This window comes from Holtiella tumoricola, assembly GCF_027857615.1.
Taxonomy (GTDB): domain Bacteria; phylum Bacillota; class Clostridia; order Lachnospirales; family Cellulosilyticaceae; genus Holtiella; species Holtiella tumoricola.
In genome coordinates this window covers 1-57,671 of sequence record NZ_JAQIFT010000053.1, presented here as the reverse complement: position 1 = coordinate 57,671, position 57,671 = coordinate 1, and the positions used below count along the sequence as shown (strand labels likewise).

At 34.0% G+C, this 57,671-nt stretch carries 54 protein-coding genes, 10 tRNA genes, 1 riboswitch and 2 other annotated features (1 of these 67 running past the window's edge); of the genes, 55 read left to right on the top strand and 9 right to left on the bottom strand.

The features are described from left to right. The 34 genes from PBV87_RS14720 to PBV87_RS14555 all read left to right on the top strand — a co-directional run. A protein-coding gene (locus PBV87_RS14720) for an ABC transporter ATP-binding protein (RefSeq protein WP_271012756.1) crosses the window boundary here: on the top strand, window positions 1-1,715 show its 3' portion. 133 nt of this gene lie to the left of the window's left edge; the window shows 1,715 of its 1,848 coding nt (coding positions 134-1,848); its start codon lies off the left edge, out of view; its stop codon occupies window positions 1,713-1,715. A 4-nt stretch (window positions 1,716-1,719) separates the two neighbouring features. Next, window positions 1,720-3,558, top strand: a complete 1,839-nt coding sequence (locus PBV87_RS14715) for an ABC transporter ATP-binding protein (RefSeq protein ID WP_271012755.1) — start codon at window positions 1,720-1,722, stop codon at window positions 3,556-3,558. A 44-nt stretch (window positions 3,559-3,602) separates the two neighbouring features. Then, window positions 3,603-4,094 (top strand): NUDIX hydrolase, encoded by a 492-nt coding sequence (locus tag PBV87_RS14710; RefSeq protein ID WP_271012754.1) that lies wholly within the window; start codon window positions 3,603-3,605, stop codon window positions 4,092-4,094. 119 nt (window positions 4,095-4,213) lie between these two features. Further along, window positions 4,214-4,912: a MerR family transcriptional regulator gene (locus PBV87_RS14705; RefSeq protein WP_053985764.1), complete on the top strand. Its 699-nt coding sequence runs from the start codon at window positions 4,214-4,216 to the stop codon at window positions 4,910-4,912. 330 nt (window positions 4,913-5,242) lie between these two features. Next, the gene (locus PBV87_RS14700; RefSeq protein WP_271012753.1) at window positions 5,243-6,697 is read left to right on the top strand and encodes a tagaturonate reductase; all 1,455 of its coding nucleotides are present in this window, start codon (window positions 5,243-5,245) and stop codon (window positions 6,695-6,697) included. A 13-nt stretch (window positions 6,698-6,710) separates the two neighbouring features. After that, window positions 6,711-8,210 carry a UxaA family hydrolase gene (locus PBV87_RS14695; RefSeq protein ID WP_271012752.1) on the top strand — a complete coding sequence of 500 codons (1,500 nt, stop codon included), beginning with the start codon at window positions 6,711-6,713 and terminating at the stop codon, window positions 8,208-8,210. A 51-nt stretch (window positions 8,211-8,261) separates the two neighbouring features. Beyond that, entirely contained in the window at window positions 8,262-8,909 is a 648-nt protein-coding gene (locus tag PBV87_RS14690) for a bifunctional 4-hydroxy-2-oxoglutarate aldolase/2-dehydro-3-deoxy-phosphogluconate aldolase (RefSeq protein WP_271012751.1), read from the top strand. Window positions 8,910-8,963: 54 nt separating this feature from the next. Next, window positions 8,964-9,959 (top strand): LacI family DNA-binding transcriptional regulator, encoded by a 996-nt coding sequence (locus PBV87_RS14685; protein WP_271012750.1) that lies wholly within the window; start codon window positions 8,964-8,966, stop codon window positions 9,957-9,959. 20 nt (window positions 9,960-9,979) lie between these two features. Then, window positions 9,980-11,380, top strand: coding sequence for a glucuronate isomerase (gene uxaC, locus PBV87_RS14680; protein WP_271012749.1), 1,401 nt, complete (start codon window positions 9,980-9,982; stop codon window positions 11,378-11,380). 12 nt (window positions 11,381-11,392) lie between these two features. Next, window positions 11,393-12,343, top strand: coding sequence for a sugar kinase (locus tag PBV87_RS14675; RefSeq protein ID WP_271012748.1), 951 nt, complete (start codon window positions 11,393-11,395; stop codon window positions 12,341-12,343). Window positions 12,344-12,380: 37 nt separating this feature from the next. Further along, entirely contained in the window at window positions 12,381-13,757 is a 1,377-nt protein-coding gene (locus PBV87_RS14670; RefSeq protein ID WP_271012747.1) for an ABC transporter substrate-binding protein, read from the top strand. An 83-nt stretch (window positions 13,758-13,840) separates the two neighbouring features. Continuing rightward, window positions 13,841-14,785 carry a carbohydrate ABC transporter permease gene (locus tag PBV87_RS14665; protein WP_416388426.1) on the top strand — a complete coding sequence of 315 codons (945 nt, stop codon included), beginning with the start codon at window positions 13,841-13,843 and terminating at the stop codon, window positions 14,783-14,785. Continuing rightward, window positions 14,785-15,642 carry a carbohydrate ABC transporter permease gene (locus PBV87_RS14660; RefSeq protein ID WP_271012746.1) on the top strand — a complete coding sequence of 286 codons (858 nt, stop codon included), beginning with the start codon at window positions 14,785-14,787 and terminating at the stop codon, window positions 15,640-15,642. Before PBV87_RS14665 ends, PBV87_RS14660 begins: the two co-directional genes overlap by 1 nt. A 17-nt stretch (window positions 15,643-15,659) precedes the next feature. Beyond that, window positions 15,660-16,277, top strand: coding sequence for a YesL family protein (locus tag PBV87_RS14655; protein WP_271012745.1), 618 nt, complete (start codon window positions 15,660-15,662; stop codon window positions 16,275-16,277). Window positions 16,278-16,308: 31 nt separating this feature from the next. After that, window positions 16,309-17,862 (top strand): glycoside hydrolase family 28 protein, encoded by a 1,554-nt coding sequence (locus tag PBV87_RS14650; RefSeq protein WP_271012744.1) that lies wholly within the window; start codon window positions 16,309-16,311, stop codon window positions 17,860-17,862. A gap of 3 nt (window positions 17,863-17,865) precedes the next feature. Then, entirely contained in the window at window positions 17,866-19,014 is a 1,149-nt protein-coding gene (locus PBV87_RS14645; protein ID WP_271012743.1) for a glycoside hydrolase family 88/105 protein, read from the top strand. Next, a complete protein-coding gene (locus PBV87_RS14640; protein WP_271012742.1) occupies window positions 19,007-20,431 on the top strand; it encodes an MATE family efflux transporter in 1,425 nt (474 codons plus the stop codon). Before PBV87_RS14645 ends, PBV87_RS14640 begins: the two co-directional genes overlap by 8 nt. After that, window positions 20,403-21,224, top strand: a complete 822-nt coding sequence (locus PBV87_RS14635; protein WP_271012741.1) for a sugar phosphate isomerase/epimerase family protein — start codon at window positions 20,403-20,405, stop codon at window positions 21,222-21,224. Before PBV87_RS14640 ends, PBV87_RS14635 begins: the two co-directional genes overlap by 29 nt. Further along, window positions 21,215-22,141 carry a pectinesterase family protein gene (locus tag PBV87_RS14630; protein WP_271012740.1) on the top strand — a complete coding sequence of 309 codons (927 nt, stop codon included), beginning with the start codon at window positions 21,215-21,217 and terminating at the stop codon, window positions 22,139-22,141. Before PBV87_RS14635 ends, PBV87_RS14630 begins: the two co-directional genes overlap by 10 nt. A gap of 73 nt (window positions 22,142-22,214) precedes the next feature. Next, entirely contained in the window at window positions 22,215-22,901 is a 687-nt protein-coding gene (locus tag PBV87_RS14625) for a MerR family transcriptional regulator (RefSeq protein ID WP_271012739.1), read from the top strand. A 239-nt stretch (window positions 22,902-23,140) separates the two neighbouring features. Then, a tRNA-Ala gene (locus PBV87_RS14620) sits at window positions 23,141-23,213 on the top strand. Between the two features lie 24 nt (window positions 23,214-23,237). After that, window positions 23,238-23,311 (top strand) — tRNA-Asp (locus PBV87_RS14615). An 8-nt stretch (window positions 23,312-23,319) separates the two neighbouring features. Then, window positions 23,320-23,392 (top strand) — tRNA-Val (locus PBV87_RS14610). An 18-nt stretch (window positions 23,393-23,410) separates the two neighbouring features. Beyond that, window positions 23,411-23,484 (top strand) — tRNA-Met (locus PBV87_RS14605). Window positions 23,485-23,691: 207 nt separating this feature from the next. Continuing rightward, window positions 23,692-23,952 (top strand) — a binding site (T-box leader). Window positions 23,953-24,073: 121 nt separating this feature from the next. Continuing rightward, window positions 24,074-25,282 carry a tyrosine--tRNA ligase gene (tyrS, locus tag PBV87_RS14600; protein WP_053985762.1) on the top strand — a complete coding sequence of 403 codons (1,209 nt, stop codon included), beginning with the start codon at window positions 24,074-24,076 and terminating at the stop codon, window positions 25,280-25,282. A 183-nt stretch (window positions 25,283-25,465) separates the two neighbouring features. Further along, window positions 25,466-26,356 (top strand): CPBP family intramembrane glutamic endopeptidase, encoded by an 891-nt coding sequence (locus PBV87_RS22930; RefSeq protein WP_271012738.1) that lies wholly within the window; start codon window positions 25,466-25,468, stop codon window positions 26,354-26,356. A gap of 117 nt (window positions 26,357-26,473) precedes the next feature. Beyond that, window positions 26,474-26,545 (top strand) — tRNA-Asn (locus PBV87_RS14590). A 7-nt stretch (window positions 26,546-26,552) separates the two neighbouring features. Next, window positions 26,553-26,623: transfer RNA gene (locus PBV87_RS14585), tRNA-Trp, on the top strand. A gap of 25 nt (window positions 26,624-26,648) precedes the next feature. Then, window positions 26,649-26,721, top strand: a tRNA-Ala gene (locus PBV87_RS14580). A gap of 27 nt (window positions 26,722-26,748) precedes the next feature. Then, window positions 26,749-26,822 (top strand) — tRNA-Asp (locus tag PBV87_RS14575). 8 nt (window positions 26,823-26,830) lie between these two features. Next, window positions 26,831-26,903: transfer RNA gene (locus PBV87_RS14570), tRNA-Val, on the top strand. Between the two features lie 21 nt (window positions 26,904-26,924). Then, a tRNA-Met gene (locus PBV87_RS14565) sits at window positions 26,925-26,998 on the top strand. Between the two features lie 144 nt (window positions 26,999-27,142). After that, on the top strand, window positions 27,143-28,024 hold the full coding sequence (locus tag PBV87_RS14560; RefSeq protein ID WP_271012737.1) for a GNAT family N-acetyltransferase: 882 nt from the start codon (window positions 27,143-27,145) through the stop codon (window positions 28,022-28,024). A gap of 98 nt (window positions 28,025-28,122) precedes the next feature. Next, window positions 28,123-28,980, top strand: coding sequence for a DegV family protein (locus tag PBV87_RS14555; protein WP_053985759.1), 858 nt, complete (start codon window positions 28,123-28,125; stop codon window positions 28,978-28,980). A gap of 75 nt (window positions 28,981-29,055) precedes the next feature. Here PBV87_RS14555 and rsiV read toward each other — a convergent pair whose 3' ends face one another. Together rsiV and PBV87_RS14545 are read right to left on the bottom strand one after the other, a co-directional pair. Next, on the bottom strand, window positions 29,056-29,946 hold the full coding sequence (rsiV, locus tag PBV87_RS14550) for an anti-sigma-V factor RsiV (RefSeq protein ID WP_330680442.1): 891 nt from the start codon (window positions 29,944-29,946) through the stop codon (window positions 29,056-29,058). Between the two features lie 15 nt (window positions 29,947-29,961). Continuing rightward, entirely contained in the window at window positions 29,962-30,435 is a 474-nt protein-coding gene (locus PBV87_RS14545; RefSeq protein ID WP_271012736.1) for a sigma-70 family RNA polymerase sigma factor, read from the bottom strand. A 173-nt stretch (window positions 30,436-30,608) separates the two neighbouring features. Here PBV87_RS14545 and ispF point away from each other — a divergent pair, with 173 nt between their 5' ends. The 13 genes from ispF (at window position 30,609) to rbr (ending at window position 43,895) form a co-directional block, all read left to right on the top strand. Next, the gene (gene ispF, locus PBV87_RS14540; protein ID WP_271012735.1) at window positions 30,609-31,082 is read left to right on the top strand and encodes a 2-C-methyl-D-erythritol 2,4-cyclodiphosphate synthase; all 474 of its coding nucleotides are present in this window, start codon (window positions 30,609-30,611) and stop codon (window positions 31,080-31,082) included. 191 nt (window positions 31,083-31,273) lie between these two features. After that, complete coding sequence (locus PBV87_RS14535; RefSeq protein ID WP_271012734.1) at window positions 31,274-32,095, top strand: DUF4300 family protein; 822 nt, start codon at window positions 31,274-31,276, stop codon at window positions 32,093-32,095. 269 nt (window positions 32,096-32,364) lie between these two features. Beyond that, window positions 32,365-32,587 (top strand) — a binding site (T-box leader). Between the two features lie 43 nt (window positions 32,588-32,630). Next, window positions 32,631-33,383: a serine O-acetyltransferase EpsC gene (epsC, locus tag PBV87_RS14530; protein ID WP_271012733.1), complete on the top strand. Its 753-nt coding sequence runs from the start codon at window positions 32,631-32,633 to the stop codon at window positions 33,381-33,383. A gap of 24 nt (window positions 33,384-33,407) precedes the next feature. Beyond that, window positions 33,408-34,823, top strand: a complete 1,416-nt coding sequence (cysS, locus tag PBV87_RS14525) for a cysteine--tRNA ligase (protein WP_271012757.1) — start codon at window positions 33,408-33,410, stop codon at window positions 34,821-34,823. A gap of 11 nt (window positions 34,824-34,834) precedes the next feature. Beyond that, window positions 34,835-35,257 carry a Mini-ribonuclease 3 gene (locus PBV87_RS14520; protein WP_271012732.1) on the top strand — a complete coding sequence of 141 codons (423 nt, stop codon included), beginning with the start codon at window positions 34,835-34,837 and terminating at the stop codon, window positions 35,255-35,257. A gap of 20 nt (window positions 35,258-35,277) precedes the next feature. Then, entirely contained in the window at window positions 35,278-36,855 is a 1,578-nt protein-coding gene (locus PBV87_RS14515; protein WP_271012731.1) for a putative polysaccharide biosynthesis protein, read from the top strand. Between the two features lie 407 nt (window positions 36,856-37,262). Further along, window positions 37,263-38,030, top strand: a complete 768-nt coding sequence (rlmB, locus tag PBV87_RS14510; protein WP_053986366.1) for a 23S rRNA (guanosine(2251)-2'-O)-methyltransferase RlmB — start codon at window positions 37,263-37,265, stop codon at window positions 38,028-38,030. Between the two features lie 126 nt (window positions 38,031-38,156). After that, window positions 38,157-38,765, top strand: a complete 609-nt coding sequence (sigH, locus tag PBV87_RS14505; RefSeq protein WP_053985753.1) for an RNA polymerase sporulation sigma factor SigH — start codon at window positions 38,157-38,159, stop codon at window positions 38,763-38,765. Between the two features lie 134 nt (window positions 38,766-38,899). Beyond that, entirely contained in the window at window positions 38,900-40,357 is a 1,458-nt protein-coding gene (locus tag PBV87_RS14500; protein WP_053985752.1) for a flotillin family protein, read from the top strand. Between the two features lie 206 nt (window positions 40,358-40,563). After that, window positions 40,564-41,889 carry an ArsB/NhaD family transporter gene (locus PBV87_RS14495; RefSeq protein WP_330680440.1) on the top strand — a complete coding sequence of 442 codons (1,326 nt, stop codon included), beginning with the start codon at window positions 40,564-40,566 and terminating at the stop codon, window positions 41,887-41,889. A gap of 19 nt (window positions 41,890-41,908) precedes the next feature. Continuing rightward, window positions 41,909-42,391: a hypothetical protein gene (locus PBV87_RS14490; protein ID WP_053985751.1), complete on the top strand. Its 483-nt coding sequence runs from the start codon at window positions 41,909-41,911 to the stop codon at window positions 42,389-42,391. A gap of 237 nt (window positions 42,392-42,628) precedes the next feature. Continuing rightward, window positions 42,629-43,216 carry a helix-turn-helix domain-containing protein gene (locus PBV87_RS14485; RefSeq protein WP_053985750.1) on the top strand — a complete coding sequence of 196 codons (588 nt, stop codon included), beginning with the start codon at window positions 42,629-42,631 and terminating at the stop codon, window positions 43,214-43,216. Between the two features lie 76 nt (window positions 43,217-43,292). After that, complete coding sequence (gene rbr / locus PBV87_RS14480; RefSeq protein WP_330680439.1) at window positions 43,293-43,895, top strand: rubrerythrin; 603 nt, start codon at window positions 43,293-43,295, stop codon at window positions 43,893-43,895. A 705-nt stretch (window positions 43,896-44,600) separates the two neighbouring features. Here rbr and thiD read toward each other — a convergent pair. The 6 genes from thiD to PBV87_RS14450 form a co-directional block, all read right to left on the bottom strand. Beyond that, complete coding sequence (gene thiD / locus PBV87_RS14475; protein WP_271012729.1) at window positions 44,601-45,386, bottom strand: bifunctional hydroxymethylpyrimidine kinase/phosphomethylpyrimidine kinase; 786 nt, start codon at window positions 45,384-45,386, stop codon at window positions 44,601-44,603. Continuing rightward, a complete protein-coding gene (gene thiE, locus PBV87_RS14470) occupies window positions 45,383-46,024 on the bottom strand; it encodes a thiamine phosphate synthase (RefSeq protein WP_271012728.1) in 642 nt (213 codons plus the stop codon). Before thiE ends, thiD begins: the two co-directional genes overlap by 4 nt. Continuing rightward, entirely contained in the window at window positions 46,008-46,835 is an 828-nt protein-coding gene (thiM, locus tag PBV87_RS14465) for a hydroxyethylthiazole kinase (RefSeq protein ID WP_053985746.1), read from the bottom strand. Before thiM ends, thiE begins: the two co-directional genes overlap by 17 nt. Then, window positions 46,817-47,320: an energy coupling factor transporter S component ThiW gene (thiW, locus tag PBV87_RS14460; RefSeq protein ID WP_271012727.1), complete on the bottom strand. Its 504-nt coding sequence runs from the start codon at window positions 47,318-47,320 to the stop codon at window positions 46,817-46,819. The genes thiM and thiW overlap by 19 nt, the downstream gene beginning before the upstream one ends. A gap of 51 nt (window positions 47,321-47,371) precedes the next feature. Next, a complete protein-coding gene (gene thiC, locus PBV87_RS14455) occupies window positions 47,372-48,676 on the bottom strand; it encodes a phosphomethylpyrimidine synthase ThiC (RefSeq protein WP_271012726.1) in 1,305 nt (434 codons plus the stop codon). A 79-nt stretch (window positions 48,677-48,755) separates the two neighbouring features. Next, window positions 48,756-48,861, bottom strand: a riboswitch (TPP riboswitch). A 49-nt stretch (window positions 48,862-48,910) separates the two neighbouring features. Further along, a complete protein-coding gene (locus tag PBV87_RS14450) occupies window positions 48,911-49,174 on the bottom strand; it encodes a hypothetical protein (protein ID WP_053985743.1) in 264 nt (87 codons plus the stop codon). A 162-nt stretch (window positions 49,175-49,336) separates the two neighbouring features. Here PBV87_RS14450 and PBV87_RS14445 point away from each other — a divergent pair, with 162 nt between their 5' ends. After that, window positions 49,337-50,332 (top strand): Gfo/Idh/MocA family protein, encoded by a 996-nt coding sequence (locus PBV87_RS14445; protein WP_271012725.1) that lies wholly within the window; start codon window positions 49,337-49,339, stop codon window positions 50,330-50,332. On the opposite strand, the gene PBV87_RS14440 is transcribed toward PBV87_RS14445, so the two are convergent. Further along, on the bottom strand, window positions 50,324-50,956 hold the full coding sequence (locus PBV87_RS14440) for a GNAT family N-acetyltransferase (protein WP_271012724.1): 633 nt from the start codon (window positions 50,954-50,956) through the stop codon (window positions 50,324-50,326). The genes PBV87_RS14445 and PBV87_RS14440 overlap by 9 nt on opposite strands. 100 nt (window positions 50,957-51,056) lie before the next feature. On the opposite strand from PBV87_RS14440, the gene PBV87_RS14435 reads away from it, so the two are divergent. From PBV87_RS14435 to PBV87_RS14405, 7 genes are all read left to right on the top strand, one after another. Continuing rightward, window positions 51,057-51,854, top strand: coding sequence for a MerR family transcriptional regulator (locus tag PBV87_RS14435; RefSeq protein WP_271012723.1), 798 nt, complete (start codon window positions 51,057-51,059; stop codon window positions 51,852-51,854). Window positions 51,855-51,952: 98 nt separating this feature from the next. Continuing rightward, window positions 51,953-52,417: a DUF3796 domain-containing protein gene (locus PBV87_RS14430; RefSeq protein WP_271012722.1), complete on the top strand. Its 465-nt coding sequence runs from the start codon at window positions 51,953-51,955 to the stop codon at window positions 52,415-52,417. Beyond that, window positions 52,410-52,613 carry a helix-turn-helix transcriptional regulator gene (locus tag PBV87_RS14425; protein ID WP_053985739.1) on the top strand — a complete coding sequence of 68 codons (204 nt, stop codon included), beginning with the start codon at window positions 52,410-52,412 and terminating at the stop codon, window positions 52,611-52,613. Before PBV87_RS14430 ends, PBV87_RS14425 begins: the two co-directional genes overlap by 8 nt. A gap of 11 nt (window positions 52,614-52,624) precedes the next feature. Continuing rightward, window positions 52,625-53,446 carry an MBL fold metallo-hydrolase gene (locus PBV87_RS14420; protein WP_271012721.1) on the top strand — a complete coding sequence of 274 codons (822 nt, stop codon included), beginning with the start codon at window positions 52,625-52,627 and terminating at the stop codon, window positions 53,444-53,446. Window positions 53,447-53,612: 166 nt separating this feature from the next. Continuing rightward, window positions 53,613-56,090 carry a hypothetical protein gene (locus PBV87_RS14415; protein ID WP_271012720.1) on the top strand — a complete coding sequence of 826 codons (2,478 nt, stop codon included), beginning with the start codon at window positions 53,613-53,615 and terminating at the stop codon, window positions 56,088-56,090. 214 nt (window positions 56,091-56,304) lie between these two features. Continuing rightward, window positions 56,305-56,646: a DUF6508 domain-containing protein gene (locus PBV87_RS14410; RefSeq protein WP_053985736.1), complete on the top strand. Its 342-nt coding sequence runs from the start codon at window positions 56,305-56,307 to the stop codon at window positions 56,644-56,646. Between the two features lie 420 nt (window positions 56,647-57,066). Beyond that, window positions 57,067-57,585 (top strand): rubrerythrin family protein, encoded by a 519-nt coding sequence (locus PBV87_RS14405; protein ID WP_053985735.1) that lies wholly within the window; start codon window positions 57,067-57,069, stop codon window positions 57,583-57,585. The last annotated feature ends 86 nt before the right edge of the window (window positions 57,586-57,671 follow it).

Here is a 57,671-nt window from a genome sequence, read left to right as displayed (position 1 = left end):
TACCATTATGTGGTGTATACCTTCCCAAGATTATAGTAGGAGAGATTGAAAATGGGGCAAATGCAAGGCAGATGATTTACTCGGTATTAAGTATAGCAATAGCTATGTTCATATTGACCATACTTCAACGATTTATACAGGAAAAGACTAGTTTGCACACGTTAGAAGTTACTAAGAAGATGGAACAGACGATTTCTTCAAAGGCAATGGCCATTCATTATGAGAAAATGGATAGACCTCATACACAAGTTATGATTAAGAAGGCTTATGATATTGCTCATGGTGGGGAAAATGAAGGCATTCAGGCACTGTTGATTCTTTTTATAACTATTTTTGCAAATGGATTAGGTTTTGGTGTTTATACAGGGATTTTAGGAACCCTAAATCCACTTATCATTGTTTTTATTATTTTAACTACAATTGTAAGTTACTTTGTAAGTAAGGCAGTGAATACTTGGGTATTTCGTAATAGAGATAAATGGTTGAAGCTAGATTTGAAATTAGTTTATCTTACATATAAGTCAAGTTCCTTTGAAACAGCTAAAGACATACGCTTGTACAATATGAAAAAGTGGTTCTATGGTGCATTCCATAAATTTATGAATAGAAGAATCAAATGGACTGTAAAAATGCAGCTTTTCTATTTCTTAAATAATGTAGTAGAGGCGATTATGGTTTTACTAAGAGATGGCCTTGCCTATGGCTATCTTATTTATTTAGTATGGAAGGGTAGTATTTCAGTATCTGACTTTGTGTTATACTTTGGCATTATTTCAGGATTTGCTTCATGGTGCTCAGCAATTATTACCAGTTTAGCTAAGGTAAATCAGATAAGTCTAAATGTATGTGATTTTAGGGAGTATCTGGAACTAGAAGAGTATGAGCTAGAACAAGCAAGTGAAAAAATGATTTTAGATAAAGGTCAGCCATGTAGGATTAAATTAGAAGGTGTAAGCTATCGCTATGAAAGTGAAGATAAAGCAACCCTTAAAAATATCAATTTAAGTATAAATGCTGGTGAAAAAATAGCAGTTGTTGGAGCTAATGGTGCAGGGAAAACAACTTTTGTCAAATTGATTTGCGGCCTATATACACCGACAACGGGTAAAATTAGTGTAGAAGGATATGATTTAGCAAAGGTAAATAAAAGTACATATTACGAATATTTAGCACCTGTTTTTCAAGATATTCGTCTATTACCAATTTCTATTAAGCAAAATATAACTTTATGCGCAGAACATGAGGTAGATGAACCACATCTTCTAAAATGCTTTAAACTTTCAGGAATGGACAAGGTTATTAAGAAGTTTCCAGGTGGATTTGATACGCTTTTAATAAGGGATATGAATGAAAAGGCTGTGCAATTATCAGGTGGAGAAGAACAGAAGTTGATGTTAGCAAGGGCGTTATATAAAGATGCACCTATTATGATTTTAGATGAACCTACAGCAGCCTTAGACCCTATTGCTGAAAATGCAATGTATTTAAAATATAATGAGTTAACAGCCCATAAAACATCCATCTTTATTTCTCATAGATTGGCGAGTACAAGATTTTGTGATCGGATTATATTGATTGAAAATGGTGAGATTATTGAAATGGGAACTCATGATGAGCTTCTAGCATTAGGTAGGAAGTATGCCAATATGTTCGAAGTGCAGGCAAAATATTATAAAGAACAGGAGGAGAGAGAACAAGATGAGTATATTTCTTAGTAATATGAAACGAGAAATAAGCCTTATAGTAAGAGGAATGAAAGTTATACATCGTGTACAGCCTTGGCTACTCGTTATCTCTATAGCTTCTGGAGTATTTTCTTCAATTTTACCGTTTATTACAATTTATTTTTCCTCATTAATCATAAATGAGTTAAGCTTACCGTCAAGGAATTTTAAACATATTATGGGGCTGGTTGTTTTAACACTTGTACTGAACTTAGTATGTAGACTGATAGTGAATTTCCTTGCTCAGATGTTTGATACATTACAGTATGTATTAGGGCACAAAAATCAGTTAGATTTAGCAGACAAAGGTTACCAACTAGATTATGCAGATATGGATGATACGAATATACGTCAAATGCGTGAAAAACTGAATAGAGGGCGCTATTATAAAGGCATTGTAGCCATTGCTTTTCAGTTAAATACTTTGACATTGAATCTATTTTCAGTAGTTATTTCCATATCGTTAATGATAGAGATGTTTATGACAAAAAGTATAGGAACAAGTAGATTAGATCTACTGATGAATTCACCTATAGCAGGTATTCTATTGATTGCTTTGTTAGTGATTTCAATTCTTTATAGTATTAAGATAAATGCTATTTCACAAAAGAAGCAGTTTGAGGCGATGAATGAATCAGGTCCTCACTTTAATTATGACCGTTTTTATACCTATCAACTTTCAACGGAATATAATGCGGGAAAAGACGTTCGTTTATATGGTCAAAGACCTTTAATAGAAAATCAAATTAATTTCCACTTAAGCAAAATTCTTGGATTCCAAAGAAGTGTACCAGAGTTTGGGGCTAAATATGGAGCAATAGGAAGTGGAATACAAGTTATTGTAAATGTAGCAACCTATCTTTTTGTTGGTTTAAAAGCACTACTAGGTGCGTTTGGTGTAGGAAACATTGTACTTTATACAGGTGCTATTACTCAGTTTGGGACAGGTTTTACAGGGGTTATGCAGACATTATCTAATATTAAGCAGAATACAAATTATTTACAATGGTATTTTGACTTTGTTGATCTTCCTAATCGTAAGGAGTCTGGTACACAACCGGTTGATCTAGAAACTATGAAACATGGGATTATTGAATTTAAAAATGTAAGCTTTAAATATCCTGGTAGTGAACACTATAGTTTAGAAAATATCTCTATACGATTTAATGTAGGAGAAAGGGTTGCTGTAGTTGGTAAAAATGGATCTGGCAAAACAACTTTTATTAAGCTACTCTGTCGTTTATATGATCCTACAGAAGGGGAAATCTTATTAAATGGTATGAATATTAAAGAATATAACTACCAAGAGTACTTAGCGAGTTTTTCTGTAGTTTTCCAAGACTTTAATTTATTTTCTTTTACACTTGGAGAAAATATTGCTGTATCTTCAGAGTATGATGAAGAAAAAGCTATGGATTGTGCAAATCGTGCAGGACTAGAAAAAAGGATGGAAAGTTTTGAAGATGGGCTTCATACACAGCTTTACAATGAAATATCAGAAGAAGGTGTTGAAATCTCAGGGGGGGAAGCTCAAAAAATTGCTATTGCCCGTGCCTTATATAAAGATGCACCGTTTATTGTATTAGATGAGCCAACAGCAGCACTTGATCCTCTTGCAGAAGCAGATATCTATGCAAGGTTAAATAGGGATTTAATCCAAAATAAGACAGCTATTTATATTTCACATCGACTCTCAAGTTGTTGTTTCTGTAATCAAATTGCTGTATTTGAGCAAGGAAGATTAATACAGCATGGTACCCACAAAGACTTATTGGAAATGGAAGATGGACTGTATCATGAATTATGGAATGCACAAGCTCAGTACTATGCATAAAGTAGGTAGAAGATGAGATGGAAGTATATTTCAGGAGGTGAATGATGGAGCAGGATTACAATAAGGATTGTTGTATGACAGCAGATACAAACTGGTTTCGCTATCGTGCAGCAGCAATTATTATAGAGGATGGATGTATTCTTTTGGCCAGCAATGAAACAGCTGACTATTTTTACTCTGTAGGTGGTGGCGTACATATGGGTGAGACAGCGGAAGAGGCAGTCATAAGAGAAGTGTATGAGGAGACAGGTATCACATATGAAGTTGAGAGATTAGCTTTTATACATGAAAATTTCTTTAAAGGTAATGGAAGTATAGAGGGATTGGATTGCCATGAGGTTGCTTTTTACTTTCTGATGAAACCACGTGGGACACAAGAACTAAAGAGTGATAGTTACTGTGCAGATGGGAAAGAGTTTATGAACTGGATTCCAATAAGTGAATTAGAAAAGTATAAAGCCTATCCAAAATTTTTTAGAGAAAAGTTAAATGATATATCTCATCAAATAGAACATATTGTTACAGTAGAAGATTAATAATGATAGAATGGAGTACCTTCAAAGCGAAGTTACTCCATTTTTTATGAGTTTTTTTGGAAATAGTTGACCTTCTACTTAGTGGAAGGTGTAATATAGGTATATATGGAGGGATTATTATGCGTATAAAAGAAGTAGAAGAACTTACAGGGATTACAAGTAAAAATATAAGATTCTATGAAAAGGAAGGTCTGATTACACCTGATCGTAATAGTCAAAATAGATACAGAGAGTATTCAGAAGAAGATATACGTATTTTAAAAGAGATTAAGCTTTATCGTAAATTGGATATTTCAATAGAAGATATTAAGCTTATCCAAAAAGGTGTTATTTCTATCGAAGGTTGTATGGATAAATACGCTGACTATATGGATAAAAAGATAAAGGAAATGAATAGAGCAAAAGAAATTTGTGTGGAGATAAAAAGAGATGTTATAAAAGAACAAGACCTTGATATAGATATCTATTTAGAGAAAATAGAACATTATGAAGCAAGTGGTAATAAGTTTGTAGATATTGCAAAGGATTTTATACATAAAGCTAAAGGGTGTATGCCACCAAGTTATAGTTTTTGGTTTGAACCTGATGAACCTATCATTAACAAAAAGGATTTTACACTAGAACTATGTAAGTATGCAGATATAAATAAGTTGAATCTGACTATTTTAAGAGAGAGTATGGAACCAGTTGTTCAAATTAATGGTGAGAAGTATTTTTGCATGTTGGAAACGCCACGAATGCTTAGGTTTCCGTTTTCTATTTTTTTCACCCCTAATACTTATGGATTTAGATTTGTTTATATTTACAAATATGAGTAGAATTAAATGGGTTAAATTGCTACAAGAATAGAGGATAGCAGTTTAATCCATTTATAGTTTTGGATAAAATATATAAAAAAATTAAATAATTTAGTGTAAATATATTATTGATGAAGAGATAAAAATCCTCTATACTTATAAATGTAAGCGTTTTCAGAAAACAACAAAAAGAAATATATAATATTGTAAAGTTTGTTGTTTTGGAAACATAATGTGAAAGTGTTAGAACACCCGAAAGGGAATTTTTTTATACAGAGTTTGTAAGCGCTTACATAAGAGATAATTTTTTTCTCTATTAATGTAAACGCTTACACAGAGGGGGATATAATATTGAAAAGCTGTGGGGTATATAAAGAGAAGATTCTTCAATTTGGTGAAGGAAACTTTCTAAGAGGTTTTACAGATTGGATGATTAACGATATTAATGAGAAGGATGAATATGAAGGAAGTATTGTATTATGCCAACCAATTGGTAACTTCCCACAAATATGTGAAATGATTAATGCACAAAAAGGGAAGTACCATCTTGCTATGAGAGGGATTGAAAATGGAGAAGTCATTGAAAAAGTAGTGCAAATTACTTCGATATCACGATGTATCAATGCATATGAACATTTTGAGGAACTTATGAAGATTGCAAGAAGTGAAGATCTAGAAGTAGTTATTTCTAATACAACAGAAGCAGGAATTGTATATCATGAAGGTGACCAACTATTAGATAAGCCACCTCATTCTTTCCCTGCAAAGATTACAGTTTTATTGTATGAACGTTATAAAGCGTTTGATGGTGCACTTGATAAAGGACTACTTTTTCTCCCAGTTGAATTGATTGATAATAATGGAACAGAACTAAAAAAAGTAGTCATTAGGTATGCTACAGAATGGCATTTAGAAGAATCATTTATCCAATGGATTGAATGTGCAAATAAATTTACAAATACTTTAGTCGATCGTATTGTTACAGGTTTTCCTAAAGATGAAATAGAGTATTTTGAAGAAAAATTAGGTTACAGAGATCAGCTAATTGTAACAAGTGAAATTTTTAACCTATGGGTAATTGAAGGGAAAAAAGAGTGGGCAGAAATTTTACCTATCCATAAAGGCCAAGGAAATGTGATTTGGACGGATGATGTAACACCTTATAAAAAACAGAAAGTATCAATTTTAAATGGAGGGCATACAGGAACGGTGCTTGCAGCTTACCTAGCAGGGTATGATATAGTACTTGATTTTATGAAAGATAATACTTTTAAAAAGTATTTGAACCAATTACTGTTTAAAGAAGTTATTCCTACACTCACATTGCCACAAGAGGAATTAAAACAATTTGCTTATGATGTATGTAATCGTTTTGCAAATCCTTATATTAAACATAGTTTATTAGATATTTCATTAAATTCATGCGCAAAATTTAATACAAGATGTTTGCCAACTTTATTAGAATATGTAAGGAAAATGAATACATTACCTCCTACAATAGTATTTGCTTTAGCAGCATTTATTAAATTTTATCAATGTGAGCAAGTAGATGATAAATTTATAGGAAGAAGAAAAGATGGTATGACTTATGAGGTAAGAGATGAACAAGAAGTATTGAAATTTTTTGAAGAGGTTTGGAAAGCCCAGCATGTAAAAGAAGTAGTAGAAAAGGTATTGTCTAATAAAGAATTTTGGGGTGGAGAGGATTTGACTAATATTACAGGATTAGTAGATATGACAACACAGTATTTAAAGGATTTAGAAGAGAAAGATGTAACAGATGTTATTTTAACTATTTTAAATTAGGGGTGTGGGTGTATTGTCATTAGAAAATAAAGTAATCAAAATAAATGAGTATGACAGTGTAGCAGTTGCCCTAACAGATATTGTAATAGGTGAAAGTGTGCTATTAGGGAATACCAAGGAGATTATAGCAGTAGAGAATATTCCTTTTGGGCATAAAGTAGCACTTAAAAATATTAATAAGGGAGAAAATATTATTAAGTATGGCTATCCTATAGGGCATGCTATACAAGATATTAAACAGGGAGAACATATTCATACACATAATTTAAAAACAAATTTATCTGGTATTTTAGATTATACATATGACAAAGTAGATAACATGGTAAGTAAATACTTTGAAGATAAGGCGTTTATGGGATATGTAAGAGAAGATGGTAAAGTAGGCGTTAGAAATGAAGTATGGATTGTACCCACTGTTGGGTGTGTTAATTCTACAGCTCAAACACTAGAAAAAATGGCTAATGAAAAGTATGGAAATGAAATAGATGGTATATTTTGTTGTACACATAATATGGGATGTAGTCAACTTTCACAGGACCATTTAAGGACACAGAAAATTTTAAAAGGCTTAATTAATAATCCTAATGCCGGGGCTGTGTTAGTTCTTAGCCTAGGCTGTGAAAATAATAATTTACAAGACTTTTCAAAAGTATTAGGAGAAGTTAATCCAGAACGGGTTAAGTTCCTTGTAACACAAGATGTAGAAGATGAATTTGAAGCCGCCATGGACATTCTTGGAGAACTGGTAGGCTATGCCAAAAAGTTTAAACGTGAATCAGTATCTTGTAATAATTTGGTTTTAGGATTCAAATGTGGAGGGTCAGATGGCTTTTCCGGTATTACAGCTAATAGTTTATGTGGCAAGTTAAATGACCGTGTAACAGCCATAGGAGGAAGTACAATTCTTACAGAAGTGCCAGAAATGTTTGGTGCAGAAACTATTTTAATGAACCGAGCTTCCTGCGAAGAAGTTTTTGAGAAAACGGTTACGATGATTAATGATTTTAAAAATTATTTTACAAAATATAATCAAAGCATTTATGAGAATCCTTCACCAGGAAACAAAAAGGGTGGCATTTCCACACTTGAGGAAAAGTCATTAGGGTGTATCCAAAAAGGTGGTATGGCTATCGTAACGGATGTATTAGACTTTGGGCAAAGTGTTGAGAAGAAGGGACTTAATTTATTAAATGGACCAGGGAATGATCAGGTATCATGTACGAATTTGGCTGCATCTGGAGCACAAATAATTTTATTTACAACAGGAAGAGGTAATCCGTTTGGATCTATTGTTCCTACAGTCAAAATCGCATCTAACTCAAATCTCTATAAAAAGAAAAGAAATTGGATTGATTTTAATGCGGGCGCTGTGTTAGAAGATAAATCTTTTGATGAACTCACAGAAGAATTTTTTGACTATATTCTTGAAGTGGCTTCAGGAAATATCAAAACTCAAAATGAAGTTAATCACTATAGAGATATTTCAATTTTTAGAGATGGTGTAATTTTGTAATTTTAAATAATAAAAACTAGAGCGGTTATGGGCTCAAAAAAGGAGAGGAGTATGGATTTATTACAGCAAATTTATAACATAGGTATTATTCCAGTCATTAAAATTGAGAAGCCTGAAGAAGATGCATATGACTTAGCAAAAGCACTTTGTGATGGAGGGGTACCTGTTGCAGAGGTGACATTTAGGACAGAAGGTGCTGCTCGTGGGATTCAGATTATGAGAGAAGGTTTTCCAGATATGCTTGTAGGCGTAGGAACTATTTTTACAACAGACCAAGCAAAGCAAGCTATCAGTGCAGGAGCTAAGTTTATTGTATCACCAGGTTTTGATCAAGAGGTGGTTGCGTATTGCAAAGGCCAAGGGATACCTATATTCCCAGGATGTATTACTCCTACAGAGATTCAAATGGCAATAAAAGAAGGGCTAAGTATTATTAAGTTCTATCCAGCAGAACAGTCGGGAGGATTAAATACTATTAAGGCCTTAAGTGCACCTTTTGGTAGCGTTAAATTTATGCCAACAGGTGGTATCTCATTAGAAAATTTAGGGGCTTACTTAGCTCATAGGGCAATTATAGCATGTGGTGGTTCTTATATGGTTACAGATGAACTTATTTTAAATAAAAAGTGGGATGAAATTACTCATTTGTGTGAGAAGTCTGTAGAAGTTGTTAATGAAATAAGAAACCTAAAAATGTAAGCGTTTACGCAAGAGGATGAAATTAACAAATGAAGATAGGAGGGATAAGGATATATGAACATTTATGATGTCTCTAAAAGAGCAGGTGTTTCAATTGCAACAGTATCGAGAGTTATTAATAATAGTGAAGGTGTAAGTGAAAAAACAAGAAAAAAGGTATTAGATGCTATAGAAGAGTTAGAATACATTCCTAATGCATTAGCTAGAGGATTGGGAATTAATTCAATGAAAACTATTGGGATTATGTGTGCGAATGCATCAGATATTTATTTGGCAAATGCAATTTATCATTTAGAATCATCATTAAGAAAATTTGGCTATGACTGTATATTATGTTGTACGGGATATGAGAGTGATATACGAGAAAAATATATGACCCTTTTATTATCAAAACAGGTAGATGCAGTGATTTTAGTAGGCTCTAACTATGTTGAAGAAGATGTAGCAAAGCAAGAATATATTCATAATGCAGCAAAGAAAGTTCCTATTGTATTAGTCAATGGTCAATTAGAGGGAGAAAATATCTATTGTTCTTTAGCTGATGATTATCAAGCGGTTTTTCAACTTTGTACACAGTTAATACAAAAAGGAAAAAAGAATCTTATGTTTTTATATGATTCCAATTCATTTAGTGGTAAGCAAAAAAGGCAAGGATATGAGGATGCATTAAAAAATTATAATTTAAAGCCTAATCAACTTTTTATTCCTTTTGATGAAGATAACATTCAAAAAATAAAAGATTTTATAGTGCAAGAAGTAAGAGAATATCCAGAAGCAATGATTTGTTGTGAAGATGCTATTGCAGTTGCATCGTTGAAATTTGCAACTAAGGTAGGATTAGATGTGCCTAATCAATTGCACATTGTAGGATATAATAATTCACTAATTGCAAAGTGCTGTGAGCCAGAACTTACAAGTATTGATAATAAGGTACAAGAAGTATGTGATAGTGCGATTAAAATGCTTATGAATGTACTAGAGGGTAATGGAAATGAGAATATAAAAGTTGTTCCTTGTTTTCTTAAACAAAGAGGTACAACCGATTTTTAACAAGATAGAGGAGGGGGAAAATGAAAAAGTTTATGGATAAAGATTTTCTACTCACAACAAAGACGGCACAAGATATTTATCACAATTATGCTGAGCAACTACCCATAGTAGATTATCACTGCCACATCGATCCAAAGCAAATAGCTATGAATACTGAATTTGAAAATATTACACAAGTTTGGTTGGGTGGAGATCATTATAAATGGCGTCAAATGCGTTCTAATGGAGTAGAGGAATACTATATTACTGGTCAAGCATCAGAACGAGAAAAATTTCAAAAGTGGGCAGAAACGTTGGAAAAGGCAATAGGAAATCCGTTATATCATTGGAGCCATCTTGAACTACAAAGATATTTTGGATATACAGGAATACTTAATAGTGAAACAGCAGAAGAGGTTTGGAACTTGTGTAACCAAAAGTTACAAAGTGGCACAATGAAAGTCAGAGATTTAATTGAAATTTCAAATGTGGAAGTTATTTGTACAACAGATGATCCTATTGACCAATTGGAATGGCACAAAATGATAGCTGAAGATGAAAGTTTTAATGTAAGGGTATTGCCTGCTTGGAGGCCAGATAAGGCAATGAATATTGAAAAAGAGGAATTTGAATCCTATATAAAACAACTTACTAAAGCAAGTGGTGTAGAAATAATGGATTTTAATTCTTTCAAAGAAGCTTTAAAGATACGTTTAGAATTTTTCCATGTAAATGGATGTAGAGTCTCCGATCATGCTCTTGACTATGTCATGTATAGAGAGGGATCAGAACAAGAAATAAATGATATTTTCCTTAAACGTATGAATGGGAAAAGTATTTCAGATGAAGAAATACTACAATTTAAAACAGCGTGCATGGTCTTCTTTGGAAAAGCATATAGCAAGCTAGGATGGGTGATGCAATTACATTATGGGTGCAAACGCAATAATAACACTTTGATGTTTGAAGCGCTTGGGCCAGATACAGGATATGACTGTATTAATAACTTTGCACCCTCAACAGAGATGGCAGACTTTTTAGATATATTAAATCGAACTGATGAATTACCCAAAACGATTATTTATAGCCTAAATCCTAATGATAATGGAGTGATTGGAACAATAATTGGTTGTTTTCAAGGTGGAGGCATTGTGGGTAAAGTTCAACAAGGTTCAGCGTGGTGGTTTAATGATCATAAACAGGGAATGATGGAACAAATGACTTCTCTTGCTAATCTTGGATTATTAGGTAATTTTATTGGAATGCTTACAGATTCACGAAGTTTTCTATCTTATACAAGACATGAATATTTTAGAAGAGTTTTATGCGATCTTATAGGTATGTGGGTGGAAAATGGAGAATACCCCAATGATATGAAGGGTCTGGAAAAGCTGGTGAGTAATATATCATACTATAATGCAAAAAACTATTTTAAGTTTTAGGAGTAATTAAGGATGGGGGAAAAAATATTATTAATAGGTGAACCCATGGGTTTACTTACATCTACGGAATATGGAACACTTGATAGTATAAAGAATTTTGATGTAAGTATTGCAGGGGCAGAACTAAATGTTGCTATAGGTGTTAAACGATTGGGACATGAAGTGTTATATTATTCAAAATTAGGTAGAGATTTATTTTCAAGCTGGGTACTGAGTTGTTTAAGAAAAAATGAAATAAGTGAAGGATTTATTCGGTACTCTAGTATTCATAATACAGGGTTTATGTTTAAATCAAAAGTTCAAGATGGGGATCCAAGTGTTTACTATTATAGAAAGAATTCAGCGGCATCCACTATTTCTATAGAAGATGTTAGGAATATTGATTTATCGGATATAGCTATTTTACATATTACAGGGATTTTTCCGGCACTTTCTAATAATTGTTTAGAGGTAACAAAGTATCTGATGCAAAAAGCTGTGGCAAACAATATACATGTTACTTATGACCCTAATATTAGAATGACTTTATGGGAAAGCAAGGAGGTAATGATAAGAACATTGAATGAACTTGCAAAATATGCAACAACAGTATTGCCAGGTATTTCAGAAGGTAGATTACTTACTGGATTTGAAACAGCAGAAGAAATTTCAGCATTTTATCAAGAATTAGGTGTGAAAAATATTATTGTTAAATTGGGAGAGAAGGGTGCTTTTGCTACAGATGGAGAGCAAACTTATGTAACACAAGGATATTTTCCTAACCAAATTATAGATACAGTTGGGGCAGGTGATGGATTTGCGGCAGGTATAATCAGTGCTTTTGCGGAAGGACTTAGTTTACAAGAAGCAACAGAGAGAGGTGCAGCCATTGGATGCATCCAAGTAATGCATGTAGGAGACAATGAAGGATTACCAACAAGAGAGCAACTAGGAATTTTCATGAAAACTAATAAAAAGTTTTAAAAATTTAATGATATTAAAATTATAGGGGGATTACAAAATGAAAATGAAAAAAGTCTTGGCTGGTTTATTAGTATCTGCAATGTCTATGGGCGTATTAGCTGGATGTGGAAGTAGCACAAACAACACAAGTAACACAAGTAATACCAATAACACAAGTAATACAGCAAGCAAAGAAGATTCAACTGCCCAAGAAGAGAAGACTGCTCCAGGAGAACGAGATGCAACGATTCGTCTTTCTTGGTGGGGTGGAGATTCTCGCCATGAAGCGACACAAAAGGCTGTAGATGCTTTCATGGAAAAATACCCTAAAATAAAAGTTGAGGTAGAGTTTGGTGCATGGAGTGGATGGGAAGAAAACATTGCAACTCAATTAATGAGTAAAACAGCTCCAGATGTATTACAAATTAACTGGAACTGGATAAATTCATATAGTTCAACTGCTCAAACATTTCTAGACTTAAATAGTGTGAGTGATATTTTAGATTTATCTCAATGGGAAGAATCTATTCTTAATCAATGTAAAGTTGGTAATAATTTACAAGCAGTGCCAGTTGCTATGACAGGGCGTACATTTTATTGGAATGAATCAACATTTGAAAAAGCTGGTATAGAAACACCAAAATCATTAGCAGACCTTATGGCAGCAGGTCCAGTATTCCAAGAAAAACTAGGAGATAAAGCATATCCATTAGTAATGGGTGAATATGATCGTATGATTTTCTTAGTATATTTCTTAGAAAGTAAATACGGTAAAAACTGGGTTGAAGATAATAAAGTAAATTATACAGCTGACCAAATAAAAGAGGGGCTTGATTTATTAGCAGAGATGGAAGAAAAACATGTTATTCCAACACTCCAAAAACTTGCAGGAGATGGTGCAGACTCTATAGATAAAAACCAAAATTGGATAGAGGGTAATTATGCAGGTATTTTAGAATGGGATACATCCGCTTCTAAGTTTATTAAAGCAACACCGGATTCAAAAATTGTTGTTGGAGATTATTTTAAAGATTTAGGTGAATATCAAGGTGGATTCACAAAAGTTTCTATGGGATTTGCAATTGATGCCAATACAAAATATCCTGAAGAATGTGCATTGTTAATGCAATATTTATTAAATGATGCAGAAGGTGCAGCAATTATGGCTTCTGAACGTGGTATTCCAGCTTCTAAAGCAGCCTATACAGTATGTGAAACAGGCAATTTAATTGATCCTAATGTAGCAGAAGCGAACGGTAAAGTTATGAGTTGGTGCCAATATTCATTAGATCCTAAATTTGAAGACAATGCACTTAAAAGCAATCCAGATGGTGTTTACTACAAAATTATGAGTAAAGTAAGTTATGGTCAGATGGATACAGCTACAGGAGCAGCTGAACTTCTTAAGCAAGTGGATGAATTTTTAGCAAAATAGATTTTACTAATAGAAGTAGCATAAGCGGTTATCTAGCATACAATACGGCTTCATAACCGCTTTAAATAAAATAGGGGGGAAGTATGCTTATGAAGGCAAACACTCAGGTAAGTCAAGGTAAGACAGTAAAAGTAAAGAAGAAAAGCATAGAACGTCAGTATATGGGTTGGCTATTTATTACACCTTGGGTTTTAGGTTTTTTAATTTTTAAATTATATCCTATGGTATCTTCACTAATATTAAGCTTTTCAGATTATCATTTATTTCAAGGAATTAGTAGTTGGGGATTAGATAATTATAAACAAATTTTTACTGATGAAGATATCTGTAAATCACTAATTGTAACTTTTAAATATGCTTTTTTTACTGTACCACTTAAATTAATGATGGCATTATTTATTGCCTACATCTTAAACTTTAAACTTAAATTCGTTAATGCATTTCGTACAGCATACTATATTCCTTCAATTTTAGGAGGATCCATTGCTATATCCGTATTATGGAAATCTTTATTTAGAGATGATGGATTAATCAATGCAATGCTTGCAGTTATTGGTGTTCAAGGACCTAACTGGCTTAGTGATCCTAAATGGGCCATGTTTGTTATCACCTTACTAAGAATTTGGCAATTTGGATCAGCCATGGTTATTTTCTTAGCTGCACTAAAAGGGATTCCAGAAGACTTATACGAAGCAGGAACCATTGACGGAGCGAGTAAGTGGAAACAATTCACTTCTATTACAATCCCTATGATTACTCCAGTTATTTTCTATAACTTAATAACACAACTCGTTCAAGCTTTTCAAGAGTTCAATGGACCATTTGTTATTACACAAGGTGGACCACTAGGCTCTACAACATTAGTTTCACTACTTATTTATAATCGTGCATTTAAAACCTATGAAATGGGTATGGCAAGTGCAATGGCATGGGTACTATTTATCTGTGTAATGGTTTTATCAGGTGTTGCATTCTTTAGTCAGAAATATTGGGTTTACTATGGTGATGAGGAAGGAGGAAAGAAATAATGGTTACAAATAAAAGCAAACGTTTTATTACTTTTTGTTCTTATGCAGTATTAATCATTGTAGGGATTATTATGATTTATCCATTGCTATGGATGATTAGTGCAACCTTTAAAAATAATACAGAGATCTTTACGAATATGGGACTCATTCCTCAGAATCCTACTTTTGAAGGCTATAAGAATGCCATGAAGAGCTATGGTGGAAATATCAATATTCTGCAAGCGATTCTTAATACCTTTAAGATCGTTATTCCCAAAGTGATTTTTACGGTCATTTCCTCTACAATTGTAGCTTATGGATTTGGACGCTATAACTTTAAAGGGAAAAACTTAATGTTTTCACTAATGATTAGTACTTTATTCCTACCTCAAGTTGTACTTAATGTACCTCAATATACTATGTTTACCAAGTTAGGGTGGGTAAATTCACCATTATACCTACCACTCATTGTGCCAACCTTATTCGCAGTAGATACATATTTTGTTTTCATGCTTATTCAGTTTTTACGTAATATTCCTAAGGACCTTGATGAAGCAGCAAAAATAGATGGTTGTAATGATTGGAAGATATTGACGAAAGTTATTGTACCTATGTTACGTCCTGCAATGGTATCTTGTGCATTATTTCAATTTATGTGGTCATCAAATGACTTTATGGGGCCACTTCTTTATGTTAAGACACCTGCAAACTTACCAGCTACTATTTTTGTAAAATTATCAATGGATGCTGATGCTGGATTTGATTGGAATCGTATTTTAGCCCTTTCACTCATTTCAATTATTCCTTCACTTATAGTATTCTTTGCGGCACAAAGTCAGTTTGTAGATGGTATTTCTGCTGGTGGTGTTAAAGGTTAAAATAGGAGGAAGCAATGATGTTTAATTATGATGGGCCTATTTATATTTTCTTGAAAAAAGTATCAGATGTAACTGTGTTACATCTGATTTGGCTTTTATGCAGCTTACCTATTATTACATTAGGTGCATCAACTACTGCACTTTATGGTGTAGCATTGGCTAGAAAAGGTGGGAATGAAGACTCGGTAGTTACATTATATCTAAGTTATTTTCGTAAACATTGGAAACGAGGAACGGGTATGATGATGATATTGAGTGTAAGCTTGGTTGTGCTTCTTATTAATTTGTATTATTGGAATTATGTAGTGAGAGGGGATATATCAACAAGTATGGCAATACTTTGTACAGCGCTACTGGTACCAGTGGGATTGCTTGCAATTTATGGATTTGCAGCGTTGACAGTGTATGAAGATTTATCAGCTATGAAAATTATACAAAAATCACTTTATATTGCATATGCACATCCATTTTCCACTCTTAAATTAATAATATTTTGGTTGTTGGCAATATGGTTTAATTTGTCTACTTTATTTGCAAATGTACTATTTTTATCTATAGGCGTCGCACCTTTTATTCAAGGATTTCTTGCACGTACACTTTATAGAACACTTAAGGAAAAAGAAGTAGTACATTAGAATGAAACTTTAGTTGAAAAGGAATTGCGATATGAATGTTAAGATTATAAAGATTATGGCACGGTGTGGCACTTTTGAATTAGATTGTAAGACCTGTTTTTATACAGATCATATGTTTGAAGTATTTGTTGATGGTGAGTTTTATGGAGAGTATAACAATAACTGTTTTACCATATATAATTTAAAACCAAGTAAAAAGTATGAGCTAGCTATATATTGCCAAGATGAAAAGGTAACAATCACATTTGAGACAACGGCAGAAGCAGCAGTATTAGATATTACTTTATTTGGGGCAAGAGGTGATGGTATAACTGATTGTACTTTAGCACTACAAGCGGCAGTATCTTGTTGTCCAGAAGGGGGAACAGTTTATGTTCCGGCGGGTGTCTATTTAACCTATCCTGTATTTTTAAAAAGTGATATGACACTTTATCTGGAAAAAGATGCAGTACTATTGGGAGGCGTAGAGCGTTATAGATATCCTATTTTACCAGGGATGATTGAAGATGATGAGCTTAAAGATTCTTTAAATCTAGGAAGTTGGGAAGGAAACCCATTAGATAGCTATGCTGCCTTGATTACAGCAGTAGGAGTAAAAAATTTAAATATTTGTGGGGAAGGCGAAATCAATGGTAATGCTGATGCAAGTGATTGGTGGGAAAATGAAAAAGTACGTAGAGGAGCATGGCGTCCAAAGACAATATTTTTGAATAGATGTAACCATGTGACCTTATTGGGTATTACAGTTAAAAATAGTCCATGTTGGACGATACATCCTTATTATTGTGACAATGTTGATATCCTCAATATAAGGGTACAAAATCCTGATAATAGCCCAAATACTGATGGAATGGATCCAGAAAGTTGTGAGAATGTACAAATTATAGGCACTGTGATTTCGGTGGGTGATGATTGTATAGCTTTGAAAAGTGGTAAATACTATATGGGTAAATTTCATCCAAAACAAACAAAAAATGTAGTGATACGTAATTGTTTACTAGAAAGAGGACATGGTGCAGTGGTTATAGGTAGTGAGATATCTGCAGGTATAACAGATGTATGTATTGAACAATGCTTAATAAGAAATACAGATCGTGGTTTACGTGTGAAAACAAGACGTGGAAGAGGTAATATGAGCATTGTTGATCAGGTCGTTTATAGAAATGTACGTATGGAAAAGGTATTAACACCATTTGTTATCAACATGTATTATTTTTGTGATCCTGACGGTAGAAGTGAATATGTTTCGAGTAAAGAAGCTTTGCCGGTAGATGAAATGACACCACGAATTGGTAAACTGCTTTTGCAAGATGTTGCATGTGTAGATGCTGAGTACGCAGCCATGTTTTTTTATGGTTTAAAAGAGCAACCTATTAAAAGTATAGAACTTCACAATGTTTCAGTTTCTTTTCTAGAAGGAGCCAACCCGGGGATGCCTGCAATGATGGAGGGCATTGATCCAATGAGTAAGGTAGGGCTTTTTGCTACAAATGTTGAGCAGATTGTATTAGAAAATGTAAAAATTACAGGGCAAGAAGGAGAAAGACTAATCCTTGAAAATGTACCTGTAATTGAGGAGGTCTAAGTTTTGGATAGACAACAAACCACTACATTACTAAAAAATTATATAGATTTTTTGTTAGATAACTCGGATGCACAAAATCCTATGTGGAATATTGAAAAAATAAATTCCGGTAAGGTGAATAAGTGGAATTATATTGATGGATGTATGATTACAGCTATTCTTGCTCTTTATAATCAGACAAGTAATAAAAAGTACTTAGATTTTGCAGATACATTTATGGATTATTTTGTAAAAGAAGATGGTAGCATCCGTACATATGAAGTAGAAGAGTATAATATAGATCATATTAATCCTGCTAAAAACTTAATTCGCCTCTATGAACTGACAGGTAAGGAAAAATACCGTAAAGCAATGGAGACTGTTCGTAGACAATTAGATACGATGCCACGTACAAAAGAGGGGAACTTTTGGCATAAGCAAATCTATCCTTATCAAGTATGGTTAGATGGACTTTATATGGGGCAGCCTTTTTATATGGAATATGAGACAAAATACAATGGAAAAAAAGGATGTCTTGACTCCTATCGTCAGTTTGTGAATGTAAGAAAAAGAATGAGAGATGAAAAAACAGGTCTCTACTATCATGGATATGATGAAAGTCGCAAAATGTATTGGGCAGATCACGAAACAGGTTGTAGTAAAAATTTTTGGCTAAGGGCCCAGGGATGGTTTGTGGTAGCATTGGTGGATACTTTAGAAGCGATAGATGAACAACTTTATTATGAGTATCGTATGCTGCGAGCTCAATTTCAGGAAGCTATTGATGCTATTTTAACTTATCAAGATACAAGTGGAATGCTTTATCAAGTGATTAACGAGCAAGAAGCAGAAGGAAACTATTTAGAAACAAGTGGTACAGCGCTGATTGCTTATGCTATTTTAAAGGGAGTAAGATTAGGTTTTTTACCTAAACGTTATGAAATACATGGTGAAAAAGCCTTCTTTGGTACGACACAGACATATTTAAAAGTCAGTGAAGAAGGGCGGCCAGTCCTTGGAGGCATTTGTCTTGTGGCAGGTCTTGGTGGAAAAGAGCATAGAGATGGTAGTTTGGCATATTACTTTAGCGAGCCTGTAGTAGAAAATGAGGCAAAGGGTGTAGCACCACTATTACTTGCTTTTACGGAAATAATGAGGCGAAATAATGGATGAAGTAAGAGAAGGCATTTCCCAGAAAGATGCCCAAAAACGTAAAATGATTTTGGAAGATAACTTATGGCAAGTGATTCTATATATTGGAACACCGCTTGCTCTATTTCAAGGCCTTAATCAGATTTTTAAAATACTTGATTCGATGATGGCAGCTCATATTAGTCCACTGACAGTTTCAGCAGTTGCTTACTTGTCTCAATTGGCACTTATGATTTCTTCAATTGGTGGTGGCTTAGCCATGGGAAGTTCTATTAAAATTAGTGAAGCATATGGGGCAGGAGACTATGAGTTAGTTCGTAAAAGAGTAAGTAGTTTGTTTATTATTTGTGGATGTATTGGGATGGGCTTATTGGTTATGATTCCCTTTACATCCTCTTTTTTGCATATAGTAGGTACACCTGATGATTTTATAAGTGAAGGGACATTGTACTTTTCAGTAACGTTAGTGGATATTACGTTACTATTGTTTAATACGGCCTATATTGCCATTGAAAGAGCAAGAGGAAATGCAGTAAGAATTCTTTGGCTTAATTTAGGTTCAATTATTGTAAAATTAGCACTTACAGCGTGGTTTGTCTATGGTCTAAATATGGGTATTGTAATGATTGCCGTAGCAACTGTTATAAGTGATTTAGTTATCTTTTTCGCTTGTATCTATCATATTTTTTATCGTGGGAAAGGAGAAGTGTTTGGGTTTTCATTAAAATCAGTAGCTTTTAATAAGAAAGTTACAACACCAATGCTTTCAATTAGTTTACCAGTTATTGTAGAGAAAACTACCTTCCAACTTGGAAAAGTAGCAGTTAACGGGATGTCTACAATATATGGATCATTAATAGTAGGGGCATTAGGAATTTCTAATAATATAGGTGGTATGACAACTAATCCACAAAATGGTTTACAAGAAGCTGGAGCAGCTATTATTAGTCAAAATCTTGGCGCAGGAAATAGCAAAAGAACAATAGAAGCCTTTTATAAGCTTGCTATTATTAACATGGTTGTAGGTATTATAGGTTATGTTATAACTTTAGTGTTCTTACAACCTATAGCAGGATTGTTTGCATCTAAAGATATAGAATTTGCCAATTTGATTGCACTTACTTATAAATATGAAGCAACAGGATTGATTCCGTTAGGGCTATTTTCGGCAGTAATGAGTTTACTATATGGCTATGGTTATACAAAGCTGACTTTACTTATTAATTTTAGTAGAATTTTCATTTTACGTATTCCAGTTCTTTGGGTACTACAAAGATTTACAGACTATGGGCAAGAAAGCATTGGAATTGTTATGATGGTATCTAATATAGGAACTGGTATATTAGCGCTTGGTGTTAGTATTATTGTTGTAAGACAAATAAAAAAGAAAATGAATAAGGAGAGTGTATATGTTGAAAGTAGGAGCCAGAGCACATGACTATGGAAGAAATGTACCTGAAGTATTGTTTAAACGTATTGCAGAAGATGGATTTGAAGCTGTGATGCTTGCATTTCAAAAGGCTATTTTAGGCATAAACTCTTATTTTGATGTGACGGATCAGTTAATCGAACGGACAAAAGTAGCGCTAGATGTGAATGGTATAGAGATTCAGACCCTTGGCGTATATATGGAACTTGGAATAATAGATGAAGAAGTAAGAAAAGAGGCTGTTAAAAACTTCATACAAGGTATACATATAGCTAAAAAAATGGGTGTTTCTAAAGTGGCAACGGAGACAACATCTATGCATAAGCAGCCTCAAGCAACAAGGCAAGAAGCATATAGGCAATTGAGTAAATCTATGAAGGAAATTTTACCAGAGGCAGAACGGCTAGAGATTTATGTGTGTGTGGAACCTGTATTTTATCATACTTTAAATACACCTGAACTTGCGAGGGAGTTTCTTGATACAATGAAAAGTGAATATCTAAAAATTACTTTTGATGCAGTTAATTTATTAAGGGCAAGTCAAGTGTCAACACAACATGATCTATGGGATAAAACCTTTAATTTATTAGGTAATGAGATAGAAGTGGTACATATGAAAGGTGTTACTATTAATGAAAAAGGAACTTTACAGAAAGCGAACTTTAAAAATTCTGTAGTAGACTATCCCTATATAGTTAAGAAACTAAAGGAGTTAGGCAAGCCACTTCATATTATCCGTGAAGAAGTAGAGGTACTTAACGGAAAAGAAGAGGCGATGTTTTTAAAGAAGTTATGTCAGTAATCTATGTAGGCAAAGGACGAAGATTTCAAACGATTACAGAGGCATTAGAGTATACCAATTATGATGAGGCACTTACACTTATTTTAGATGAAGGCATTTATAGAGAAAAAATAGAATGTAATAAAAGAAAGCTTCACCTCATCGGACGAGGAATGAACCAAACCTATATTATTTGGGATGATAGTGCTTTTAAACTTCATTTAGATGGAAAAAAATATGGTACCTTTCGAAGTCATACAGCATTTTTTGATGGAGACTATTTAAAAGTAGAAAATTTGACTATTGAAAACCAAGCAGGTCAAGGGCATGAAGTGGGGCAAGCAGTGGCAGCAGCAGTGTATACAAAATATGTTCATATGAAGTATGTCAGATTGATTTCTTATCAAGATACATTATTTTTAGGGCCATTACCAGATAAAGAAAGAGTAGTAGATGGCTTTTTAGGACCAAGGCAAGATACCCCCAGAATACAAAGTTATCAATTCTATGAAAATTGTGAAATACAAGGAGATATTGACTTTATATTTGGTGGTGGCAATGGAATTTTTTCAAATTGTATTTTGTATGGAAGAGGAGAGAGAATAGGATTTTTAACAGCACCAAGTACAAATGTAGATGAGTTAGGATTTTACTTTGACAAGTGTATAATAGATGCACAGGTAGAACAAAACCTATATTTAGGTAGACCATGGCGTAGGTATGGAAAATCAATGTTTTTTGAATGCGTTATGGGAAAAGGAATACATAAGCAAGGTTTTGACCCTTGGCAAGAAAAAAAGAAAACGTATTTTTTTGCAGAATGGCCAGAGCAAGAGACCAAAAGATTATTTCAAACATATGTAACAATAGAAGAAGTGAAAATAATACAAGATGAAGTAAGTAAGATTAAAAAAGCAATAAAAAGTTTAGAAAAATGATATGAATGTTGAAGAAAGTATTGACTTTCTACTTGGTGGAAGGTGTAGGGTTAAGGAAAGGGAGGGAGTTTACATGAAAATACAAGAACTCGCACAACAAACTAATCTTACAAAAGGTGAAATCATTTTTCTAAGAAAAGAAGATTTATTAAAACAAAAAGAAGACTATGAGGCACAAGATGTAGATACCATTAAAAAAATCCAGCTGATGAGAAAGTTAGATGTTACGCATAAAGATATTTTGTGGATGCAAAAAGGTATTTTACAACTTAATAAATGTCTAGAACAACAACTTCAGAAGTTACAAGAAAAAGGCAATTCTAAAACATCTTCATGGGTAAGTATAGCAAAAGAAATAATAGAAAAAGATACAAATTATAATTTAATAAATGCAAATTATTATTTGAGTAAAATAGATAGGTTAGAAAAAGGAGGAGGAAAGTTTGGAAGTCTTAAAGGAGATTTCTTAACGAGAATTAAAGCAACTATACCTCCTAATAGTGAAAAATGGTTTGAACCAGATGAACCCATTATCAATCGTCATGATTTTACAGTAGAACTATGTAAATACGCAGAAAAAAATAAAGAACAATTAACGATCTTAAAAGAAGGTATGGAACCTATCGTAGAGATCAATGGTGAACGCTACTTGTGTATGCTAGAGTCACCCCGTATGCTTAAGTTTCCATGGTCTATATTCTTTGCTACAAGTTCAAGCTTCGGATTTAAATTTGTATATATGTATAGATACATGGGATGAATAGGGTAATTATGATATAAAAACTAAAAGTAGTTACTAAAGTAAATTTGATGAGTAGAGGCTATGCAACGATCTCTAGAAAGCGTAGAGTGAGCATAGCCTTTTAATTTTAGATATGAACATTTTAAAGCAACAAAAAAATCTTTAAAAATTTTAAGAAGCCTCTTGACATAAAGCTAGTTTTAGTGCAAAATAATACAAGTCAGCAGCGGGTAATACCGAAGCAAATAACAACTTTTGGGGGCATAGCTCAGCTGGGAGAGCACCTGCCTTGCACGCAGGGGGTCAAGGGTTCGATTCCCTTTGTCTCCACTATCCGATAGGATAACAAAAGTTGGCCCAGTGGTACAGTTGGTTAGCACGCCGCCCTGTCACGGCGGAGGTCGAGGGTTCGAGTCCCTTCTGGGTCGTTTAATGTGGTCGCTTAGCTCAGCTGGGAGAGCACCTGCCTTACAAGCAGGGGGTCATAGGTTCGAGCCCTGTAGCGACCATGTTTTAAAACATCATATGGCGGAATAGCTCAGTTGGCTAGAGCACATGGTTCATACCCATGGTGTCGGCGGTTCAAATCCGTCTTCCGCTACTTCTTGAAGGTAGATACTTATAAAGTATCTACCTTTTTTGTATATAAAGTTCTACTTATTAGCAGATAGGGGTTAGAAAAGGCTTATTTTGGTGTTGTTGAAAAAAGGGTTGACATTTCATTGGTTAAGGCATATGATGGTTGTAATTTAATTGATGCATAACGAAGACCTATAGTTATAAGACTATATTTCGGAGTATAAGATGAAGAAAAGCGATGATAAGAACAAGTAATAGTAAGTAACGCATACAGAAAGTAACCGGTTGATGAGAGGTGCATGTACGTGCTAGCTATGAATACATCTTTGAGCTTCACACCGAAACCTGAGGGAAAGTAGGCTGTGACGGATTCCTGCACACGTTATAGTGCTAGAGTATTATCCCTTGTTAGGGCGTACTTGAAGAGGTAGATCATGTGAATGATCTATAAACTAAAGGTGGTAACGCGAGAGTAGCTCTCGTCCTTTTAAATTTAAAGGACGTGGGCTTTTTTTATGTTTATCTTTCGTAAAAGCGTTTCTAAGTCTTATAGAACTTGCTTATATTAAACTCAAACTTTAAAACTATTTAAATTAAAAGGAGTGTTGAATATGAGTAAATCTACAAAGGAACAAATGCGTATTATTACAAAAGGGGTACAAACCTTAGTAAATGAGGCAGAGCTTGAGGCTAAATTAATCAAGGCAGAAAAGGAAAATAAACCATTAACGATTAAGTTAGGATTAGATCCAAGTGCGCCAGATATTCACTTAGGCCATGCAGTTGTTCTACGCAAAATTAAACAAATGCAAGACTTAGGTCATCGTGCAGTTATTGTTATTGGGGATTTCACAGGAAAGATAGGAGATCCTACAGGTAAATCAAAAGGTAGAAATGCCTTAACCACTGAACAAGTAGAGGCAAATGCAAAAACTTATGCAGAACAAATCTTTAAGGTATTAGATAAAAATAAGACAGAGGTTCGTTTTAATAGTGAATGGCTCTCTAAATTGAATTTTGAAGATGTATTAAGACTTGCAGCGACCACTACTGTTGCACGTATTTTAGAACGTGATGACTTCCAAAAACGTTACAATAACAATACGCCTATTGGAATTCATGAATTTTTCTACCCTCTTATGCAAGCTTACGATTCAGTAGAATTAGAAGCAGATATTGAACTTGGAGGAACAGACCAAACATTCAATATTCTCATGGGAAGAACATTACAAAAGACTATGGGACAGGAACAGCAAATTGCTATGTTTATGCCAATACTAGAGGGACTAGATGGTATAGAGAAAATGAGTAAAAGTCTTGGGAATTACATCGGTGTGAGTGAACCTGCAAACATTATGTTTAAAAAAGTGATGGAAGTACCAGATGAACTCATTATCAAATACTTTGAACTAGCAACAGATGAACATCCAGACCGTATTGATGAAATTAAACAAGCATTATCCAATGGGGAAAATCCAAGAGATATTAAATTAGAATTAGCACGTATTATTACGGGCTTATACCATTCAAGAGAAGAGGTAGAGGGTGCTATCAGATACTACGAAGAAGCATTTAGTAAAAAGGCTATTCCTACAGATTTACCAGAGCTTCAAATAGGGAAAGAGTCAAATACATTACTAGATATAGTATCAAGTTTAGTAGAAGCAGGATTTGTTCCAAGTAGTAGTGAACTAAGACGTATTGTAAAACAAAAAGGTGTACAACTTAATCAAGAAGAAGTAGTGGACCTTAGTAGGTCTATTCAATCGGGAGATATTTTGAAAATAGGAAAGAAAAAATTTGTAAAACTTATTAAATAACAAACTAAGATGAGAAGCAATCTAGGGAAAGTTAAAAACTTAGATTGCTTTTTATTTTTGAGTAAATGAATAATTTGAAATAGTCGTAAAAATAATTTTGGTATATAATGGTAGTTGGACGGCGAAAGGATTATATGGAGTTAATGCGAGTATAAGTGTAATAAAGAAAGTAGGGGGAATATAGTGAAGGAAAAAGCAAAAAGCATTGGTACAGTTTTTGGGTATTTGATGGTTTACTTAGGTATTCAATTGGGTATTAATTTTATTATTCAGGTAGTTGCACTTGTAAATGTAGCAATAGGTATGGAAGAAAGTGCCTATTATGAACTCATGAATAGTGGAGAAGTATTTAGCCAAATGATATTAGAAATGGTAAAACCCTATACATTTTATGTTGTTCTAATTTGTGACCTTATGGTGCTAGGAATCATATGGTTAGTGGCTAAATGCCGTAAGCAGAAGTTAAGAGATAAAATATGGATTAAAAAAATAAATACTAAGATTGTTGGACTAAGTGTGCTTATTGGGATAGGGGTATATGCTTTTAATATAGGAGTAGTAGAAATTTTAGGGAATATAGAGTTATTTAGGTTAAGTTATGCAGCCCTTCAAGATGTTTCAAGTATAATAAAAGAAATGCCTTTTGCGATAGGAATAATGATTGTAGGCATTATAGCACCTTTTATAGAAGAAGTTCTATTTAGAGGCATTATTTTTCAAGCTTTAAAAAAGAACTTTGATATAGCAATCGCAATTGTAGTTCAAGGATTAATTTTTGGTTTAGTTCATATGAATGGTATTCAAGTTGTATATGCTACACTAATAGGTATTGTGTGTGGCTATGTGGTATATCGTACAGGCTCTATATGGAGTGGTGTGATCATTCATATTGTAAATAATTGTATTTCGTGTTTATGTACCTATATGAATATGGGGGAGAATGGTGTTTTTTATTCTGTTATCCTAATACTTATGATATTAGGTGTAGGATGTATTGGTATAGGAATATATAGTATAAATAGGGTAGGAATTAAGAATAAAGTAGGAGTGGAAATGACTAAAACCCTTGAGTAATCAAGGGTTTTAATAGAAACTTAAACTAGCTTAAAAATTTCTTATAAAAAAATATATTTTAGCGTTGACAAGTGTCAATGGATGATGTAGAATAAATCTTGTCAGTGAGGCAAACATTCCTCGATAGCTCAGCGGCAGAGCATTCGGCTGTTAACCGAAGGGTCGTAGGTTCGAACCCTACTCGGGGAGCTTATATAGGGGCATAGTTCATCGGTAGAATAAGAGTCTCCAAAACTCCAGAGGAGGGTTCGATTCCTTCTGCCCCTGTTATGGCTGAGCTGACATTCCTTTTGGGGGCGTAGCTCAGCTGGGAGAGCACCTGCCTTGCACGCAGGGGGTCAAGGGTTCGAACCCCTTCGTCTCCACTATCCAAACAGGATAATAAAACGATTGGCCCAGTGGTACAGTTGGTTAGCACGCCGCCCTGTCACGGCGGAGGTCGAGGGTTCGAGTCCCTTCTGGGTCGTTTAATGTGGTCGCTTAGCTCAGCTGGGAGAGCACCTGCCTTACAAGCAGGGGGTCATAGGTTCGAGCCCTATAGCGACCATGTTTATTTAAAACATGATATGGCGGAATAGCTCAGTTGGCTAGAGCACATGGTTCATACCCATGGTGTCGGCGGTTCAAATCCGTCTTCCGCTACTTAGCAAAGCAGATACGATATATCGTATCTGCTTTTTTGTGCATAAAATTAGATTTAATAGCTACTTCTCATAAGTGAGTAAAATGGTTTATAATATAGTTAGAATATTTTATTATTATAATCTTAAGTATAAGGGGATTACTATGGGGACATTGCAACTTATTGAAAATTACTTTTGGAACAAAACATATCGAAAAAGCTTTAATGATTTAGCTCAGGCAACTTTCGGATTAGATTTTGAAGTATGGTATCAAAAGAGATATTTTAAAGGTAAATATAAAAGCTATGCTTATGCAATTGATGAAGAAATCATTGCAAATGTATCAGCAAATGAGATGTGCGTGGTTATTAATGGAGAAGAGAAGAAAGCTATTCAAATAGGTACAGTTATGACAAGGGAAGATTGTAGAGGAAATGGTTTAGCGGCAAGATTAATGGATCATGTGATTAAGGTATATGAGGATCAGTGTGATTTTATCTATTTATTTGCCAATAAGACAGTATTAGAATTTTATCCGAAGTTTGGATTTAAGCCTATTATGGAGATAAGTTATAGATTGAAAGCAGAAGATATAAGAAAGCAAGAAAGTATGATTATAGAGCTTCAATCAGGGACACACTTTACAGAGAGACTGATAGAGCGGTTAATTAATAATCGTACACCTATTTCAAATAAGTGGGGTATTGTACAAGATAATTGGCCTTTAGAGGTTTATTGTAAAGATGGATTTAAAGACAATTTATACTATATAAAAGATGAAGATATCATGATAATAGCTATAAGAGAGGCAAAGGTATTACATCTATATGATGTGCTTAGTAGTAAACCTTTTGTATTAGATGATTTATTAGAAAGGATAGTTATACAAGAGGATGAAGAAATTGAATTTCACTTCATACCAGAGCTTGTGAGATATATTCCAATAAGTACACGTATAAAGAGGGAAGATGATACGCTATTTATTAGGGGATTAACGTTAACAGAATCTCAAGATGTACTATTTCCTATGACGTCGCACACTTGATATAGTTTTAAAAACTACTTGAAATGATTAAAGAAATGATATATTATTGTAATTAATAGAATTTTAAATAATACGTAGTAAAAAGTGAGGGTAAAATGATGAATAAACAAAAAATTGCTTTATTAGTGGATACATGCATTGATGTACCTGCAGCACTTGTTGAACAATATAAGATGTATACAATCCCTCTTAAAATTATTTACAGCGATGGTGAATACTCAGATGGTGTAAATATTACAGCCGATGAAGTTTATAATAGACTGAAAGTAGAAATCCCTAAAACATCTTTACCAAGTAGCATAGAGGTTATGGAAAAGCTGGACCAAATCAAAACAGATGGTTATGAAAAAGTGCTTGCAGTAACGTTATCAAGTGGTCTTAGTGGGACACATAATTTAGTTACAATGCTTGCTAAAGAATATGATGGATTAGATATTAAAGTAATCGATACACTTAATATTGGGATTGCAGCGGGATTCAGTGCAATTCAAGCAGCTAAGTATATTGAAGAAGGTATGGAGTTTGAAGAATTAGTAGAAACGGTACAGAATAATGTACCTAAAATAAAAGTATTTTTCTGTGTAGATACACTTGAGTATCTTCAAAAAGGAGGACGCATTGGGTTAGTAGCTTCTCTTCTTGGAAATGCATTAAATTTAAAACCTATTATTTCTTGTAATCCAGAAGGCATTTACTATAATATTGCTAAAGTAAGAGGAAGAAAGAAATCGCTTGATAAAATAGTAGATTTAGCAAAAGAATTTGCAGCAGAAGGTAAGAAACTCAATGTAGCTGTTTGCCACGGTGGCGCACCAGAAGAAGCAGCAGGTGTAAGAAAGGCTTTAACAGAGGCACTTTCCAATATAGAAACTTATGTAGAAGGGCAGATTAGTCCAGCTTTAGGCGTACATACAGGACCAGGGCTTGTCGGTGTTGCCGTTCAAATTTTAGAGTAATAAATATAATAGAAGGGTGTCACCTAGGTGACACCCTTCTATTATATTGTAAGGAGAAGTGTAATGACTACTTGCCTATTTAATATAAGTGTTACTTACTAAAATATTTTGGAGAACTGTTGTTGGAATCTCAAACTCTTGAATACCCATGACCCCTGGTCCAACTTCGTATTTATCAAAGGAAATCATAAGTTTACCTTCAGTTGTAATGTAGAAGTTTTGATTCGCACTAATTTTATTAAAACCATCAATTGCATCAGGATCACCTTCTATCCAATAGATGAGACTATTATCTTGTGCCATACGTGTACGCATTTGTTCTTTAATATTTTCACTAATAAGCTCTATATAGCTAGAATCTTTAAAGAGACTAGGAAGTGTAATGAGTATTTCGTTTTGTTTATCGATAGTGTCATAGGTCATTGTAGTTGAAGAAGAAGCTGCAGTGTTTACTACATAACGGCCAATAGAAAGAATTTGTTCACTATCTGTTTTAATTTGATAGCCTGTATCTATACCCAGGTGTCCACCTTCAGGATAGGTTTTCATATGGGCAACATCTTTTTCAAATTGTTCAAAGAGCGCCTTATTTTCTTCAATATATTTATTATTAAGGGCCTCTTGTAATGCACCGTTATTTAAGCCTTCTACAATAGGTGTATTTAAAGTAGCTTCATAAGTATCTTCTTGGTATTTGATTTGATCAAATGTTATAACTTTTACTAATACACCTAAACCAGGGATTGTGCTGATGGTATCTGCAAAAGTAGGACTGATATTACATATGCCAACAAAACCAATAGTGAGTGCGGCTACTGATGTGAGTAGATTTCGACTCCATTTTCTCATTTTAATCACCCTTTCATTTGAGGCAGAGCCTCTTTGAATTGCTTTATATACAACTTGATCTAACTCTTCTGGAATTTCAATTTTTTCAAGATTTTCATGTATCATTTTCTTAATCATATGCATTCACCTTCTTTATACTTTTTCTAATAGAACTTTTAATTTTTTTAATGCTCGATATAAGGTTGATTTAACTGTACTAAGATTTTGATCCATAACCGTTGAGACTTCTTTGAGTTCAAATTGTTCAAAGTAACGGAGAAGGATAATTGTTTTTTCATTATAAGAAAGATGGTCTAGAGCATCTTCAAGTTCAAAAGACCTATAGGTATCTAAATAGGGTTCATCTAAAATTTCTAAAATGTCATCTTCCACATCTATGTAGCGTTGCTGCTTTTTGAGATGGGTTTTACAAGTATTAATAAGTATTTTAATAAACCAAGTATTTAGATAATGAGGTTCTCGTAATGTATGTTGATATTTGAGAGCTTTTAAAATAGTATCTTGAACGATATCTAGAGCATCGTCTTTATTTTTGACGTAGCTATATGCAATACGATAATGTTTCTCTTTATTAGAGAGAATGTAATTCACAATTTCTGTTTCCATAGTGTTACCTTCCAGCGCTGGATTTCTATTTGTTTGTTACATGGATTAGACCCTTATAGTGTAGCAAAAGTTTCAATAATTTATAGGAGATTTTAAATATGCTATAATGAACCTAAAAATAGTTTATACTACAGCGTATATAAGATAAAATTTGAAAGAAAAGAGGAAGAAACATGTTAAGAATCGGAATGGGATATGATGTACACAAATTAGTAGAAGAGCGTAAGTTGATTTTAGGAGGAGTAGAGATACCGCATACATTAGGGCTCCTTGGTCATTCTGATGCAGATGTACTTGTACATGCTATTATGGATGGGTTATTAGGAGCCATCGCCGGTGGAGATATTGGAAAACATTTTCCGGATACAGACCCAAAATATAAAGGAATATCAAGCATTAAATTATTAGAACATGTTAAGGGGCTTCTACATAAGGAAGGCGCAGTGATTCATAATATTGATGCGACAATTATTGCACAAAAACCTAAAATGGCACCACATATCATGACTATGAGAGAAAATATTGCATCAGCACTTCAAATTAATATAGACCAAATTAATGTAAAGGCTACAACGGAAGAAGGTTTAGGTTTTACAGGAACAGAACAAGGTATTGCCAGTCAAGCGATTGTCTTACTAGATAAATAATAGAATGTATAAGAAGAAACCTCTAAACTATACCCTTTAATATAAGGATTGGGTTTAGAGGTTTTAATTATTATGGAAAAAAGTTCATGTACAATCATGAAACTCTTTGCAACATTTAAATGTCTAATAAGATATAACTTATAGAGAGAGGATGAGACGCGAATATGAAATGTTTAAAAAGGCTAAGTTGTATGGTTCTGTTAGGAGGGCTACTTGTAGGATGTGCTAAACCTAATATACAAGAAGGACTTTTATATACAAATCTTAAAGATGAAGAAACCAAGCAACAAATAGAAAAACTTTTAATACAATCAAAAATAGACCAAGAAAATGTAAAAACTTATATGGAGTGGGTTAATGATTTTAATAGTCGAGTAGAAAATCCAGAGGCTTTGACTGAAGGGTATCAACCTATGAAGGAAGGTGTAGTTGATTATAATAATATTTTAGTGACAACAAAGCAAACAGAGGATGGAAGAGATTATTGGGAAACAAACTGTAGATTATCTGCTTATTTATTATATAAAGACTTTGTTAATACTCAAAAGCAAATAGAAGAAGATGCTTATCTAATGTTTGATTTAGATGCTATTGATACAATGGACCAATTTGCAATGTCTAAAGAGGAAAGAAAGGAATTTGTTACATTATTTAATCCTGTTCAGTTAGAAGAAGATAGTACTCTAGACATGCATGTTGCTAAAATTCAGGAAGCTTATATAGAAAGAGAACTTGTTTTTGATGATAAGAGTAATATTTCCTTAATTACATTATACTTACATGACCCATATGAAAATAAAAGATTAGTAGGACATGCTGCTGTACTTATTGATACAGGAAATGAATTAGTACTGATTGAAAAATATGGTCCACCAGCACCTTATCAAGTCACTATATGTAAAACAAGAGAAGAAGTAGTAGAATATTTACTTGCTAGACCTGATCTTTATGGAGATGGTAGTGAGTTGCCACCAATTGTAATGGAAAATAATCAAGTACTTACATCTTACTAGATATGAATTTAAGATAATTCTTATAGATGTCGATAGAATAGATAAATAGTATGGACAAAATATAGGAGTATTCAATTACAAAAGAAGAAAAAAGACAAGTTAGTTAAGTATATTTTGAGCATGCTAAATATAATTCTAATACACATATTTGAATAGAAAAATAAGCACATAAATCGTATCATCTAATATAATAAATAAAGATAGCAGTTGAAACTACGTGACTAATAGATTATAATAAGGAATAATGTGCAATTTTAGATGGAATAGAGAAATAAGCAATGAAAGAAAGAGTAATTTAATGGATTAGCCAAGAGAGACTCGCCATAGGCTGGAAGTGAGTTCTAAGAAATTGAATGAAGTGCATTCTGGAGCTATCTATGTGAATAAGAGTAGCATAGGTCGTAGAGGCCGCGTTAAGGCAATTAAGATAGAGCTTTTCTACATAGAAGAAGAGCTTTAATCAGAGTGGAACCGCGATAACTCGCCTCTGAAATAGAGGTGAGTTTTTTTATTGTATTTTTTGAGGAGGAATCATATGGGTTATATCAGAGAACAAATTCAAGTGATTAAAGAACGTGACCCCGCCATCAAAAGCACAGCAGAGGTTTTTTTATATCCAAGTTTTTATGCATTGCTATTTCATAAGGTAGGGCACTATTTATACAAAAAGAAATGGTACTTTTTAGCTAGATTGTTATCTCAGTTAGCAAGAGGTTTGACAGGAATAGAAATTCATCCAGGGGCAACCATTGGTAAAGGGCTTTTTATTGATCATGGTATGGGTGTTGTAATTGGCGAAACTTGTGAAATTGGAGATAATGTAACAATCTATCATGGTGTTACTCTAGGTGGGACTGGTAAGGACCATGGTAAGCGTCATCCAACCATTGGAAATAATGTGATGATTAGTACAGGGGCCAAAGTATTAGGACCTTTTAAAGTTGGGGATAATTCTCGTATAGCAGCAAATGCTGTTGTTTTGCAAGAAATTCCAGAGGATTGTACTGTAGTAGGGATTCCAGGTAAGATTGTAAGAATTGCGGGACAACGGGTAAATCCTTGTTCACAACTAGATCAAGTGAAGATGCCAGACCCAATTCAAATGGAAATGTGTAAAATGCGTCAAAATGTTGATGCTTTACAAGATAAAATACAAGTGTTAGAAGATACTATAGTAGAACTTCATAAACTCAAGGATGAAAAATGCAAAGAGGCTGCCCTAAAAACACACGAGTGTACCGAGCCAAATTGTCCAAACAAAGAAGCTTGTGAAACATATAGACAATAAATACACTAAGGAGAGGTAAATATGATTAAAATTTATAACACACTTACTAAACAAAAAGAAATCTTTAATCCAATAGAATCAGGAAAAGTGCGTATGTACGTGTGTGGTCCAACAGTATATAATTTAATCCATATAGGTAATGCAAGACCATATATCGTTTTTGATACAGTTAGAAGATATTTTGAAGCAGTAGGCTATGATGTGAATTTCATTCAGAACTTTACTGATGTAGATGATAAAATTATCAAAAAAGCAAATGAAGAAGGTCGTACAACAACAGAGTTAGTTGAAGAGTATATTGGTGAGACACTAAAAGATGCTAAAAATTTAAATGTTAAACCAGCAACACATCATCCACGTGTAACAGAAGAGATGGATGGGATCATTAAAATGATCGAAACACTTATTGAAAAAGGTTTTGCATATGAGGTAAATGGAAGTGTATACTTTGATACCACAGCTTTTGATGGATATGGAAAGCTTTCTAAAAAAGTGTTAGATGATTTAGAAGCAGGTGCAAGTGAACGTGTAACTCTAGGCGACGAAAAGAAAAACCATATGGACTTTGTACTTTGGAAACCTAAAAAAGATGGAGAACCTTATTGGGAGAGTCCATGGAGCGAGGGACGTCCAGGATGGCATATTGAGTGTTCTGCCATGTGCAAAAAGTTCTTAGGAGATACAATTGATATTCATGCAGGTGGAGAAGATCTTGTTTTCCCGCACCATGAAAATGAAGTTGCACAAAGTGAAGCAGCAAATGGAGCAACTTTTGCTAACTATTGGATGCATAATAGCTTCCTTAATATCGATAATCATAAAATGAGTAAATCTCTTGGGAATTTTAAAGTTTTAAGAGATGTAGGGGAAGCTTATGGCTATGATACAGTACGTTTCTTTATGCTAAGTGCACACTATAGAAGTCCCCTTAACTATAGCAATGAACTTATGGAAGCTGCTCAAAATGGCTTGACTCGTATAAAAAATTGTAAAGATAACTTAGAATTTGCTTTAAGTCACGCAAAAGAGGAAACACTAACAATAAAAGAACAAGAACTTTTAAAAGAACTGGCTACATTTGAAGAAAAATTCCATGCAGCAATGGAAGATGACTTTAATACAGCCGATGCAATCAGTATTATCTTTGAGCTTGTTAAATTTGCAAACACTTATGCAAAAGAAGGTGCAACACAAGCCTTTACACAAGCAGTATACGATGAGTTTATGAAACTCAATAACATCTTAGGCCTTCTTTATGAAGCAGAAGAACAAAAAGAACATGCTTTATCAGATGAAGACATTCAACAATATATTGAAGATCGTAAAGCAGCTAAAAAAGCAAGAGACTTTGCTGAGGCAGATCGTATTCGTGACTGGCTCAAAGAGCAAGGTGTGCTTATTGAAGATACTAGAGAAGGAGTACGTTTTAAACGTATATAAAGCACAAGAATATGAATACTAACATTAATGAAGTTTTGAATAGTGTCACAAAATTGAATGCGCATAAAGCAAATACCTATTCACCACTTGCCTTAGCTTATATAGGAGATGGTGTGTACGAACTTTTTGTTCGTACACATGTATTAGCGAAGGGGAATATGCCTGTTAATAAAATGCATAAAGCGTCAAGGGAACTTGTAAGAGCAGGTGCCCAAGCAAAGCTATATCATCTTGTAGAAGATAAACTTACAGAGGAAGAATTACAAGTCTTAAAGCGTGGACGTAACGCAAAAAGTATATCAGCGCCTAAAAATGCTGATATTACAGAGTATCGCCATGCTACAGGCTTAGAAGCGCTCATAGGTTATTTATATATTGAAGGTAAAATAGATCGTATACAAGAAATCATAGAATATGGGTTTCAATCCCTCTAAATGATACGAAGGAGAAAATTATGTCAAAAGGTACAGGAAAGTTTGTAAAAGGAGCACTTATCTTATCTGTTGCAGCACTCATTGCAAAAGTATTAAGTGCCTTTTTCAGAATACCACTCGGTTCACTTATTGGAAACGTAGGAATGGGTTACTATGGTTATGGATATCCAATTTATACATTCCTAACATCTATTGCTATTGTGGCTATTCCAGCGACGCTTTCAAAGCTAGTTGCCGAGAAAAGAGTAATGGGACAATATAAAGAAGCACATTTAATCTTTAAACATACTATGAGTTTTATGATTATTTTAGGGCTTACTTTATCTGCATTATTCTTCTTAGGAGCACCTCTTTTAATTGGTGCTTTTAAATGGGAAGAACAAACAATTTATTCATTATGGGGCTTAGCATTAAGTCCGATCTTTGTTTGTATTATGGGTGTATATCGTGGATATTTCCAAGGTATGCAAAATATGGCTCCAACAGCTATTTCACAAGTATTAGAAAACTTTGGTCGTGTAGTTGCAGGACTTGGGCTTGCGTATTTCTTCATGCCAAATGTGGGGTATGCAGCAGGTGGTGCGTCATTTGGTTCAGTTGTAGGTGGCGTATGTGGTGCACTTGTTTTAGCACTCTTCTATCTAAAACATAAAAAAGCCATTTATGAAGAAATGGATACACAAAAACAAGCGGCAGTTTCAACAACTTTTAAAAGTGTAGCAAAAGTTGTACTTGTACTTGCTATTCCAATTTCTATTGGTGCAGCAGTTAACTCTGTAATGAATTTCTTAGATTCTGCAATTGTAACAGCAAGACTTGTAAGTGGAGGAATGGACCAGACTATTGCAGCTGATTTATTTGGACAGCTTACAAATACATTAACTCTTGTTAATTTACCACTTGCCTTTGGTATGGCATTAGTAACAAGTGTAGTTCCAGCTATTGCAGAAGCGGTGGCAAGAAAAGATCATAAAGAAATGCAAGATAAAATGGAACTTGGATCAAGATTCGGTTTACTTATTTCTTTACCAGCAGCTATAGGTTTAGCGGTCCTTGCAGAACCAGTAATGGGATTCTTATTCCCTGAATCTATTCAAGGTGGTCCAATCTTACGTCTTTCAGCTTTTAGCATCCCATTTATTATGCTAGGGCAAGCAATGACAGGTGTATTACAAGGGCTTGGGAAGGTATGGATTCCTGTACAAGCCTTAGGTGTAGCAGCAGTTGTAAAAGCAGTTCTTAATATTGTTTTAGTAGGAAGTTTAGGTATATTAGGTGCACCACTTTCTTCAATTGCAGGCTATGCAACATTTACACTTTATAACTTTTTAGCGGTTAAGAAATTGACTGGATTTAAATTAAATACAATGTTAGTTATTGTAAAACCACTTATAGCAGCAGCTGTAATGGGTATTGCAGCATACTTTAGTTATGCATTACTTGGCAATATTTTAGATGCCACATCAAAAATTCAAAATGCTATTATGACATTAGGTGCGGTAGGTGTAGGTGCAATTATTTATGTAATTGTTATCTTCCTTATAGGCGGAATTTCAAAACAAGACTTACAAGAACTCAAAAAGAAAAAGGAGAATTAAATAGAATGAATTTAGACCAAAATCAAACAGACAGAACGAATGAAGCTCCAAGAGAAAATAAAAAGCCTTATTACAAAAAAACTAATAAGCCACAAGGTAATAATCCAAAACCAAATAGAAAACCAAACGATGCACCACAAGGCAATAATCCAAAACCAAATAGAAAACCAAATGATGCACCACAAGGCAATAATCCAAAACCAAATAGAAAACCAAGTGATGCCCCACAAGGTACTAACCCAAAACCAAATAGAAAACCAAATGATGCACTACAAGGTAATAATCCAAAGCCAAATAGAAAACCAAGTGATGCACCACAAGGTACTGACCCAAAACCAAATAGAAAACCAAGTGATGCGCCACAAGGTAAAAAACCTTATAATAAAAAATTTACAAATCGTAAACCTATGCCAGTAGAAGGCGAACAATTTGAAACATCAGTAGATGAAAATATCTTATTTGGTAGAAACTCTGTGATTGAAGTACTTAAATCAGGTCGTGATATTGAGAAAATCCTTATCCAAAGTGGTCAAGTTGAAGGTTCAATCAAAAAGATTATTGGTGATGCTAAAGCACGTGGCATTGTGATTCAAGAAGTTGAAAAATCAAGACTTGATGAATTATCAAATGGTGAAAGACATCAAGGTGTTGTAGCTTATGCAAGTGCGCATAAATATGTTGAAATTGATGAAATCTTAAATGATGCAAAGGCAAAAGGTGAAGATCCATTTATTTTAATCTTAGAAAATATTCAAGACCCACATAATTTAGGTGCTATTATTCGTTCAGCACATAATGCAGGTGTACACGGTATTATTATTTCAAAACGTCGTGCAGTAGGTCTTACATCTACAGTATCTAAAGCATCAGCAGGTGCTATCGAATATACAAAAGTAGCAAAAGTAGCAAATATTGCTCAGACAATTGAAGATCTTAAAGCAAAAGGTATCTGGGTTGCATGTGCAGATATGGATGGAGAAATTATCTATACAGATAACTTAAGAGGGCCTATCGGTATTGTTATTGGTAGCGAAGGTGAAGGTGTTTCTAGAAATGTTAAAAATAAATGTGACTTTGTTGTACGTATTCCAATGTATGGAAAAGTAACATCACTTAATGCTTCAGTTGCAGCTAGTATTTTAGCTTATGAAGTTGTTAGACAACGTCATTTCTAAGCCAAATAGAATAAATATATATAGACCCAATAGCGTGTTATTCAGTTATCAGGATAGATAGCTAGGTGATCAATCAGTATACAGCAGAATAATGCGTAGGGGAGATAGACTAAGGAGGATTTACTCGTGAAAACAGCCGAAGTTTTAACGGATGAAGAACTCATTGCAGCCTATCAAAGAGGGGATAGGGGATGCATAGAAATACTTGTACAGCGTTACAAAACATTTGTAAGGAAGAAGATTAAGTCCAATTACTTTGTAGGTGCAGATGTTGAAGATCTTATCCAAGAAGGTATGATTGGCTTGTTTAAAGCAATATGCGACTATAATCCAGACAAGGATGCAAGCTTTAAATCTTTTGCGACCTTATGTATTACAAGACAGATTAGTACAGCCTTCAAAACTGCTACAAGGCAAAAGCATATGCCACTAAATACAAGTATTTCTCTTAATTTACCTGTTGCTGGTGAGGATGATGATGGTATTACTTTAATGGATATACTTAAGGATAATATTAGTCATAATCCTGAAGACATGATGATTCACGAAGAAGATTTGAAACGTCTTAGAAGGTATATGAAAGAAAGTCTCAGTGATTTTGAATGGGAGGTACTGAATGCACACACACAGGGGCAGAATTATCATGAGATAGCAGAACGTATGGGTAAATCTGTTAAATCTATTGATAATGCCTTACAACGTATTAAAAGAAAATTAAGTGAAAATTTTAATTAAAAGAGTTTGCTTTTGCAAACTCTTTTTTGTATACTTTAATTATAGGTTAAAATTATAACATAGTTTGTAGATTTTAAATGATTCAGAATGTAGTAAAAGGGAAGAACTACAAATTGTAAAAAGGGGGCAATAATATGGGAATAGGATTAATTGTTTTAATTGTAGTAGCAACTATGATAGTGCTTATTTGCTTAATGTGGAGAAAAGTAAAGGCTGATAAGGCTATGGTTATTACAGGTTTTAAACAAAGGGTATTAAGCGGAAAAGGTGGTTTAGTTATACCTTTCTTCGAAACGAGCTGTACCATTTCATTAGAAGCTATTTCAATGACAACAGATGTAGCAGAAGCACCATCTAAACAAGGGATTTTTGTAGATATTGTTGGGACAGCTGTAGTTAAAGTACGTAATGAAAAAGAAGCTATTATAAAAGCGGTAGAACGTTTTTGTACAGGTAAAGTTAATGATACTGTAGGAAATATCCAAAATATTGTAGAGAAAATTTTAGAAGGTAAGTTAAGAGGCATTGTTTCTACACTAACAGTAGAACAGATTAATGAAGATAGAGCTTCATTTGAACAAAGTATTGAGGATAATATAAGAGAAGAATTAAATTCTATGGGATTAGAACTTATTTCTTATTCAATCCTCAAAATTTCTACACAAGGTGGTTACCTAGAAAATAGAGCAAAACCACAAATTGCTCAGGCACAAGCAGATGCAGATATTGCTGAAGCAGAAAGAAAAAGAGATACGGAAATTAGAACAGCAGAATCTGTGCGAGAGGGACAAAAAGCAAAACTTGCAGCAGATACAGAAATTGCTGAATTTGAGAGAAATAAAAGGCTTAGAACAGAGGCTTATCGTGCAGAACAAGATAAAGCAAAAGCTGATGCTGACGTTGCTTACTCCTTAAAAGAAATTGAAAATAAATCATTGGTAGAACAACAAAAAGCTAAATTAGCAGAAGAAGAAGCAAAGCGTGTCGAAAAAGAACTTGTTGCTACAGTGGATAAACCAGCTGAAGCTGAAAAACGTAAAAAGATTATTGAGGCACAAGCAGCTAAAGAGAAAGCTATTCAAGAAGCACAAGCACAAGCAGAAGCAATCAAAATTAAAGCAGAAGCTGAGGCAGATGCAAAACGTCTTATTGCACAGGCAGAAGCGGATGCAATTAAAGTAGCCGGAGAGGCAGAAGCTGAAATTATTAAAGCTAAAGGTATTGCTGATGCAGAAGCAAAAGAAAGATTGGCAGAAGCAATGGCTAAGTATGGAGAAGCTGCAGTTGTACAAATGTTAGTTGAAAAATTACCACAAATTATGAGTGAAGTAGCGAAACCAATGGAACAAATTGATAAAGTGACAATCATTGACAATGGTGGTAGTGAAGGAACTTCTAAAGTTGCAAAATGGGTAACTGATATTACAGGGAGTGGATTTGAGACATTAAATGCAATGACTGGTATCAATATCCCAGAACTTATAGCTAACTTTACGAATAAAAAAGATGATAAAGTAGACTATGAGACAGTTATAGAAACGATTAAAGAAGCAGTTAAAGAAGTAGCTACAGACGAAAGTAAAGAAGAATAAATGTTTTAAACGATGTAGAAGTCCTATTGACTAGAGTATAAGCTCTAGTTATATAGGACTTTTTTATTTCTAAATAGATATCAAAAGATAAAGTTTTCCAGGGAAATATAATTGGGAAAAAGATGAATGAAATAACTTAGATAAAAAGTTAACATAAAGAAATATAAAAAAAGTGTTGCAAAGTTTTTATAAAAGGAGTATTATGAATGTCGGTTCAGAAAAGAGAGAAAAGACAGCACGTAGACAGAAAAGAGGGACTAGCGATGAATATGACACAAATAATGGCGCTTATTATTTTCTTAGTAGTTATGGCGCTTATTATGACAGAAAAAATAGATAGAACAGTGGCGGCTATAGGTGGTGCCATGTTGATGGTTCTTTTCAAGGTAATTCCATCAGATAAAGTAGTAGGCTATATAGATTTTAATACAATAGGTGTATTAATAGGTATGATGCTCTTTGTAGGGGTTATTAAGAATTCAGGACTTTTTGAGTACTTAGCAATTTTTACAGCTAAGAAAGCAAAAGGTGATGCATGGAAAATTCTTATAAGCTTTGCAGTGATTACCGCAGTACTATCAGGATTACTTGATAATGTAACAACTGTACTTTTAATTGGGCCTATGACACTAATCATTACTCAAATTTTACAGCTTAATCCAATACCATTTTTAATTACTGAGATTTTAGCTTCTAATATAGGGGGAACAGCAACACTTATTGGAGACCCACCTAACATTATGATTGGTAGTGCAGCAGGACTTGGTTTTAATGATTTCATTATGAATGTAGCACCAGCAGCTTTTGTTGTACTCATTGTGACAGTAGCAATTCTTTATTTTGTATATTGCAAAAAACTTTGTGTAGAAGAACAATTTAAAAAAGAAGTAATGGAACTTGATGAGAAAAAAGCTATTAAAGATAAAGCATTGCTTATTAAAAGCTTAGTAGGTATGGCTTTGGTTTTAATTGGTTTTATTACTCATGATCAACTTGGTGTAAGTTCAGCCATTGTAGCTTTATCAGGAGCGGCATTAATGCTTCTTATAGGTAAACAAGATGTAGAAGAAGTTATATGCCATATTGAGTGGCCAACCATTATTTTCTTTGCAGGTCTATTCGTTTTAGTAGGTGGACTTGAAGAAGTTGGATTAATTCACGCATTGGCAAATTCACTTATTAGTATTACAGCAGGTAAACCAGTAATGATGATGATTTTACTATTATGGTTATCAGCTATAGTTTCATCATTCCTTGATAACATACCTTTTGTTGCAACACTTATTCCACTTATTTTAACAATGGGACAACAAGGTGTAGATATTACACCATTATGGTGGGCAGTTTCATTAGGTGCATGTTTTGGTGGTAATGGAACACTTATAGGTGCATCAGCCAATGTTGTACTTGCTAATATAGGTAAGAAAAATGGTCATCCTATTGGCTTCGGTCAATATATGAAAGTTGGATTTCCACTTATGATTCTATCTGTAGTGATTTCAACTATATATTTACTTATAAGATTTGCATAATGCAGAGGGGGTATTAAATATGAATGTAACAGCGGCTAATGGTAATATGATAGAGACACGCTTAAGATTACTGGGGGCAACTAAAATTGAAAAAGTAAGTGGTGTTTTATATTTTGTAAAGTTTGAGTTAGATAATCATTTAGAGGTTTCTTATGCTTATAACGTGAATGCAAAAGATAAATACTTCTTACAACGTATAAAACCTTATCCAATACCAGAGGGACTTTTCTCTGATGAGGAACAAGTTGTAGAATTTATTAGACGTGATATAGAGAAGTTTAAGAATGCACAACGTAGTACAAATTTTATGAATTTCGTAGAACTTGTAAGAATCATGAATGGTGTTTCTAGAGATATGGAAAGCCTTTTCTTAAATTATAATGTAGATAAAGTAGACCTAGAAAGATTAATTAGTGAATTTACAGAAGTTCAAAAAACCATTAAAGAAAGTAAAGAACATAGTACACATGTTGTATTAACTAATGTAGAAATACAAGAGTAAGAATAAGCTATTAATTTAAGTAAACATCAAAGATAATAAAAATCCTAGGACATAAGGTTTTAAATTTAGGTCCTAGGATTTTTATTATGAGAATTTAAAGTTTATAATATGTATCTAGCTAGCAACTTCATGATGAGATGAGACCGAAAGAAAACTATTGCTGGATAAAACATACTCTACGAAGCGTAGATTGCGAAGAGATGATAAACATCATACAATGTGAGAGAGGTGATTGAGATGGATAGTATCAAAACAGGACAACTAATAATGAAACGTAGAAAAGAAAAGCAAATGACTCAGTTGGAACTGGCAAATAAGCTTAATGTAAGTGATAAAACCATTTCTAAATGGGAACGTGGACAAGGATGTCCTGATATTGCATATATTAAAGATTTAGCCAGTATTCTTGAGGTGAATGTAACAGAGATACTATCTGGAGAAATAATAGAAAACACCAATATGGGAGGCAATATGAAACGTATAAAATTTTATGCATGTCCGACTTGTGGCAATGTCATAACAAGTACGAACGAAGTACTTATTAATTGCTGTGGGCAAAGATTAGAACCTTTACAAGCAGCAAAAGAAAGTGATGAGGCACATACACCAGAAATAGAAATGATAGAAGATGACTTATATGTAACTTTTAAACATGAGATGACAAAAGAGCATTACCTTTCTTTTGTAGCCTATGTAACTTATGATAAAGTACTTCTTATGAAACTTTATCCTGAACAAAATCCAGAGGTAAGGTTCTTTAAAAAAGGAAGAGGTACTTTATATACTTACTGTAGCCAACATGGTTTATGGCAAAAGCAAATTTAAAAGCAATATCAAAATAAAAGGATAAAATCATAGGTAAAAGAAAATACTATTAAAAAAGTGTTTATGGAGGTCTATGATGGAATTACAACAAAGTACCACTAAAATCAATTTAATGCGTGCTTTTGCAGGAGAATCACAAGCACGTAATCGTTATATTTTTGCAGCACTACAAGCACACAAAGCACAATTACATGTTGTTAAGGCACTCTTTGAGTATACAGCAGACCAAGAACTTGCCCATGCAAAGGTATTTATGGATCATTTAAAAGATTTTGCTGGAGAAAATATTACAATTGATGGGGCTTATCCAGTTGACCCAACAGCAAGTATGATCGAAATCTTACGTGCATCTGCACATAATGAACAAGAAGAACACAGTAATGTGTATCCAGAGTTTGCACGTATTGCAACAGAAGAAGGATTTCCAAAAGTAGCAGCATCTTTTACTCAGATTGCAGCTATAGAAAATATTCATGGAAGCAGATTCTTAAAATTTGCAGATTGGATGGAACAAGGCAAACTCTTTAAAGAAGATCAAGAAGTTGAATGGATGTGCCTTAACTGTGGACATATTCATAAAGGATTTACAGCACCAGCAAAATGTCCAGTATGTGATCATCCACAAGGCTACTTTGTAAGATATGAAATGTCACCTTATTGCATTTTAGGTGTGAAATAAATTTAAATAAAAGGGCGCTTCTATAGAAGTGCCCTTTTATAATGAATAGAATAAATATTTGGTTAAGTGTGAAGCATGTAGGCAAGCTTATTGTATTCCAACTTCTAGTCCTCGACTTTTAAGACAGGCTAAGTTCATTCCATCAAACTAACGGTCAAAACTCAGAAAAGAAGTTCACTTTTCTTCAAACATTTTCCTAAAACCAGTTTGATTCCATTCGCTAAACCTCTCTAAAAAGCCTGCGGAAAAGTTTCCATACAATAACTTACCTTACAGCCCATCACATCATAGACGCTTCCGGTAAAGCGGTTGCTAAACTACATGATCTATTTTCTAAACATCCTTCATATGGAAAGTGCCTAATTATTCCTAAGTTTAGATAAAGAGTAAACTACGAAGGAGTATTATCAAGCACTTGGAAGTATTCTCTCTAATGAAGATATGTTTGCTCTTTTTTGTTCCACGCGTTGTGTCACTGGAAGTGAAAACTTACTTCTCTGAGTAGAAAAGGGCGGTGATGCGTGGGTGACATCCATGTAGCTTTTTTCGAGGATGGACTTAGAATATAAGCTACATGCAGTTTAGTAATCTCTCCGCCGGTGCAGTCCACAAAGTGAAGGAGAATCTACCTAGCCAACTCACGTAAGTAGACTAAATATAAGCACCCCACTCACGCTTAACCCAATATTTATTTGTCTTCATTACTTACAGTCGATAGCAGTGGTTTAAAGGTCCATTACCATGTCCTAAGCTAAGTCCATCTGCAATAGCACCAGCTACATATTCTTTGCCTAACTTAACACTATCTGAAAGGCTATAGCCAAGTGCTAAGTTAGAAGCAATAGCGGAGGAAAGGGTACATCCTGTACCGTGTGTATTAGTAGATTGATAGCGTTTGCCATCGAACCATGTAAAAGTATCATCTGCTAGATAGAGGAGGTCACTTGCAGTTTCTGTGAGGTGACCTCCTTTTGCAAGAACATGTGTACCTGTTTGATGAGCTAAAGTACGTGCAATTTCCAGCATGGTTTCTTTATCTCTAATAGTAGTTGTTTCAGTAAGATTAGCAAGTTCATATAAGTTAGGTGTAATAAGGGTTGCAAGGGGAAGTAGATGATGTAGCATAGCATCTCTTGTTTCATTTGAACTTAGAGTTGCACCACTTGTAGCAACCATAACAGGGTCTACTACGATATAGGCAGGTTTATATTTTTTTAAAATATCTACAATAGCATATGTAAGAGAAGCATCACCAATCATTCCAATTTTGACTGCAACAGGAGGAATATCTTCAAAGATACGTTCAAGTTGTTCAGTTAGAAACTCAGGAGAAACAGACATAATGCCACTTACACCTTGAGTGTTTTGAGCAGTAAGTGCTGTAATTGCACTCATACCATAAACTTTATGAGCAATCATCGTTTTTAAATCTGCCTGTATACCTGCACCACCACTACAATCAGAGCCTGCAATTGTCAGTACTGTTTTCATCGGAGAATCTCCTTTTCTATAAGTTTTTTAAGATGTCTTGCAGATTGATAAATATCTGGTTGTTTAAAAAGGCCAGAAACAACGGCAGCACCTGCAATATCACTACCTTTAAGTTTTAGAATATTTTCTTCTGTGATGCCACCGATAGCTACAACAGGTAAAGAAGTTGAATGACAAATTTCTTGTAATGCCTTGTAGCTTAAAGGCGTAGCATCTAACTTAGTACCACTTCCGAACACAGCACCAGAGCCAAGGTAAGTAGCACCAGCTTCGGTAGCAAGGCGAGCTTGCTTGGGTGTTTTGGCTGTTACACCTATAATTTTATCTATGCCAAGATACTTACGAGCTTCTTGGATGCTACAATCTTTTTGACCAATATGTATGCCGTCAGCCTCACTTAGTAAGGCGACTTCAATATTATCATTAATAATGAGTGGGACATTATATTTACGAGTGAGTTTACGCATAAGACGTGCCTCAGCTAAAAATGCATCTTGGGATAAAGTTTTCTCACGAAGTTGCACCATAGTTACGCCACCCTTTAGGGCTTGTTCTACCTGTGAAAGAAGTGTTTGACCATTTAGCCAACTACGATCTGTAACGGTGTAGAGTGTGAGACATTTAGGTGTAAATTTCATAGTGTAAACCTCCTTGAAGTTGGATTGGTGTAATTAAGCTTACTGCATCTAAGAGTAGAGTACGAAATGTACCTGTGCCACCTTGTAACAGTTCACATTTTTGATGAGCAAATTCACTAGAAATCCCTACGGTACCTACAGCAGCTACAGTAGCTTCTAGAAGTTGAGAAGGATTAGCCCCACAGTAGGCTCCTATAAGACTAGTAAGCATGCATCCCGTTCCTGTAATACGGGTAAGATCAGAATGACCATTAAACACAGCATAAGTCATATAGCCATTTGTAACTAAATCTGTTTTTCCACTTACTGCAATAATAGAGCGTGTTTTGTGGCTTAAAGCAGTAGCGAGTTGCAAAATGCCTTGTATGGTATAAGGCGTTACAGTTTTGGGTGAAGCAACATCAATCCCTATAGAGATAGATTTGTCTGTAAGGAGTGTTTCTATTTCAGAAGCATTTCCACGGATAACACTGAAGTGGATTGTACTCAAAAGTTGATGAGCAGCTTGTTTCCTAAAATGAGAGGCGCCTACACCAACAGGATCTAAAATAACAGGTATACCTAATTGATTGGCTTTTTGCCCTGCCAGGAGCATACTTGTAAGCTTGGTTTCGCTTAAAGTCCCCATATTGAGAACAAGTGCTTTAGCATGGCTTGTAATTTCTTCTACTTCAGAAGGTGCATCAGCCATAATAGGAGATGCACCTAAAGCAAGGAGTAGATTGGCACAGTCATTAGCGGAAACATAATTAGTGATACAATGTACAAGGGGACGAGTTTGTACCACATTTTCTAGGAGTGATGTAAACATACAAACCACTCCTGCCAAACTTTTGTTCTCGTCAAAACTTTTAGTATCATAATAGAAATGGTAGCACCTACAATAGAGCTAATCATGAAAGGCATAATATAAGCAAACATGGCAGCTTCTTTTCCCATAATAAGTGTAGCCACAGGAAAAGCAACAAGTGCACCTAAAACACCTGTTCCAAAGATTTCACCAATGTAGGCGACAGATAGTTTTGGATACATTTTAAAGAGCATACCACATAAAAAGGCACCTAACATACTACCAGGGAAGGCTAGAAGAGTACCTGTTCCTGATAGTACACGAATTAAAGAAATACAGAAGGCTACTGCAACGCTATAGACAGGCCCCAGCAATACACCTGCAATCACATTAACCATATGCTGAACAGGGAAACATTTTGCAGCACCAATGGGGATAGAAAATGTGGCACAGATTACACCAAGGGCAATTAATAATCCTGCAAGAGTTAGTTTTTTAGTTTTCATTTTATTGTTATCCTTTTTTACAAATAAATTTTAGACATATCTTTTATTCTATTATTCCATGATATCTACGTCTTCACCGCGGAGAATTTTATTAATATTACGCATAGCGCACATTTTGCCACACATTGTGCAAGTATCTTCTTTTTCAGGTGTACTTTCTTCTCGATAACGGCGGGCTTTTTCTGGATCAATGGCAAGGTCAAATTGTTTTTCCCAGTCTAAGTTACGACGCGCTTCACTCATTTCATAATCCCAGTTAGTAGCACCAGGAATACCTTTTGCAACGTCAGCAGCATGAGCAGCAATCTTAGAGGCAATAATACCTTCACGTACATCTTCTAAGGTTGGGAGACGTAAGTGTTCGGCAGGGGTTACATAGCATAAGAAAGAAGCACCATGGGTTGCGGCAATGGCACCACCAATAGCAGCAGTAATGTGATCATAACCAGGTGCAACATCTGTAACAAGAGGACCTAATACATAAAAAGGTGCACCTTTACAAATGGTTTGTTGAATCTCCATATTAGCTTGGATTTGATTAAGTGGCATATGCCCAGGCCCTTCAATGATGACTTGAACATTTTTTGCCCATGCACGTTCAGTAAGTTCACCGAGAGTTACGAGTTCTTTGATTTGAGAAATATCTCCAGCATCATGAATACTACCAGGTCTACAAGCATCACCAAGGCTTAAGGTAACATCGTATTCAGCACAGATCTCTAGAAGTTCATCGTATCTTTCATAAAAAGGATTTTCACATCCTGTAAGTTCCATCCAAGCAAAAATCATAGAACCGCCACGAGAAACAATATTTGTATGACGATGAGTTTGTTTAAAACTATGAGCAGTTGCACGGTTAATACCGCAGTGAATAGTCATAAAGTCAACACCATCTTCGGCATGCATACGCACAATATTCATCCACTCATCAGAGGTAATGTTTTTAAGTGGTTTATTGTAGTAGACAACAGCATCGTAGATAGGAACAGTTCCAATAATAGCAGGACATTCTGCAGTAAGTTTTTTTCTAAAAGTAGTAGTGTCACCATAAGAGCTTAAATCCATAATAGACTCAGCACCGAGGTGAACAGCCGTCATGACTTTTTCCATCTCTACATTTAAGTCTAGGCAATCACGAGAAGTACCAAGGTTAACATTAATTTTGGTTTTAAGCTTATTTCCGATTCCATAAGGTGTGAGTGCATGATGATTTTTGTTAGCTGGGATAGCGACTTGTCCACGAGCAACAAGGTCGCGAAGGATTTCTACATCTATTTGTTCGTATGTAGCAACATGCTCCATTTGTTTTGTGATTATGCCACGTCTTGCAGCATCCATTTGAGTTGTGTATAACATTTTTACCTCCTGAGTTATTAGAATTTTTGGAAATAAAAATAGCGCAACCTCCCCGTAGACAAGTTGCGCGTTGTATATTCTATACTCACCTTGTATTCCCTACGTTGGCATTATCCAAATCAGGTTAAAGGGTCGAAGTTGATGACTTCCTCTCAGCCCGCATACGAGCTCCCCAGGTTTTTGCTATTTTTTTAATTCTAACATAAAATTTGATGGAAATAAAACTATTATTTTTTATTTTTCATGTTTCATTTGATGTTTTAAATCCTTAGCTAGTTCTTTGGCTTCATGTTTTTCTTCTCTTTCAAGCTTATGTTCTTCGTGAATTACTTTCATGCCTTCAAGATCTTTATGAAGTTCTTCTTTGTGCATTTGATGTTTAAGTTCATGTTCTAAAACTTTTTCTTCATGATGTTCATGATGTTCTTCTTTCTTTTGTTCGTGGTGAGCTTTCATACCTTGAATATCTTTTTTGAGTTCATCAGTTAATTTAGTCATAGTTAGGCTCCTTAATATAGATTTATAGAATCAAACACTAATAATATTTGCAAAAAATATATTTCTAATACTTAGGTCTAGAAATTACCTAGACTTGTCACAGACGAAAGATAAAAAGTTAGGTATAATAGAAGAAAGAATAAAAAGTTTGAGGAGGTACTTATGAAGAAAATACGTTTTGCAATTGTTGGTACTAATATTATTACGGATCGCTTTATTGAAGGATTAAAAAAGGTAGAAGGCACAGAGCTTGTTGCTGTGTACTCAAGGACAGTAGATAGAGGAACTGATTTTGCCACTATGTATCAGATTCCACATGTTTTTACAGACTTAGAAGAAATGGCACAAAGTCCTTTAATTGATGCAGTATATATTGCATCACCTAATGCGTTACATGCTAAGCAAGCTATTTTGTTAATGGATCATGGCAAACATGTAATATGTGAAAAAGCATTTGCATCTAATGTAAAAGAAGTAGATGCAATGATACAAGCAGCTAAGAAAAATCAAGTATTTTTGATGGAAGCCATAAAAAATGTTCATGTACCTAATTTTAAAATTATAGAAGAGAATTTAAAAAAGATAGGTACTGTTCGTAAATATGTTGCAAGCTTTTGCCAGTATTCATCTCGCTATGATGCTTATAGAAGTGGAGATGTATTAAATGCCTTTAGACCAGAGTTATCTAATGGCGCATTAGTGGATATTGGTGTATACTGCATTGCACCTATGGTGAGGCTCTTTGGAAAACCAGAATATATTCAAGCTACTGGTTTTAAATTAGAATCAGGCGTAGATGGAGAAGGAAATATTAATTTTACTTATCCAACGATGAGTGCAACTATTCAATATTCTAAAATAAGTAATTCTAATTTACCTTCTGAAATTCAAGGAGAAGAGGGAACTATTTGTATTGAAAAGATTAGCCAGTGTCAAAAGGTGAGCTTGTACCCAAGAAAAGGTGAAAAAGTAGATTTGAGTCAGCAAGATACTATAGATAATCTTTATGATGAAATACAGGATTTTGTAGATATGATTAGAACAAATAATATTCAGCAGCAAGATAAATGGTTAGAAGAATCACGTATTGTTGTAGAGATTATGGAGGAAGCAAGAAAACAGATGGGTATACATTACCCAGCTGATGAACTAGTGTAATGTATACCCATAGAGATAAACACCTAAAATATCCTTGAAACCTTTGAAGGTTATATTCTTTTGCGCAAGACGTACGAATTTATGACTATCATAAAAACCATAATTACATCTTGTATCGGTATAGAGATAAAGAGAAGAAACTTGCTTTTGTTTCATATAGCCAAGAAGATAGGCAATTAGTGTTTTACCAATACCAAGGCCTCTAGATTCTTTGGCTACAATGAAAAGTTGAATACATCCACCAAAGGTATCTTCTTTGCCTTTTATAAGTTCTTTATAGACTGTTTGAATATGGGCAAACTGTTTGAGTGCCTGACGATTTGTTTTATTAGTCAGAAGAAGTTTTCCCATACTAGATAAGAGAGAGAAAATGTTATGAGATTTTATAAGACGTTTTTTCTCTCTTTTTGCTTGCCCCAAAATAAGTCCAATAACTTGATGGTCTTTTACAGCAACCTTACTAAAGGTACTTGCCATAATACAATCTTGTAAGTAGATATTTAAAACTTGGTTTAAGAATTTCTTATCTTTTATAAAGTCATCAAAGCCAAAAGCTTCATTAATGAGGGATTTGATACGTTCATAATCAGTTGGTCTTAATTCTCTATAGATTATGTTTGCCATTTTAATCATCCTTTCAAAATTCATATAGAATTTGTTAATATTGTGTATAATGAGCATAAAGTATCCCCTAAAGGGAGAGTCAATAAGGAAAGGAATTCAGATGCAAAATTTATTTTCAATAGGAGAAGTTGCACAATTAAAGGACATTACCATAAAGGCGTTACGTTATTATCATAAAATGGGAATATTAGAGCCTCGCTTTATAGATGAACAAACAGGCTATCGTTATTATTCAATTGATCAATTGATTTATATAGATGTGATTAAAGGGGGGAGAGCTTTAGGAACAAGTATAGCTGAGCTACAAGAGATTTTTAAAGACTGTAATACAGATAAACTTCTTGACTTTTTACAGGTTAAAAAGCAAGAAGCAGAAGCGACCATTGATAAGATGAATGAAATCATTGGATATATTAATGAACTTAATGAAACAGTACGCTATTCGAGAGGACTACTTAAACAAGATGAGATTTGCATTCAAAAAATGGAACCCCGTTATGTGGTTGTAGCACCTTGTAAAGAAGTAGGAAGTCTAAAAGAACTCCTTTATTACTCAGAATTAGAAAAGGTAGTTCAAGAATTACAAATAGAGGTTGCTATGGAAAGAGGTATATTATATGAGATGAATGAGCAGGGAGAAGCTGTACCAAAGTATGTATTTAATGAATTAAAGGATCAAAAGAATGTAAAGGTTACAGAAAAAATTAAATGTATACCTGGAGGTAAATATCTAACTTTAACTTATAGTAAAGACAATGAGGCAGAACAGACTAAGAAATTATTTGAATATGTTATTAAAAATGATATACAAGTTGAGCGTTTACTAGAAATAGAGTTATTCAGTGATTTCTTTAATACAGAGGCTTATAATTGTCAACTCCAAATGCTTATTGAATAAATAAATTAAAATAAAAGTCTAGAAAATTATTGTAATATTCTATCAAGGTGATATAATTGTCACATAAAGAGATAAATATATCACTTTTGGAGGTGGATATGAGATTCATAGAGAATTTGAAAGAAGGCTTACAAGTTAAATTTGGCTTAAATGAGACAGGGAGTATTGCAAAAACACGTACAATATCTAAACATTTTGGATGGTTAGGATTTCTCGGATTTATGGGACCTATCATATATTCTTTTACAGGTTGGAGTGGAAGCTTAGCATTTTTGGTATTTTTTGGCTTCTTTGCCTTTTATTTTGAAGGAAAGATGTCTAATACATTAAGAGATGAACGTTTTATTGAAAATGAACGTCGAGCAGAACGTATAGCCTATCGTATAGGCATTATGATTATATTCTTAGCGTTAATTGGATGTATTAATTGGATAGAGCCATATGGGTATAAAGCAGCTTATACTTTTTTGATTACAATAATAGCTTTGGATTGGGCAGTAGTATTAAATTTATCCTATGGACTATTATACTATTGGGATAAGAAGGAGAATAGCAATGAATGAGTTTCGCTGTGAGCTCAAGAAATACCGTCTAATCAAAGAGCTAACCCAAGAGCAATTGGCAGATCAAGTAGGCGTAAGAAGAGAAACCATTATGCGATTAGAAGCAGGTAAGTATAATCCTTCTTTGAAATTAGCCATAGATATTTCAAGGGTTGTTGAGACACCGATTGAAGCACTATTTATATTTGATGAATAGGGGGGAAAGAGATGAGAGTTGTAGGATTGTTAGAGAATACAACGTTGGATGAAAGTTTTGAGAGTAAGCATGGTTTATGCTTATATATAGAGACACCTAACCATCATATTTTATTTGATGTAGGGCCAGATGCAACTTTTATAGAAAATGCTAAGACACTAAATATTAAAGTTGAAGCAGTAGATACAGTTATTATTTCACATGGGCATAATGATCATGGTGGAGGACTAGAGGCATTGTTTGAAGTGAATAAACAAGCTAAAGTTTATATACAAGAAAGTGCTTTTGAGCCTTATTTCTTAAATATACTTGGATTTAAGAAAAATATTGGTCTAGATGTACGTCTTAAATATCATCCCCAAGTTAAGTTATTAAAAGGTAATACACGTATAGATGAAGAGCTATTCTTATTTACAGACCCAAAGTTGAGTAGATACTTACCTGAAGGTAATAAGAAACTTCTGTCTAAGGCTAAGAAAGGTTATACACAAGATACATTTACTCATGAGCAAAATCTCATTTTATCCTTAGGAGAGCAACATATACTTGTGGCAGGTTGTGCACACCGTGGAATCATTAATATTATTGGAGAAGCAGAAAAGCAAATTCAAGGTGCATTAGATGATGTGATAGGAGGATTTCACTTTATTAATCCTACAAGTTTTAAAGGCATGCCAACCGAGCAAATAGAAGCAGTAGGCAAAGCACTTAAGGAGACAGGATACCAGTATTATACTTGTCACTGTACAGGTGAGACAGGATATGAGATTCTAAGACAAGTAATGCGAGAACAAATAGGGTATATTCATACAGGAACAGATTTAATTTTATAAAATAAACAAAAGGATGCTACTTTTTTTGTAGCATCCTTTTGTGGTTTTATGAGGTCTTATAAGGCTATTCTTTAGAAGCAAAGCATAAATTATAAAAAGAGGAAATGTAAATTATAAATAAAAAAGATAAGAGGGTGTGAGTGTAGTGAGATAGGAGGGAATCAATATGGACAAACGAGCAGCGAGATGGATTATAGCTATTATATTAGCCAGTGTATTGGTAGTTGCTGAATTATTCACATACATAGGTGGAATGGGTTATGTAATAACACATTTTAATGATGAGGCAGTAGCTGATTTACAAGTTGAAGAGGAAGAGGCAGAAGAAGTAGATATAAGTGGTTATGAAGCAGATTATAAAACTCTTAAAGAGGTTAAGAAGAATTTGCAGCAGGTGGTAGAAGGTAAACAACACTATTATGAAGTAAGTGCTGATGGACTTATTTATAATATAGAGATAAATCAAGGGCTAAGCTATGGTAGAAGTATAAAAAATGGCAGAGCTTATCTAATGGATTCTTTTGTAGCAGGAAAAATAACTGCGTTCTTTGTACCACTTCTACAAGAAGTAGAGATAGATCCAACAGGAAAAAGTCAATATATGATTATTGCACGAGATGGTGAAGAGATTGCAAGGCTAACGCCTAAAGGAGAAGGTTTACAAAGTACATTAAAATTTATGCCAGAAACATTGGAAGAAGTGGGGAAGTGGCAGGCAGGATATTATACTTTTGAAGTGCACATTGGAGATAGTTTTGCAATAAGGCAAACTCTTTTTAAGGAGGCTAATAAGCTTAAGGTATTATTAGTACCCATAAAAGGGCGATTTGGGGATGAAATTAGGGTGTTAGAAGGTACATGGCAGGAGGCTTTGAACTTTACCAAGAAAGTATATCCACTAGGAGAAGAGGATTTAATTTATGAGATAAGAGAAGAATTAGATCTTTCAGACAAACGCTATGATCTATACACAGATAGTGGGCTATATCATGTATGGAATATATTAAATAAACTTCAAACAAAAGAAAAAGAATATGATGTTATTATCGGTTTTGTAAGGAGCCCTCAAGGGCCAGAACAACAGTATAAGGGTTATACAATGGGAGCACCAGCAGTCATTGCCATGGAGGAAAATCCAGAAATAGAAATGATTGTGGCACATGAAATGGCACATTGCTTTGAAATAGGTGATGAGTACTGGGAGGGCAGCTTTAATATGGAAGTCAATCCACCACCCTATGAAATGAATGGGTATGATTGGAATGATGAAGAGATATGTGTTACAAGTTATAAAAGTTTTATAACTAGTGGAAATGATAGAGGGAGTCTAGCAACAGGAACAGTTATTGAACAAGGACAAAGGCCTATAGATTTAAGCTATAAAAATTTAGAAATGTCATATCTCAATGAAGTTGTTACAAGCTTTATGGGGACAGGAAGTAGTAATCTAAAAGATTACTGGATTACTTCAGCAGTATGGGAGCAACTTTACCATGTGTTTACTGAAGATGAAATATTAGAAAGTTCCATAGGAGAATTAGCGGTGACTTGTGAAGGCTGCTATAGAGAAGTTGATTTACAAGATTATAAATGGCTAGCTTATTGTAGTAAGGAAGATAACTATACAAAGTTTAATATAGAAGAGACTGAAGAAGATTATAGATGTAGTAAGTGTAAACAAAAAGAGTTAGCAAATGAAGACAATGTCTACTTAGAATGTCCTAATTGTCATACTTTGAATACATTGTCACAGATATTGAAATGGGCTACGGGTATAGAAGAAGGAAGAAAGATAGAACCAACTTATAATGTTTTACAAATAAGAGGTAACTTAAATAAGAATAATGAGTTTATCACTGAATGCTGGTGGAGCAAACAAGAGGCTTTAAATGAGCTAGAGGCACAAAAAAACGGAAATTATCAAGTACAGATATTAGATAAGTCGGGAGTATGTTTACAAAAGAGAGATTTTGATGTAAAGAATGGAAAAGTAGAAGTAGATATAATATACCCGCCTGTAACTCATAAAGTGAGGCTACTAGATAGAGATAAAGTATTCTATGAAAGAGAAGTCTCAGAAAATGAGCCTACTGTAGACGTTTGGAGTATAGAACCAGGGCAAACATTATCAGGAGAACAGATGATAAGTTGGAGAGGAAAAGACTTAGATCAAGATACACTTCATTATACTGTTTGGTATGATAGTGAATACGAACATCGCTTGTTAATAGAAGATACAACTAAAGAAAGTTTAACAATAGACTTAGATACTATGCCTGGAAGTTGGTATTCTTATATAACAGTAAAGGTATCAGATGGTATGGGAGAGAGCATAGGGTATAGCGCCCATTTTCAAGTAGCTTATAAAGCACCAGAGATATTAACGGTTCCAGAAGATACCTATAAATTTAAACGATCTGATCCTGTTGAGATAAGTGTGGAAGTGTATGACATACAAGAAGGTCATTTAGATAAGGAAGAAATGGTTTGGAGAGACTATAAGGGAAAAGAAGTTGGAATAGGGAATACATTATATTTGCAGCCCTACACATTAGAGATTGGTGCATATGAATATACCTTTACAGCAACAAATATAGGTGGAGAAATAGCACAAGTATACTATGTTGTAGAAATAAGTGAATAAAGATTGTACAAATTGTACTAAAATAAAATTCTTAAAAGTATTAAAAAATTAGATAATAATACCATAAACGGTGATGAAAAAATATTATAATTTTATAATGAAAATTATAAAATTATCTGATATAATCTATATTATTATTTTATATTTTGATTTATAAAGGTGTAATTTTAGTAAACATGCTAAAAAATCCTAAAACCATCAGGGGGACTAATTTATGAACAACTGTAAAGTGCTATTTAAATTTATTCCGTATTTTGAAGATTCAACTGTAATTAGTTTAGGTTACAGACAACAAGATGATGAAATTACATCTTTTGTTGACGAAGTGTATCAATGTGGTATATTGAACAAAGATTATTTAAAGATCTTACAAGAAGTAGACCCAACGGGGGAATACGAAAAATTAATCTTTGAAGCTGATTATGAAACACTACGTGTACTTATAAGTTTCTATGTATGTCAAAGAAATTTTGCTTCAACACTTTGGGAAACACCAATCAAAGATAAGACTTTTTTACGTATATTATATCGATTACGTACAGTATTAGGGGAATAAAGAAAAATAAAAGGATGGAGATTCAACGACTCTATCCTTTTAATATGCACCAAAAAGGTATTAAAAAAGCAGATTAGTGAGGGACTAATCTGCTTTTTTAGGCTTATACACATCTATGTTTATATTTGAAAGCTATAGAGTATTTGTTTGGGGAGTACTCTACGCATTAGGGAAGTAATTAGTATATGTAAGATGTGAATAAGCCTCTAGTTAAAAGTAGGTAAGACAGGGGAATGTCTTACAACGTCAGAATAGCATATATTGTATAGTGCGTCAAGTGTACTATTTTCAGCATATATTGCTAAAAAATAATGATTTATATACTAAATAGATTGTTTTGAATAAAATTGACTAGACTTTTATATGGTGTTAGACTAGTGATAATAAATATTAGTTAATATAAAATAGGAGGAAAGTATTATGAATTTAAAAGGTACACAAACAGAAAAAAATTTAAAGGCTGCATTAGCAGGAGAATCAATGGCTAGAAATCGCTATACCTTTTTTGCAGAACGTGCAAGAGAAGAAGGTATTGATGAGGCTGCTGAATTTTTTGAGCGTTTAGCAAAAAATGAAAAAGAACATGCTAGGCTATGGTTCAAATTGCTATATGGAGAAGCTTTAGATACAATGGAAAACATGAAAATAGCGGCACAAGGTGAGCATGAAGAATGGACAGATATGTATGTAAGATTTGCAGATCAAGCAAGAGAAGAAGGTTTTCATGAAATAGCAAAATTATTTACAGAGGTTAAGCGTATTGAACGTAATCATGAAAGAGAAAATATAAAAATCATGCAACGTATTCAAAGTGGAGAAGAAAAGAAAAAAGAAGTTGAGTCTAACTTATGGGTATGCGGTCATTGTGGATTTTCAATTGAATCGAGTGATAGGCTTGAAGCGTGTCCATTATGCAAGCATACGATTATAGGGCTATAATACTATACACCTACATATAAAAATGATTAATAAAAAGATATACTTATAAAAAGGAGAGATGAACTACTTAAGTAGTTCATCTCTCC

Coding starts and splice junctions, on each gene's coding strand:
- PBV87_RS14715 (WP_271012755.1), top strand. CDS start 1,720: ATGAAACGAGAAATAAGCCTTATAGTAAGAGGAATGAAAGTTATACAT.
- PBV87_RS14710 (WP_271012754.1), top strand. CDS start 3,603: ATGGAGCAGGATTACAATAAGGATTGTTGTATGACAGCAGATACAAAC.
- PBV87_RS14705 (WP_053985764.1), top strand. CDS start 4,214: ATGCGTATAAAAGAAGTAGAAGAACTTACAGGGATTACAAGTAAAAAT.
- PBV87_RS14690 (WP_271012751.1), top strand. CDS start 8,262: ATGGATTTATTACAGCAAATTTATAACATAGGTATTATTCCAGTCATT.
- PBV87_RS14685 (WP_271012750.1), top strand. CDS start 8,964: ATGAACATTTATGATGTCTCTAAAAGAGCAGGTGTTTCAATTGCAACA.
- uxaC (WP_271012749.1), top strand. CDS start 9,980: ATGAAAAAGTTTATGGATAAAGATTTTCTACTCACAACAAAGACGGCA.
- PBV87_RS14675 (WP_271012748.1), top strand. CDS start 11,393: ATGGGGGAAAAAATATTATTAATAGGTGAACCCATGGGTTTACTTACA.
- PBV87_RS14670 (WP_271012747.1), top strand. CDS start 12,381: ATGAAAATGAAAAAAGTCTTGGCTGGTTTATTAGTATCTGCAATGTCT.
- PBV87_RS14665 (WP_416388426.1), top strand. CDS start 13,841: ATGCTTATGAAGGCAAACACTCAGGTAAGTCAAGGTAAGACAGTAAAA.
- PBV87_RS14660 (WP_271012746.1), top strand. CDS start 14,785: ATGGTTACAAATAAAAGCAAACGTTTTATTACTTTTTGTTCTTATGCA.
- PBV87_RS14655 (WP_271012745.1), top strand. CDS start 15,660: ATGTTTAATTATGATGGGCCTATTTATATTTTCTTGAAAAAAGTATCA.
- PBV87_RS14650 (WP_271012744.1), top strand. CDS start 16,309: ATGAATGTTAAGATTATAAAGATTATGGCACGGTGTGGCACTTTTGAA.
- PBV87_RS14640 (WP_271012742.1), top strand. CDS start 19,007: ATGGATGAAGTAAGAGAAGGCATTTCCCAGAAAGATGCCCAAAAACGT.
- PBV87_RS14635 (WP_271012741.1), top strand. CDS start 20,403: ATGTTGAAAGTAGGAGCCAGAGCACATGACTATGGAAGAAATGTACCT.
- PBV87_RS14630 (WP_271012740.1), top strand. CDS start 21,215: ATGTCAGTAATCTATGTAGGCAAAGGACGAAGATTTCAAACGATTACA.
- PBV87_RS14625 (WP_271012739.1), top strand. CDS start 22,215: ATGAAAATACAAGAACTCGCACAACAAACTAATCTTACAAAAGGTGAA.
- tyrS (WP_053985762.1), top strand. CDS start 24,074: ATGAGTAAATCTACAAAGGAACAAATGCGTATTATTACAAAAGGGGTA.
- PBV87_RS14560 (WP_271012737.1), top strand. CDS start 27,143: ATGGGGACATTGCAACTTATTGAAAATTACTTTTGGAACAAAACATAT.
- PBV87_RS14555 (WP_053985759.1), top strand. CDS start 28,123: ATGAATAAACAAAAAATTGCTTTATTAGTGGATACATGCATTGATGTA.
- rsiV (WP_330680442.1), bottom strand. CDS start 29,946: ATGATTAAGAAAATGATACATGAAAATCTTGAAAAAATTGAAATTCCA.
- PBV87_RS14545 (WP_271012736.1), bottom strand. CDS start 30,435: ATGGAAACAGAAATTGTGAATTACATTCTCTCTAATAAAGAGAAACAT.
- ispF (WP_271012735.1), top strand. CDS start 30,609: ATGTTAAGAATCGGAATGGGATATGATGTACACAAATTAGTAGAAGAG.
- PBV87_RS14535 (WP_271012734.1), top strand. CDS start 31,274: ATGGTTCTGTTAGGAGGGCTACTTGTAGGATGTGCTAAACCTAATATA.
- epsC (WP_271012733.1), top strand. CDS start 32,631: ATGGGTTATATCAGAGAACAAATTCAAGTGATTAAAGAACGTGACCCC.
- PBV87_RS14520 (WP_271012732.1), top strand. CDS start 34,835: ATGAATACTAACATTAATGAAGTTTTGAATAGTGTCACAAAATTGAAT.
- PBV87_RS14515 (WP_271012731.1), top strand. CDS start 35,278: ATGTCAAAAGGTACAGGAAAGTTTGTAAAAGGAGCACTTATCTTATCT.
- rlmB (WP_053986366.1), top strand. CDS start 37,263: ATGCCAGTAGAAGGCGAACAATTTGAAACATCAGTAGATGAAAATATC.
- PBV87_RS14500 (WP_053985752.1), top strand. CDS start 38,900: ATGGGAATAGGATTAATTGTTTTAATTGTAGTAGCAACTATGATAGTG.
- PBV87_RS14495 (WP_330680440.1), top strand. CDS start 40,564: ATGTCGGTTCAGAAAAGAGAGAAAAGACAGCACGTAGACAGAAAAGAG.
- PBV87_RS14490 (WP_053985751.1), top strand. CDS start 41,909: ATGAATGTAACAGCGGCTAATGGTAATATGATAGAGACACGCTTAAGA.
- PBV87_RS14485 (WP_053985750.1), top strand. CDS start 42,629: ATGGATAGTATCAAAACAGGACAACTAATAATGAAACGTAGAAAAGAA.
- rbr (WP_330680439.1), top strand. CDS start 43,293: ATGGAATTACAACAAAGTACCACTAAAATCAATTTAATGCGTGCTTTT.
- thiD (WP_271012729.1), bottom strand. CDS start 45,386: ATGAAAACAGTACTGACAATTGCAGGCTCTGATTGTAGTGGTGGTGCA.
- thiE (WP_271012728.1), bottom strand. CDS start 46,024: ATGAAATTTACACCTAAATGTCTCACACTCTACACCGTTACAGATCGT.
- thiM (WP_053985746.1), bottom strand. CDS start 46,835: ATGTTTACATCACTCCTAGAAAATGTGGTACAAACTCGTCCCCTTGTA.
- thiW (WP_271012727.1), bottom strand. CDS start 47,320: ATGAAAACTAAAAAACTAACTCTTGCAGGATTATTAATTGCCCTTGGT.
- thiC (WP_271012726.1), bottom strand. CDS start 48,676: ATGTTATACACAACTCAAATGGATGCTGCAAGACGTGGCATAATCACA.
- PBV87_RS14450 (WP_053985743.1), bottom strand. CDS start 49,174: ATGACTAAATTAACTGATGAACTCAAAAAAGATATTCAAGGTATGAAA.
- PBV87_RS14445 (WP_271012725.1), top strand. CDS start 49,337: ATGAAGAAAATACGTTTTGCAATTGTTGGTACTAATATTATTACGGAT.
- PBV87_RS14440 (WP_271012724.1), bottom strand. CDS start 50,956: ATGGCAAACATAATCTATAGAGAATTAAGACCAACTGATTATGAACGT.
- PBV87_RS14435 (WP_271012723.1), top strand. CDS start 51,057: ATGCAAAATTTATTTTCAATAGGAGAAGTTGCACAATTAAAGGACATT.
- PBV87_RS14430 (WP_271012722.1), top strand. CDS start 51,953: ATGAGATTCATAGAGAATTTGAAAGAAGGCTTACAAGTTAAATTTGGC.
- PBV87_RS14425 (WP_053985739.1), top strand. CDS start 52,410: ATGAATGAGTTTCGCTGTGAGCTCAAGAAATACCGTCTAATCAAAGAG.
- PBV87_RS14420 (WP_271012721.1), top strand. CDS start 52,625: ATGAGAGTTGTAGGATTGTTAGAGAATACAACGTTGGATGAAAGTTTT.
- PBV87_RS14415 (WP_271012720.1), top strand. CDS start 53,613: ATGGACAAACGAGCAGCGAGATGGATTATAGCTATTATATTAGCCAGT.
- PBV87_RS14410 (WP_053985736.1), top strand. CDS start 56,305: ATGAACAACTGTAAAGTGCTATTTAAATTTATTCCGTATTTTGAAGAT.
- PBV87_RS14405 (WP_053985735.1), top strand. CDS start 57,067: ATGAATTTAAAAGGTACACAAACAGAAAAAAATTTAAAGGCTGCATTA.